Source organism: Sphingobium sp. FG11, assembly GCF_057809915.1.
The window spans coordinates 1-53,783 of sequence record NZ_JBMDKW010000019.1 but is presented as its reverse complement, the minus strand read 5'-3'; the positions used below and the strand labels follow the sequence as shown (position 1 = coordinate 53,783).

The following is a 53,783-nucleotide window of genomic DNA, read 5'->3' as shown; positions in this document are numbered from 1 at the left end:
CCTACCGGCCATCATAGTCGCCGCTCAACCGGCCATCGTAGTTGTCGCCGCGCAATCCGCCGAACGATTGGCGGCATGATCGATGACGCCGGGATGGCGGCCATGCAGCAGGCAGAGATAATAAGAGGCGTCGGCCAGGTCCGACAGTGACGGCATGGCGTCGCGGTCGGGCGCTACACTGGCGCGATAAACATAGGCATGCCCTCCGGTCCCGTCGGCGGCCACCAGCGTTTCCAGTAGCTGGGCGATGTCTCCACCTTGGTATCGCGGTGCCGCTTCAATCATGCTCGAACCCCTGTGCTCCGCGTGCGCTCGCGAACGTCGGATTCTTTTATCTGGATCGAGTAAACGAGGGGTTTACGCCAAAAAAAAGGGCGGCCTCGGACCGCCCCGTTTCCGGCTCATTTGGGCCGACGCTTATTGATCGAGGAAGGAGCGCATCTTGCGGCTGCGGCTCGGGTGCTTGAGCTTGCGCAACGCTTTCGCCTCGATCTGGCGGATGCGTTCGCGGGTCACGCTAAACTGCTGGCCGACCTCTTCCAATGTGTGATCGGTATTCATGCCGATGCCGAAGCGCATGCGCAGCACACGTTCCTCGCGCGGGGTAAGGCTGGCGAGGACGCGTGTGACCGTCTCCTTGAGATTCGCCTGGATCGCGGCATCCACGGGGATGATCGCATTCTTGTCCTCGATAAAATCGCCCAGATGCGAATCCTCCTCGTCGCCGATCGGCGTTTCGAGCGAGATCGGCTCCTTGGCGATCTTCATCACCTTGCGCACTTTTTCGAGCGGCATGGAGAGGCGCTCGGCCATTTCCTCGGGCGTCGGCTCTCGGCCCTGTTCGTGCAGGAACTGGCGGCTGGTGCGCACCAGCTTGTTGATCGTCTCGATCATGTGCACCGGAATACGGATGGTGCGCGCCTGATCGGCGATCGATCGGGTGATCGCCTGCCGGATCCACCAGGTCGCGTAGGTGCTGAATTTATATCCACGGCGATATTCGAATTTATCGACCGCCTTCATCAGGCCGATATTGCCTTCCTGAATAAGATCAAGGAATTGCAGGCCACGGTTCGTATATTTTTTAGCGATGGAAATAACGAGGCGCAGGTTGGCCTCGACCATTTCCTTCTTGGCGATACGCGCTTCGCGCTCGCCCTTCTGCACCATGTTGACGATACGCCTAAACTCGCTGAGCGACATGCCCGTTGCCTGGGCGATTTCGCTCACCTCGTTGCGGATGCGATCGACGGCGCGGCTCTCGGCAGCGGCGAAAGCTGCCCATTTCTTGTCGAGTCCCGCCACACGGTCCATCCAGCCGTCATCCAGCTCATGATTGACGTAGCGGTCGAGAAAATCCTTGCGGCTGACCTTGTGGCGCTCGGCCAGACGCAGCATCTGGCCGCCCAGCGCGGTCAGGCGACGGTTATAGGCATAAAGCTGATCGACCAGATATTCGATCTTCTGCTGGTGAAACTGAACGCTCTCGACCTGCGCGGTCAGGCTTTCGCGCAGTTCCTGATACACATCCTCCGCCTTCTGGCTCAGCGCTTCGCCATTGGCCATGGCAGACATGCGCGCGGACTGGGCACGCGAAAAAGCATGGAAAATCTCGGTAATGGTCGCGAATTTCTCCAGCGCCATCGGCTTCAGAGTTTCTTCCATCTGGGCAAGGGAGAGGGTGTTGTCCTCCTCATCCTCTTCCTCCACACGTGCCGTGCGCCGCTCGGTCAGACCATCCTCGTCCTCATCGGTGTCGGCGGCTTCCTCTTCGGGCTCTTCCTCTTCCTTGAAGCTCGGACCAGCGGTCTTTTCGCTAATCTCGCCATCATCATCCTCGGCGCCTTCCTCAAGGCTTTCGGGCGCCGGATCCTTCGACAGCATCGCGTCGAGATCGAGGATCTCGCGCAGCTGCATTTCGCCATTGTTGAGGGCGGTCGACCATTCGATGATCGCGTTGAACGTCGTCGGGCTTTCGCACAGCCCCAAAATCATCGTGTCGCGACCGGCCTCGATCCGCTTGGCGATGGCGATTTCGCCTTCACGGCTGAGCAGTTCCACCGCGCCCATTTCGCGCAGATACATGCGCACGGGATCGTCGGTGCGATCGACCGTTTCCTTTTTCTTTTCGGTGATCGGGCGCGGCGATCCGTCATCCTCGGTATTTTCATCGCCCGAATCATCGTCGCTGTCGTCGCGCTGCGGCTCGTCGCCGTCCTCGCTTGCCTCTTCATTCTCGACGATATTGACGCCCATATCGTTGAGCGCGGACATGACGTCCTCGATCTGCTCGGAGGACATCTGGTCCTGCGGCAGCGCGTCGTTCAACTCGTCATAGGTGATGTAACCGCGCTTTTTTGCGCGCGCGAGCAGCTTTTTGACGGCCGCTTCGTTCAGGTCGAGCAGAGGCGCGTCGCCGCCCTCATCACCTGCATCCGCCCCGCCGCCGCTCTTGCTATTCGCCTTGGTCGCCATCTATTCGCCTTAACTCCGCCGTCCTTGCAGGACGATCATCAAACCCGTGGCATTCCATCGGAATGCTACCTTCAAACAATATCTTCGGACTGTGTCAGTTCCACCAGGCGGCTATCATGATCCATCTTCAACCGATGAACCCGCTGCTGCTCAGCAAAGCTTTCGTCCGTGAGGTCATCCCTGGCGCGCCGCGTCGCTTCCGCTAGCGCCATCTCCAGTTCCGGTCCTTGCGCCATCACCCTGATAGCTTCCTCAAGATCGCGGGTAACGCGATCCGCATCGGCTGCCATCCTGTGAGGGGTGAATGTGAACGTGTCGGCCCGGAGCATCCCCTTCGCCATATTATACAATTCACCTTCGCCCAATATGGTAAGGAGGCCCTGTGTTTCAACTGTTTCTTTGCGGAACGATGCACCGATCATCGCGGCCAGTAACTGCGCCAGCGCGGGATCGCCGATATGGAGGCTCGTTAGCGTCTCGCGGTGCCGGGCGATCTGGCCGGGATGGCGGAGCAAACTCGCCAGAATAGCGCGCAGCAATCGCTGCTCCAGCCCGGTCGCGCCGATCGCCCGCGCTTCGCCGCCGACCGGGGGCAGGGGGGCTTTCCAGTGGCCGCGCCGGTCCCGTTGCCACCGGCTTTGCTGCCCGCCAGCCTGACGCGGCCCGCCTGCATAGGCAGGGCGAGCGAAAAACAGCGCATCATAGCGTTCGCGAAAGGCGTGCACATAATGGGCGCGCACATCGGGATGGCCGATCGCGTCGGTGATCGCGGAGAGCCTCTGTTTGAGCGCCGCGCGCTGCTCGGGCGTGTCCAGCGGCATCGCGCGCTGTTCATAGGTCCACAGGCGATCGACGAGCGGCTCCGCGGCGGTCAACACTGCTTCGAAGGCGGCAGGCCCCTGAGCGCGGACCAGATCGTCGGGGTCCTGCCCTGCTGGCAGCGTCGCGAACGCGAGGCTGTGACCGGGGCGCAGCAGCGGCAGGGCGCGCATGGCGGCGCGAATCGCGGCCTTCTGTCCGGCGGCGTCGCCATCGAAGCAGAGGATCGGCACCTCCACCATCTTCCAGATCCGTTCGATCTGATGTTCGGTCAGCGCTGTGCCTAGCGGGGCCACGGCATCGCCGAATCCCGCCTGCGCCAGCGCTATCACGTCCATATAGCCTTCGACTACGATCACCCGCCCGCTGTTGCGGCTGGCTGGTGAGGCGCGGTCGATATTGTAAAGGGTGCGTCCCTTGTCGAACAGCGGCGTATCGGGGGAGTTCAGATATTTGGGTTCGCCTGTTCCCAGAATGCGACCGCCAAAAGCGATCACCCGCCCGCGAATGTCGCGGATCGGCAGCATCAGCCTGCCCCGGAACCGATCATAGCTGTCGCGCTTGCGGGTTTTTTCGATATCCGGCTCGGCGCCGTCCGGGTCGATCAGCAGCCCCGCCTCGATCAGCATCGGCTCGCCGAAGTCCTTCAGCGAAGCCTTCAGTTTACTGCGCGAATCGAGCGAGTAGCCAAAACCGAAGGCGCGACGGGTGGCATCGGAGATGCCGCGTTTCTGGAGATAGGCGCGCGCTTCCGCGCCCTCTATGCCGTCCAGTTGCGTCTCGAACAGCGCCTGCGCGCTCGCCATCACATCATGCAGTCCCTTCGCCTGTTCGGCCCGTTGCGCAGAGCGCGGATCGGCGGCGGGGACTTCCATGCTCGCCGCCTGGGCCAGTTCCTTCACCGCCTCCATGAAGGGCAGGCCGCGCTGGTCGGTCATCCATCGGATCGCGTCGCCATGAGCGCCGCAACCGAAGCAATGATAGAAGCCCTTCTCGTCGTTGATCGTGAAACTGGGCGTCTTCTCGTTATGGAATGGGCAGCAGGCCTTATATTCGCGCCCGGCCTTCTGGACCTTCACGGTGCGCCCGATCAGCGTGGACAGCGACGTCCGCGCGCGCAGTTCGTCCAGGAAGGCGGGCGTCAGGCTCACGGCCGCAGCATCAGGCCAGCGCGGCCTTCACCAGGCCGCTGGCCTTGCTCATATCGATGACCTGACCGTGCCGTTCTTTCAGCACCGCCATCACCTTGCCCATATCCTTGACGCTCGCAGCGCCGACCTCCGCCTTGATCGCGTCGATCGCCGCGCGGGTCTCCTCCTCGCTCAACTGCTGGGGCAGGAAACTTTCGATCACGGCCAGTTCGGCCTGCTCCTTCGCGGCCAGTTCGTCGCGGCCGCCGCTGGTGAACATCTCGATCGATTCTCGGCGCTGCTTGGCCATTTTCTGCAACACTTCCACCACCGTCGCATCGTCGTCGGGCAGGGTGGAGGCAGTGCGCAGTTCGATATCGCGGTCCTTGAGCTTCGCCAGGATCAGGCGCACGGCGGCGAGCCGGTCCTTTTCCCCCGCTTTCATGGCGGTGATCTGCGCGCTTTTGATGGTATCGCGAATCATGGCGAAGTAGGTCCCTGTCTGCCGGAAAGGAACAGATATAGTGGCAAAAGAGATTTTTAACAGGAGTTGACCACACGGCCCCACAGGCATAGGTGACCGGCCGTTTAACCCGCACTTGACGGGTTCCCGCAAAAAGCTCGAAGGATCGCTCATCATGGCTGACGCCAAGACCCTCACCGTGCCCAAAGGAGCAACGGGGGTATTGGTTTTCGCTGACGGCGCCGCCGTGTTCGGCCGGGGCTTTGGCGCGGTCGGCGATGCGGTGGGCGAACTCTGCTTCAACACGTCGATCACCGGCTATCAGGAGATCATGACCGATCCCAGCTATGCCGGGCAGATCGTGACCTTCACTTTCCCCCATATCGGCAATGTCGGCACCAATCTGGACGATGTGGAAGCGGCGCACCCCTATGCGCTCGGCTGCGTCGTGCGCGAGGATGTGACGGGACCGAGCAATTTCCGCAACGTCGAGCCGTTCGACCAGTGGATGCGCGAACAGGGACGGATCGGCCTCGCCGGCGTCGATACCCGCGCGCTCACGCGTATGATCCGGGAAAAGGGCGCGCCCAATGTCGTGATCGCGCATGACCCTGATGGTGCGTTCGACATCGCCGCACTGGCCGCCAAGGCCGCCGCATGGCCGGGCCTTGAGGGCATGGACCTCGCCATCGAAGTGACGGGGCAGGAAACGCGGCTGTGGAAGGATGGCCCCTGGACATTGGGCCTGGGCTATGATGTCGGCGCGCCTGAGAACAATGGTCGACCCCATGTCGTGGCGATCGATTATGGCGCGAAGAACAATATCTTCCGCAATCTGGTGAAAGCCGGCGCGCGCGTCACCGTGTTGCCCGCGACCGCGACGTTCGAACAGGTGATGGAATTGCAGCCCGACGGCGTGTTCCTGTCCAACGGGCCGGGCGATCCGGCGGCGACGGGCGTCTATGCTGTGCCGGTGATCGCGTCGCTGCTGACGGACAATGTGCCGATCTTCGGCATCTGCCTTGGCCATCAGTTGCTCGGGTTGGCGGTCGGCGCCAAGACGCTCAAAATGCATCAGGGCCATCGCGGCGCGAACCATCCGGTCAAGCGGCTTTCCGACGGGCTGGTCGAGATCACCAGCATGAACCATGGCTTCGCTGTCGATGCGGCGACGCTGCCAGATAACGTCGTCGCGACCCATGTGTCGTTGTTCGACGGTAGCAATTGCGGGATCGAACTGACGGATAAAAATGCCTTTTCTGTCCAATATCATCCCGAGGCCTCGCCGGGTCCGCAGGACAGTTTCTACCTGTTCAGACGGTTCGTGGACGGACTCAAAGCGCCGGTCGCGGCATGAGCCTGAACCTGCCCCCGGTCGATGAATCCCGCCTAGCCGCCGAATGGGAAGCGGACAGGGAGGTACTCGCCAATCTCGCCGCCAATGGTGACGTGGCCAAACTCCCGCGCCCCGTGGACGTTAGCTTCAAGGGCAGCGAGAAGGATTTCGATCGCGTCCTGACCATCGCCAGCCAGTTCGGTTTCGTCGAACTCGATCGCGAAGAGGATGAGGATGGCGACCTGTTCCTGTTTCTTGAATGCGAACAGGCCGTGGACGAAGCCTCAATCCGCGCGCTGACGAAGAAATGCCTCCAGATCGAAATCCTGTGCGGCGTCGAATATGACGGCTGGGGCTGCGAGGCCCGGACGGGAGCGGTGCATTGAAAATTTTCTCCGGGCCGCTCAACGCTCCCAAAATTCAATCAGAGGCGAGATAATGCCCAAACGCACCGACATTTCCTCCATCCTCATCATCGGCGCTGGCCCGATCATCATCGGCCAGGCGTGCGAGTTCGATTATTCGGGCACGCAGGCGGTGAAGGCGCTCAAGGAAGAGGGCTATCGCATCATCCTCGTCAATTCCAACCCGGCCACGATCATGACCGACCCGGAATTTGCCGATGCGACCTATGTCGAGCCGATCACGCCCGAAATCGTGGCGAAGATCATCGAGAAGGAGCGGCCGGACGCGGTGCTGCCGACGATGGGCGGGCAGACGGCGCTCAACACGGCGCTGGCACTGTTCAATGACGGCACGCTGGAGAAATATGGCGTCCAGATGATCGGCGCGGACGCCGAAGCGATCGACAAGGCGGAGGACCGGATCAAGTTCCGCGACGCGATGGACAAGATCGGCCTGGAATCCGCGCGCTCGCGGATCGCACATACTCTTGAAGAAGCGCTGGAAGGTCTTGAATTTACAGGGCTTCCTTCGATCATCCGTCCGAGCTTCACCATGGGCGGCACCGGCGGCGGAATCGCCTATAACCGCGATGAGTTCAAGCGGATCGTCATGGAGGGGCTGGACGCGTCGCCGACCACCGAGGTGCTGATCGAGGAATCGCTGCTTGGCTGGAAAGAATATGAGATGGAGGTCGTGCGCGACCGCAACGATAATTGCATCATCATCTGCTCGATCGAAAATGTCGATCCGATGGGGGTCCATACCGGCGATAGCATCACCGTCGCCCCGGCGCTGACGCTGACCGACAAGGAATATCAGATCATGCGCAACGCATCGATCGCGGTATTGCGGGAGATTGGCGTAGAAACAGGCGGTTCCAACGTGCAGTTCGCGGTCAATCCGAAGGATGGCCGGCTCGTCGTGATCGAGATGAATCCACGCGTGTCGCGCTCGTCCGCGCTCGCCTCGAAGGCGACGGGCTTTCCGATCGCCAAGGTCGCGGCGAAGCTCGCCGTGGGCTATACGCTCGACGAGATCGAGAATGATATCACTGGCGCGACGCCTGCCAGCTTCGAGCCGACCATCGACTATGTCGTGACAAAGATTCCGCGCTTCGCGTTCGAGAAGTTCAAGGGCGCTGAGCCGCTGCTCGGCACTGCGATGAAATCGGTCGGCGAAGTCATGGCGATCGGCCGCAATATCCATGAGTCCATGCAAAAGGCGCTGCGGGGGCTGGAGACCGGCCTGTCCGGCTTCAACACGGTCGATCATCTGGTTGGCGCGCCCAAGGACGACATCATCGCCGCGCTCGCACAGCCGACGCCCGACCGACTGCTGGTCGCGGCGCAGGCGCTGCGCGAAGGCTTGAGTGTCGCGGAAATCCACGCGGTCGCGAAATATGACCCCTGGTTCCTCGAGCGGATCAAGGAGATTATCGACGCCGAGGCGCAGGTTCTGGAAAATGGCCTGCCGCAGGATGCGGAAGGCATGCGCCGCCTCAAGTCCATGGGCTTTTCCGACAAGCGCCTCGCCTGGCTGGCGCTGAAATCCGCCAATCTGCGCGGCATGGAGCGGGGCATCGCGCGCGGCTCCGGCCTGATCCACGAGGCGGTCAAGGCGATGACCGGCGGCGTGACTGAGGAGGAAGTGCGCAAACTGCGTCACAAGCTGGGCGTGCGTCCGGTTTTCAAGCGCATCGACACCTGCGCGGCCGAGTTCGAGGCCAAGACGCCCTATATGTATTCGACCTATGAAGCGCCGCTGTTCGGCGCGCCCGAGGATGAGGCGCAGCCTTCGAACCGGCGCAAGGTCGTGATTCTGGGCGGGGGACCCAACCGTATCGGGCAGGGGATCGAGTTCGATTACTGCTGCGTCCATGCATGCTTCGCGCTCAGCGAAGTCGGCTATGAAACGATCATGATCAACTGCAACCCGGAAACGGTTTCGACAGATTATGACACGTCGGACCGACTCTATTTCGAGCCACTGACGGCCGAGGATGTGCTGGAGATATTGGAGGTCGAGAAATCGACCGGCGAACTGGTCGGCGTGATCGTCCAGTTCGGCGGCCAGACTCCGCTCAAACTGGCGCAAGCTCTGGAAGATGCGGGCATCCCGATCCTGGGCACATCGCCCGATGCGATCGATCTGGCCGAAGATCGCGAGCGTTTCGCCGCGCTGATCGACCGGCTCAAGCTCCGTCAGCCCGCCAACGGCATCGCCCGCAGCCGCGAGGAGGCAATCGCGGTGGCCTCTCGCATTGGCTATCCTGTTCTGATGAGGCCCAGCTATGTTCTGGGTGGCCGGGCGATGGAGATCGTCGACGGGCAGGCGCAACTCGAAGAATATATCACCACCGCCGTTCAGGTCTCGGGCGACTCGCCAGTGCTGATCGATCAGTATCTGCGCGATGCAGTAGAGGTCGATGTCGATGCGCTGTGCGATGGCGACGATGTCGTCGTGGCGGGGGTACTCCAGCATATCGAGGAAGCCGGCGTGCATTCGGGCGACAGCGCCTGTTCGCTGCCGCCCTACAGCCTGAGCACGGATATCATCGCGGAAATCGAACGGCAGACCGAGGTGCTGGCGCGGGCCTTGTCCGTGCGGGGATTGATGAACATCCAGTTCGCGGTCAAGAACGGCGCGGTCTATCTGATCGAGGTCAATCCGCGCGCCAGCCGCACCGTGCCCTTCGTCGCCAAGGCGATCGGAGCGCCGATCGCCAAGATCGCGAGCCGGGTCATGGCGGGTGAAAAGCTGGCGGCGCTGCCTAAAATTGATCGTAACGCCATCGCCCATGTCGCGGTGAAGGAAGCGGTATTCCCCTTCGGCCGCTTTCCCGGCGTCGATCCGATACTTTCGCCCGAGATGAAGAGCACTGGCGAAGTCATGGGAATCGATAGCAATTTCGCTACCGCTTTCGCCAAGGCGCAGATCGGTGCCGGAACGATCCTCCCGACTAGCGGCACCGTCTTCATTTCCCTCAAGGATAGCGACAAGCCGGTGATCCTGCCTGCCGCGCGCAAGCTCGTCGCGATGGGGTTCGCCATCGTCGCGACCGGCGGCACCGCCCGCTATCTCGAAGAGAATGGCATCACCGTGGAAACGGTCAACAAGGTGGCGCAGGGGCGTCCGCATATCGTGGATCGGATCGCCGATGGCGGCGTGGACCTGATCTTCAACACGACCGAGGGCTGGCAGTCGCTCAAGGACAGCAAGGCGATCCGCACCAGCGCGCTTCGCCAGAAGGTGGCGAGCTTCACCACGGCGGCCGCGAGCGTCGCTACGGCTGATGCGATCGAGGCGCTTCGTGGCCGCGCCCTTGAAGTGCGCGCGCTCCAGTCCTATTATCCCGCCTCGCAAGCCTGATCCCCGCATAAGGAAACATGCTGCGGGCGGCCCTTTCGACATGCGAAGGGTCGTCAAAGGGAAGTTTTGACGAAGGATTTGCTGAAATGGCGACTGTCGAGAAGATGCCGATGTTGCAGATGGGCCATGACAAGCTCATGGCGCAGCTTCGCGAACTCAAGGCAGAACGGCCGCTGATCGTTGACGCCATCGAGGAAGCGCGTGCCCATGGCGATCTTTCGGAAAATGCCGAATATCATGCCGCCAAGGAGCGTCAGGGCCAGGTCGAAGCCACGATCGGCGACCTGGAGGACAAATTGTCGCGTGCCCAGATCATTGATCCCAAAAGCCTTTCGGGCGACAAGGTCGTGTTCGGCGCGACCGTGACGCTGATCGACGAGGACGACAAGCCGATCCGCTATCAGATCGTGGGTCAGGCGGAAGCCGACGCGAAGGCGGGCATGATCAGCTATAACAGCCCGCTTGGCCGCGCGCTCATCAGCCGGCAGATCGGCGAAGAGGTTGAGGTGTCCGTGCCTGCGGGGGACAAATTCTATCTGATCGACAAGATCGAGTTCATTTAATCCGGTGAAGCTGCCCGCCGGTCCCATGACGAACGGAATCGCGGCGGTTACGATCGTCGCTTTTCTGATGCTGTTTCTGACCGGCCAGATCGACAATGCAGCCATTTTGGGCGGCTTCATTCCGGCGCGTTTCGTTCATCCACAATTGCTGGCGGGCATGGCGGCAGTCCCGGTTTGGCTGACGCCGCTCAGTTGCACGCTGATCCATGCGGGTTGGCTGCATATCGGGTTCAATATGCTGATGCTGCTGTTCTGCGGCAGGCAGGTCGAGCATGTGCTCGATAAGGGCGCTACGCTGTTTCTCTATATTGCCGGCGCATATGGAGCGACCTTCGCTCAATGGGCGATCGACCCATCTTCGGCCGAACCGATGGTTGGCGCCAGCGGCGCGATTTCAGCGGTGATGGGCACTTATGCGCTGCTTTACAGCCAACAGAATGTTCGGGCTATCGGGCCGTTTTCGGCCAATGTAGTCCGTCTCGTTTGGCTGGCGGCCGGTTGGATCGCTATCCAACTGATGATCGGCATTGGCATTGCCGACATCGGCAAGATCGCGGTCGTCGCGCATATCGGAGGGTTTCTGGTCGGGCTTCTGCTCACCCGGCCACTCCTGCTCTGGCGCTTTCGCAAAGGACCACGGCCTGTAAGCTAGGCCGCCGCAGGATTATCCCCCTGGAAGTTCCGGCTCCAGCAGGCGGTGCAGATGGACGATCACATAGCGCATTTCGGCGTCATCGACGGTGCGCTGGGCTGAACTGCGCCAGGCCGCTTCGGCAGCCGCATAGTCCGGAAATACCCCCACCAGATCGACAGCGTTCAAATCTTCGAACTCCAGCGTCTGTGGGTCCTTGACCCTGCCACCCATTACCAGATGCATTTTGCTCATCATGCGCCCCGTCATTATTGCTGCATGTCATGTTGCATAGCAGCATGACATGCAGCTTCCAATATGTTGAACGGCGCGGATCGGATCGATTCGATCAGGATTTGGGAAAACGCGCCTTAATCGCATCCACCTTGTCAGACACGATCGCCAACAGCTCATCGGCGATGCGGGACGCACGCCCCGTCAGGTCGGCGGATGTCGCACCGTCACGAACCGAGGCGACGGTGCTTTCTGCGCCGTCCTTCACGCCTTGAAACGCGTCCGCCGCGCCAGCCTTCAAGGTGGCGGCACCTTCTCCGACAGCGGCACGCGCCGCAATCGCGGCTTCTATAACGCGAGCGCCGGCCGTGCTGGCCAACGCGGGGAAGGACCTCATCGCTGCCCGGCTCTTGGGGAAAAGCCATGCGACCAGAGCGCCCGCCGCAATGGCGCCCGCGACGACCGCGACGGGATGCTCCTGCATGATCTCATTAGCGCGGGTGGCGGCCCGTTGGGTTTTATCGCGGACGCCCGAATAGGCCTCGCTCGCCTGCTCGCGTCCTGATTGAATGATATCCCCGGCGCTTTCTCGGGCCTTCTCGCCGCCATCCTTCAATCGCTCTCCCGCAGCGCCGGCAATATCATTTGCCGCGTCGCGGACTCGCGTAATCTGCGCTCGAATATCAGCCATGATCGGTCTCCCTATTCCTGTCCTTAAGCCGAACGTACACCCGCCCTAAAAGTGCCGCGAGGGGGCGGCGGAACAGATAGATGGTAAAGGCGCTGGCGGCGGCGCCGAACGCCACGGGGCGCTCCCGGACCTTGATGACTGCTTGCGAAGGGATGGCTGAAATCGACCCGATTATCTTTCCCTTTGCATCGACGAGCAACCGGCCGGGAGCGAGCCGCTCTCTGGCCTCATACAAGCTCGACAATAACGCCGTCTTGCGCGCTTGCACGCGAACCGTTGCCTGTTGATAATCCGTTGGCCCGGTCATGGTTTGATCGCTTTCGTCATGCGGGTGACCCGCGCCCTGGCAAACAGCAGCAGGATCAACGACAGGGCGAGCGCGCCACCGAATATAGCGAGCGCGGCCCAGAGCGGACCGATCAGAGCCGCAAGCACAAGAGTCAGGCCGACCATGAGTGCGACCAATCCCGCAAAAATCAGCATTGCCGCGATGACAGCGAAAATGGCCGCATCGCGAACGCCAGCGCCGATCAGGCCAGCCCGCAGTTTCTGCCGATCCAGTTCCGCCGACGCATAGGCCCAAGCATCGGCCGCCACCCGCGCAAGTAACTGGCTCACCGATTCATCTTCGCCCGGCGCATGGGGAGAGGTCACCGGGTCGGCTATCTGTTCACTCAATGGACCCTCCGCCCGGATTGCCAGGGCTGATATAGTCGGATGAAGGCGATGCGTTATGCGTCGCCCTCATCCGATCCCTTTGCCAAGCGCATCAGGACAAAGCCGACCACTGCCGCAGCGCCGATCGCCACGGCCGGGCTTTTGCGCACGAAATCCCGCGCTTCGCTCATCAACTGGTCGACATCCTTGCTATCGAGCGTCTTGGCGGCGCCTGCGACCGATTCAGCGGCCTGCCGGGCATAATCGCCATATTGCGGCCCGAGTTTGGCATCCACGGTGCCCGCCGTGTCGGCTATCAGCTTTGCAAGGCCGTGGATCGCCGATCCGGTCTTGTCCTTCGCGACGCCTGCCGCCGTCATTGCCGTCTTGCCCGCCTGATCCTTGATCGGATCGATATGGGCTTTCCAATCGACGGCGCTCAATTTCTCGGCCGCCGTTTTGGCGGCCTTTTCGGCCTGAGCCTTCAACGGAGCGATCTGTGCCGCCCATCCTTGCGAAGCCGCGCCACTTTCCGCCGTCTCTTCAGAAGAGGCTGTGGGCATATCACCCGCGATCGAGGTTTCGGCCAGGCCCAACGATGCGTCTGCGGCCGGCTTGGACCCGCTCTCCTTTTTTGTGCGCTTGGCGGTCGGATTTTCCGGGGTGTCGGCCATCGTCCTGGGTCTCCTCCTTGTGAAACGGTCGTGAGCAGCGAGGCGCGACCGGAGATCAAATTTCCTAATGCGCGGCCCGGCCCTACAGTTCCGTTGCCGTTACTATTTTGACCATCGGGATTTTTTCAGGCTTGGCAACCCCCCGCATTGCCAATTGCGGAGCCTCTGGCTAAGCGGGCCGCATCATGCCGTCCGGCCGCGTTGGGCCGTAGTTCAGGGAGCGACCATGACCGCCATTCTCGACATCCATGCCCGCCAGATCCTCGACAGCCGGGGCAATCCCACGGTCGAAGTCGACGTGATGTTGGAAGATGGCAGCTTCGGCCGCGCCGCCGTGCCTTCGGGCGCGTCCACGGGCGCTTATGAAGCGGTCGAAAAGCGGGACGGTGATGCCGCCAAATATCTCGGCAAGGGCGTTCTGGCCGCTGTAGCAGCAGTGAATGATGATATCGCTGGTGAAATCGTCGGTCTGGATGCGGAAGATCAGGGCGAGGTCGATGCGGCCATGATCGCGCTCGACGGCACCGAAAACAAATCGAAGCTGGGTGCGAATGCAATTCTCGGCGTCAGCCTGGCGGTGGCCAAGGCGGCAGCGGACGCACGCGGCCTTCCGCTCTATCGCTATGTCGGCGGCGTGTCCGCGCATGTGCTGCCGGTGCCGATGATGAACATCATCAATGGCGGTGAGCATGCCGACAATCCGATCGACTTTCAGGAGTTCATGATCATGCCGGTCGGCGCCGAAAGCCTGGCCGACGCGGTGCGGATTGGTTCGGAAATCTTCCACACGCTCAAAAAAGGCCTGCACGACAAGGGCCTGGCGACTGCGGTCGGCGACGAGGGTGGCTTTGCACCCAATCTTGCCTCAACCCGTGACGCGCTCGACTTCATTATGCAGTCGGTCGAAAAGGCGGGCTATACGCCGGGCGACGATGTGGTGCTGGCGCTCGATTGCGCCGCGACCGAATTCTTCAAAAACGGCCGCTACGAAATCTCGGGCGAGGGCCTCTCGCTCAGCCCCGTCGAAATGGCGGACTATCTTGCCGCGCTCACCGCAGATTATCCGATCAAATCGATCGAAGACGGCATGAGCGAAGATGATTTCGAGGGCTGGAAGGCGCTCACCGACAAGATCGGAAACAAGGTGCAACTCGTCGGCGATGACCTCTTCGTGACGAACCCGGCTCGCCTGTCCATGGGCATCGGCAAGGGGCTGGCCAACTCGCTGCTGGTGAAGGTCAACCAGATCGGGACGCTGACGGAGACGCTGGCGGCGGTCAATATGGCGCATCGGGCGCGCTACACCGCCGTCATGTCGCACCGGTCGGGCGAGACCGAGGACGCGACCATCGCAGACCTCGCCGTCGCGACCAATTGCGGTCAGATCAAGACCGGCTCGTTGGCCCGGTCCGACCGGCTCGCCAAATATAATCAGCTGATCCGCATCGAGGAAGAGCTGGGCGACATCGCCGTTTATGCCGGTCGCTCGATCTTCCGCTAAAGCTGAATGCTATGGTTGGCCGCAAGTTCATGATTTTCCGCTTGCAGCCGACCGTTTGATATGATTCATCGTCACCATGGCGCACATAGCTAAGCTTCGATCCCTTCTGTTTTCGGCTTTCGGCCCGGCCATCGCAGTCCTGCTGCTGCTGTTTTTCGCCGGCTATGTCGTCCTCGGGTCTAGCGGTGTTCTGGCCTGGGGCGATTATTCGCGCCAGTTGCAGGATGCCCGCGCGCAGCTTGCGCAGATCCAGGCGCAGCGTAAAGATTTGGGCAATCGCGTCGATCTTCTGAATCCGCGGCGGGTCGACCCCGATCTCAGCGACGAACTGATCCGCCGGCAGTTGGGCGTCGTACATCATGACGAAGTGATCATTCCCCTGAACTGAAATCTCCTGTCGGGCGTTCGGCGTTGCAATTGCGCGCGTAATCGACCAATCCCGAGCCTTCAGATTCCCGGCCCAAAAGGATGATAGCCTTGGCGAAACCATCGACGCCGCGTGCAACGCCGAGCAAGGCGAAGGCGCATAGCCCTGTTGGCGCTGATCACAATCAGCCCCGCCCCGAGGCCCCGGGCGATTATCCGGCATCGAAGGAAGAACTGCTCGAATTTTATCGACAGATGGTCCTGATCCGGCGTTTCGAGGAAAAGGCCGGTCAGCTCTATGGCCTCGGTTTTATCGGGGGCTTCTGTCACCTCTATATCGGCCAGGAAGCGGTGGCGGTCGGGGTCCAGTCAGCGCTCCAGCCCGGCAAGGATAGTGTCATCACCGGCTATCGCGACCACGGGCATATGCTTGCCTATGGCATCGATCCCAAGATCATCATGGCCGAACTGACCGGGCGCGAGGCCGGCATCTCGCGCGGCAAGGGCGGGTCGATGCACATGTTCAGCGTCGAGCATAAATTCTATGGTGGGCATGGCATCGTCGGGGCGCAGGTATCGCTCGGCACGGGGCTGGGCTTCGCGCATAAATATCGCGAGGATGGCGGTGTCTGCGTCGCATATTTCGGCGATGGCGCGGCCAATCAGGGGCAGGTCTACGAAAGCTTCAACATGGCGGAGCTTTGGAAACTGCCGATGATCTACGTCATCGAGAACAACCAATATGCCATGGGCACCAGCGTCCATCGCTCGTCGGCCGAGGACCAGCTCTATCGGCGCGGCGAAAGCTTTCGCATCCCCGGCGTCCAGGTCGATGGCATGGACGTTCTGGCCGTTCGGGGCGCTGTCGAAGAAGCGCTGAAATGGGTCAAGGACGGCAAGGGACCGATCCTGCTCGAAATGAAGACCTATCGCTATCGCGGCCATTCCATGTCCGACCCCGCCAAATATCGATCGCGCGAGGAAGTTCAGTCGATGCGCGAGAAATCCGACCCGATCGAGGGCGTCAAGAAGCATCTGCTGGAAGCCGGAGTGACGGAAGAGGACATCAAGAAGGTGGATCAGGATATTCGCAAGATCGTGGCCGATGCCGCTGATTTTGCCGAAAGCTCGCCGGAACCGGGGCTGCCCGAACTCTATACCGACGTGCTGGTGGAGCAATATTGATGGGTATCGAAATCAAGATGCCGGCGCTGTCCCCGACCATGGAGGAAGGTACGCTCGCCAAATGGCTGGTGAAGGAGGGGGACGACGTGCAATCGGGTGACATCCTGGCCGAAATAGAGACCGACAAGGCGACGATGGAATTCGAGGCTGTCGATGAAGGCAAGATCGGCCAGATCATGATCGCCGCGGGCACGCAGGGGGTCAAGGTCGGCACCGTCATCGCGACGATGGCAGGAGATGCAGAGGGGGCTGCTGTCGAAAAGCCCGCGACAGAACAGAAAGCACCGGAAAGTGCGTCGCCGGCAAATGCCGATACCGGGGAGGTCTCGCCCAAAAAAGCGGAGAGCGGCACATCCAAGCTGGCAAGTGATATCAAGCCAACGGTCGCTGACCCCAGCCTTCCGCAAGATACGGAATATGTAAAGACGACCGTGCGCGAGGCATTGCGCGACGCGATGGCGGAAGAGATGCGCAAGGATGAGCGCGTCTTCGTGATGGGTGAAGAGGTCGCCGAATATCAGGGCGCCTACAAGGTGACGCAGGGTCTGCTGGAGGAATTTGGCGGCAAGCGGGTCATCGACACGCCGATCACCGAATATGGCTTTGCTGGCATCGGCGCGGGTGCCGCGATGGGCGGCCTGAAGCCGATCATCGAATTTATGACGTTCAATTTCGCAATGCAGGCGATCGATCACATCATCAACTCTGCCGCCAAGACCAATTATATGTCGGGTGGCCAGATGCGCTGCCCGATCGTGTTTCGCGGTCCGAACGGCGCCGCCAGCCGCGTCGGCGCGCAGCATAGCCAGAATTATGCGCCCTGGTACGCCGCCGTGCCCGGCCTGATCGTGATCGCCCCCTACGACGCGGCGGACGCAAAGGGGCTGCTCAAGGCCGCGATCCGGTCGGACGATCCGGTTGTGTTCCTGGAAAATGAGCTGGTCTATGGCCGCAGCTTCGATGTTCCCAAAATCGATGATTATGTCCTGCCGATCGGCAAGGCGCGGATCGTGCGGTCGGGGAGCGATGTGACACTGGTCAGCTATTCGATCGGCGTCGGCGTCGCACTGGAAGCGGCGGAGACGCTGGCGACTCAGGGCATTGAGGCGGAGGTCGTGGATTTGCGGACGTTACGCCCGCTCGACACCGCGACGGTGTTGGAAAGCCTGAAAAAGACCAATCGCATGGTCGTGGTCGAAGAAGGCTGGCCGGTCTGTTCGATCGCGTCGGAAATCGCCGCTGTCGTTATGGAGCAGGGCTTTGACGATCTCGACGCGCCGGTCCTGCGCGTAACGAATGAAGACGTTCCCATGCCATATGCCGCAAACCTCGAAAAAGCCGCACTGGTGGATGCTGCGCGCGTTGTCGAGGCGGCCAAGAAAGTGTGTTATAAGAGCTGATCGGGGATGGCGCTCAACGAGCACCGTTCCTGTTCAAGTGCAAGCGGCGGTCTGAGATGTGGGCAGGTTGCCAGCATTTTTCATGACCTGGTCGGTGCGCTCACGCACGTTGAAGGCGCTCGTATAGCGGATGACCTTATTCCCAAAGAGCGCATTGGAAATGAGGGGCTGATAGGTGTAGGCCACCTCCACGAACATCACGGCTGTGCCGCTGCCCGATTTGATCTGGTTGCCGGTGGGTCCCATGCCCGCAGCCAAGCTTGCATCACTGGTGCCCGCGCCTGCTACTCCATAGCTTGACGAAAACGGACCGGTGCCCCAGCAACGCTGCCAACGAATAAATTGTCCGGCTTTTGTCCCGGTCTGGCCATTGGGTTCGAGATCGGACAGGAATATATCGGTATTCGCCTTGAAGTTTGTGAGGTTGCTGCCTGCAAGCTCCGCGCCGGTAAAAATCTCGTTGATGTCGGCCTCATCGATCGATGTGCGCTCGCGTGACGCGTTGTCCGCGACAAGCATCGCGATCTGACTGACCCGCATGTGCGCCATGGCGAGATTGGCGATTTCCAGACCGCTCATTGAAATGATCATCAACAAGGGGAGGGCATAGGCAAATTCGATAAGGGCCAGACCGGACTGATCAGCGCGAAGCTGCGACAGACGCGATGCTAAGCGAAGAGGAGTATATTTCATTTGCATACGATCGGCGGTGTGACCTGATTGGACCAGGGCTGGTTACGAATGGTTGCGTTGGCCGTCGCGCTTTGTGTGGCGCTCCATCCCAGCATTTTGGCCATGGGGAACAGGCGCGGCATGGAAACAGTGACCTGATAGAAGACGATATCATCCGCCCCGCCAAGACCGCTGTTCCCGCCCGTGCTGTCATATATGCCGTTGCCGTTGGCATCCTCGAAACAATCGCCCGCATTATAGACGCCGAGGGGAGCAGTATCGGTAGTGATCTTCTCCGGCTTGCCGACGCGCGAGAAATTATAATAGCTCTTTTTCGTAGTTGAGGTCGTCCCGTTGCTGGTATCGATCACCTGCATTTGCCCGTCGATATAGGTATCAATCTGGGACGTCGTCAGCGTGCCGACCGAAGCGGCGCGCGCGGCACGATCAAGCACCCCTTGCGTCACTGCGCGCAGATAGGATTGATAGCCAAGGTCGCCGATAGCCATGATGAAGAGGCAAAGGGGTCCCGCGATCAAGCCGAATTCGATTAGAGTCGCGCCACGCTGGTTGTCGTGCAGCCGAGCAATAAAGAGGTTTCGCCGGGGGATCATTGCGAAAGCCTCAGGCCGCCGATATTCTTCGCGATATCCTTGAATTTCTGGGACAGCGTTGTGCCGTCATAGGCCATCATCCAATGATTTGAGCTTGTAGCGCAGTTCTGGAGCGGTGTCTGGATAGCGCCTTCGGACAAGTTGCGGAAGCCGACGATCCAGATGGTTATACCCAGCGATTTGATGGAATTGCACATCATCTGAAGCCGGGTGTTATGGATATTGGTCAGGGCGGTGTTGTCGGCCGATCCAGGTCCGTCGCGAAGGTCCAGATCCTGATAGCCCCACGCGCCATAGACGTTGGTGTAGGCGCTCATATCGCCATCCGTCATGAATACGATATGTCGCGATATGTTGAAGCCATTGGGAGCGGCGGCATTTTCCGATCCGAAAATGCCGGTTGGCGACAGGAAGCGTGCGCCCCACGCCATGCCGGTGTCATGATAGGTGCCGCCGATCGCTACCAGCCCTGCCACATAGCTGTCGAAGCTACTGGCCTGTCCTGTCGGAATCGCGCTCCGGCTGGCATAGGACGTGAGCTTGCGGGCCTGACTGGGACAGGCGCTATAGCCACCTGACACACGAGCAGCGGTATTCAGCCAGGAGCCGTCGCGCAGAAATTCGATTTCCGGCCACTGCGGTCGCCATTTGGTCGCGGTCGTGGTCGCCGCCGTGTCGATCTGGATGTCGTAGGCTGTGCTGGGGACGGACGATGTCGATGTAGTCGCCGAAATTGTGCTGTCAGTAGACCGCTCCTCGATGCAGCCGTTCCAGGTCGATGTGGACGAAAGGCCATCGCTGTTGGATGCGGCGTTGTAGGCGGGGTTTGCGACCGCATTGCCCGTTATGAACTGGGAAACATCGACCGGATATTGCCCGTAGCGCCAGCTATATTGCGGCGTCTGGGTTGTCGTGTCGGTCTTTGTTTCGACATAATTATTGTAGGTCACCGATGTATAATTCTGGGTATAGCCTTTACTTGAGGAGCCTGAGCAGGAGCCGTTTTTGGCGTAGGTTGCGCCCGTCGTCGTTCTCGTGGTGACTGTTGTCGTCGTGATAGTGCCGTTGCTGGCAGTCGAGCTGCTGCTCGTGGGCGCATTCGTAGTAGTTGAGGCCGTATTTGCTGGGATCGCAGCGCAATTGCTTGACGTGGTTCCGGTCGTCGAGCCGCTGCCCGCTGTGGTCGAACCGGAAGTATAGGTCCAGCTTCCGGTCGAACTCGAATTATTATAGCTGCTGATATAATATTGCCGCGTCTGATAATTCCAGGTTTCCCCGGCCGTGCCGCCTATCAGCATCGAGGCGGGCAACTGATAGCCGACATTCACCGTACTGGCGTAGGGCATGAAACCGTAACGGATGCGGCCGGTCGTATCCGATCCTGGCCCAAGAGTGTCGTAGAAATCCTTGACCGCCTGCTGGAGAGCGGCGATGCGTGTCGTCGTGCCGCCCTTGCCATCGGAAATCGCGCTCGTCATCGATCCGGTGGTGTCGAGCACCATCATGACGTCGGTATTGCCGATGTCGAAACGGGAATCGCAATTGACGGCGATGTTGAGGGTCTGAAAACCAAAAATGCGCATGATCGTGGTAGGCACGGTGGTCGTCGCAGAAACTTGCACCGTGGTGGTCTGGGCCGGGTTGCTCTGGATTGTCGGCGTGAAACTAGCCGATCCAAAAGTATTCTGAGGAAAGTTGAAATCGAAGAATTTCTTTGCTTCAGCTTGGTCCGCCGTGGTCATGGACGATGTCGTCATGGATCGGCGACCGGCGAGAGCAGCGGCGTCACACGCCTGTTGCATGCGCGACCGGACCATATACGCCCGGCTCATATCCACGCCGCCGCCAATCAGGCCCATCAGCGGGATGATCGCCGCTGCGACGATCGCCAGAGTATTACCCGCCTGGTTGCGACCGAGCCGGGTCAAAAACCCCTTCCACAGCCCTGCACTTTTGCCCATAGCCCGCTTCATCCTGCCTCGTCTGCCCCGGCACATGGGGATTCTGCATGCTCGCCCATAGGACGGCACTCATTGCAATGTGTATGACGGGGATGGTTAATAGCGTGATAATCCGCGTAAGCGGCCGAGGAGAATGATCGTTTCATGACCGAAATGGTTGATCCGTTGCCGCCATTGACCCGGCTGATCCTGGCTTATGTTCCGGTCGGCCGCCGCGAGCGCGATCGCCTGATCTGGACGCTGGATGCGCGGCTGGCCGACGTCGTGCGATCCACACGCGAGCCGATGATCGGTCAGATGCGGATCGCCTGGTGGGATGAGGCATTGTCAGATGGCGCCGGGGTTAAGGGCAGGGGGGAGCCACTGCTCGAAGCGATCCGCGCGGCAGGGCTGGCCGACAGCGCGCCGCTACGATCGCTGCTGGACGGATGGGAGGCATTGCTGATCGATCCGCTCGATGATGTGACGTTGAATAGTTATGCCGCCGGGCGCGGCGAGGGGTTGTTCATGGCGTTGGCCGACATCCCGGCACCGCCGCCCTGGCTTGCCGCCACCGGTCGGTTATGGGCCTATTGGGATTTGTCCGCGCATGTCGGGGACGCCGCGGTGCGGCAGCGAGCGGTCGCGCTGGCGCAGCGGGAATTGCCCGCGCTGGCCGAGGCGTCCTGGCCGCGCGAGTGGAAGGCGCTGCGGCTGCTGGCCGGGCTGGCGCGTCATGACATTATGCGCGGGCAGGCAGGGGCGGCGGGTCTGACGCCGCGCTTATATATGCGTCTGTTGCGGCTGTCGGTGACGGGAGGATAAGGGGGAATGATGGGGCGTTTTCTGGCGGGATCGATGGCGGCGCTGCTGCTGGTGGCGGGCGGGCTGTTCTGGTGGCAGGGACGCGCGAGCAATCAGGCGATGCCGCTCGCCGTAAGCGCGCCGCCGCCGCCGCAGATCGAGGCGCTGCCGGAGGGCGATCCCGACGCTGTGGGCGACGCGCCACCGATGCCCGGCGAGGCCAGCTCGCAAAGTCGCGAGCAGAAGCGCTTCGCCCGCTATGATCGCAATCGCGACGGCGTCATCACGCGGGTCGAGATGCTGGGCAGCCGGACCAAAGCGTTCAAGGCGCTGGATACCGACAAGGACAATCTTCTGTCATTCGAGGAATGGGCGGTCGCCACATCCGACCGCTTCGGCGCTGCCGATGCCGACAGGGACGGCAAGCTCACCCCCGCTGAATTCGCCGCGACCGCGCCCAAGCGAAGCGCGAAACCCAAATGTAAATGCTGACGCCTCAGGCGGGCTGACATGCCCCCAGCCATTCGCCCAGCGATGCGCGGGCGCGGGCGGTATAGGCTTCCTTGCGCTGCTTCTTCTTCACGGCGTCAAGCGGCGGGAACAGGCCGAAATTGACGTTCATCGGCTGATAGTCCGCCGTGGCGATATTGCCGGTGACATGGCCGAGCAGAGCGCCGAGCGCGGTATCTCCGGGCGGTGGCGAGAAGGTTCCGCCCAGCAGTTCGGCAGCGGCGAAGCGTCCGGCCAACAGGCCGATCGCGGCGCTTTCGACATAGCCCTCGCACCCGGTCATCTGCCCGGCAAAGCGGATATGCGGCGCGCTTTTCAAACGCAGGGTCGCATCAAGTAACTTGGGGCTTTGGATGAAGGTATTGCGGTGAAGGCCACCCAGCCGCGCGAACTCCGCCTGCTGGAGACCCGGAATCGTGCGGAACAGCTCAACCTGCGCGCCATGTTTGAGCTTCGTCTGGAACCCCACCATGTTCCACAGCGTGCCGCTCGCATTATCTTGTCGCAGCTGCACGACGGCATAGGGCCAGCGCCCGGTTCTGGGATTGTCGAGACCCATCGGCTTCATCGGGCCATGTCGCAAGGTTTCTGGCCCGCGCGAAGCCATGACCTCGATCGGCATGCAGCCTTCGAAATAGGGGGTGTTGGTCTCCCATTCCTTGAATTCGGTTTTTTCGCCGTCGACCAGCCCCTTGACGAAGGCCTGATATTGGTCCTTGTCCATCGGGCAGTTGATATAATCCTTGCCCTCGCCGCCGCCGGGACCGATCTTGTCCCAACGGTTCGCCATCCAGCACTGGTCCATGTCGATGCTGTCGAAATGAACGACGGGCGCGATCGCGTCGAAAAAGGCGAGGTGGTCCATCCCCGCCGCCGCGCCGATGCTGGTTGCAAGCGCGGGTGCGGTCAGCGGCCCGGTCGCGACGATCGTCAGACCTTCGCCGGGCAGCGAGTCCACCCGCTCCCGCACGATCTCGACCAGCGGATGCTCCTGCAAGGCGCGGGTCACGCCGCCCGAAAAGACATGGCGATCAACCGCGAGCGCGGACCCAGCCGGCACCTTGGCCGGCTCGGCCTGCGCCATGATGAGCGAATTCAGCCGCCGCATTTCCTGATGCAACAGGCCAACGGCATTCTTGTCGGCGTCGTCGGAGCGGAAGCTGTTGGAGCAGACCAGTTCGGCAAGTCCGTCGGTCTGGTGCGCGGGGGACATATCGCCCGCCCCCCGCATCTCCGACAAGCGGACGCGGATGCCCGCCTGTGCCAGTTGCCATGCGGCTTCGGAACCGGCGAGACCGCCGCCGATGATGTGAACCTGATGAGTCAAGAATCCGCCTTATGGATGAAGTCAGGCCGCGCGCGCCGCCGCGACCGCATTTGCGGCCGAGAGCACGGCTTGCACCGAAGCGGTCGCGACATCGCTGTCGAGCCCGGCGCCGAACACCGTCCGGCCATCGGGCGTGCGGCATTCGACATAGGCGGCGGCGTTGACGTCGGTGCCGGCGCCGACCGCATGTTCGCTATAATCGGCAATCTCCAGTTCTACGCCCAGTTCGTCGCGCAGCGCCGCGAGTACGGAGGACAGCAGGCCATTGCCGCGCCCGGAGATGCTCCGTTCGCCGCCGTGATGCGCGATCTTGCCAACGAACACGCGGTCGCCCGCGACGCCGCTCTCATGATAATCGATCAGGCGGTAGGGCTGTTCGCCGGACCAGCGATAATGATCCTGAAACGCCGTCCAGATATCGGCCGCATTGAGTTCGCGGCTGGTCTCATCGGCGACGCCCTGCACCACGCGGCTGAAATCGGCCTGCATCCGCTTGGGGAGCTTGAGGCCCTTGTCCTGTTGCAGCACCCAGGCGACGCCGCCTTTGCCCGATTGCGAATTGACGCGGATCACCGCTTCATAGTCGCGGCCCAGATCCTTGGGATCGATCGGCAGATAGGGCACGTCCCAGATCAGGTCGTTGCGCGCATCCTGTGCGGCGAAGCCCTTCTTGATCGCGTCCTGATGGCTGCCGGAAAAGGCTGTGAACACCAGTTCGCCGGCATAAGGATGGCGCGGATGGACCGGCAACTGATTGCAATATTCGACCGTCTGAATGACCTCGTCGATGTCGGAGAAGTCGAGCGCGGGGTTGATGCCTTGCGTATACATGTTGAGCGCGACCGTCACGAGATCGCAATTGCCGGTCCGCTCGCCATTGCCGAACAGGCAGCCTTCGACCCGGTCCGCGCCGGCCATCAGCCCCAGTTCCGCCGCCGCCACGCCCGTGCCGCGGTCATTATGCGGATGCAGAGAAATGACGACGCTGTCGCGGCGCGAGATATGGCGGCACATCCATTCGATCTGGTCGGCATAGATGTTGGGCGTCGCCGCCTCGACCGTGGCGGGCAGGTTGAGGATCAGCGGCTTTTGCGGCGTGGGTGCCAGAATATCCATCACCGCCTCGCAGCATTCCAGGCTGAAATCCAGTTCGGCGGTGGAAAATGTTTCGGGACTATATTCGAAGAACCAGTCGGTGTTCGGCTGCGCGGCGGCGTTGTCGCGCAGCAGTTTGGCGGCGGTGATCGCGATCTCCTTGATCTGCGGTCGCTCCATGCCGAACACGATGCGCCGCCAGGCTGGCGACACGGCGTTATAGACGTGGACGATCGCCTGCTTCGCTCCGCGCAGGGATTCAAAAGTCGTGGCGATCAGATCCTCACGCGCCTGCGTCAGCACCTGAACCAGCACATCGTCGGGGATGCGGTCTTCGCGCACGAGACCGCTAATGAAATCGAATTCCGTCGCGCCGGCGGCGGGGAAGCCGATCTCGATCTCCTTGACGCCGACCTTGAGCAACAGATCGAAGAAGCGGGTCTTTTTCTCCGCGTTCATCGGGTCGATCAGCGACTGGTTGCCGTCGCGCAGATCGGTCGAGAGCCAGCGGGGCGGGGCGGTGATGATCTGCGCGGGCCATTGGCGGTCGGGCAGGTCGACCTGGGGAAAGGGTCGGTATTTCTGGGACGGATCGTTCAGCATCATCGGATAGGCTACTTTTCGGCATGCAAGGTCGCGCCGCGCGCACCCTTGCGGTCTACATCTGCTTGGCGAGAGGCCCTTAGGCGTATCGTCGTTGCCCATAAGCGAAGGACAACGGAAAAACCACGCCTAAGGGCGTGTAAGTCGAAGCAGGGAAAGAAGCGCGCGCTGCATGATGCCGTTCCTTTAGCCGCATAGGCGACAAGGGGGAAGCCGATTCTCGAAAAATCCGTCAACTGCGGCGAAAGAAGGCTTCGACGGTGAGGTTGACCCAGTCCGACAGGAAAGGCGTGCCAAAGCCCATGCCGAACTGACTGCGATCGATCGTCAGGTTGCCCGAGAAATGAAGCGCCGCCCCATGTTCCGCGTCACCGGCGGTTGTGTCGGTGAGGCGGACGGAAATGGTCACCGGGCGGGACTGCCCGTGCATCGTCAGTTGTCCTGCAACGGGCGTCGCCGCTGATGTCGTGACTATCGGCGCGTCCGTCGCTGTAAATTCGACAGTCGGAAAATGCTTCACATCGAAAAAACTGGCGCCTTTGAGCATCGCGTCGGTGGATTCGTCTCCGGTAGTCAGCCGGTCGACAGGAAAACGGATGTCGATGACCGCCCGGCCGGGATGGCTCTCATCGATCGTCACTGATCCTTCGGGTGCGACGAAATCGCCCTCATATCCGCCGATGAGTGCCTTGACGTGGAAATGCGCTTTCGTCGCAGCGCTATCGACCTGATAATGACCTGGCGCGAAAAGCGATACGGGCTGAGAATTCGCCGTCGCCGGTCCAAACGTCATCATGCCCGGAAGCAGGATGAGAATGGCACGGCGGCGCACGATCTGTTCAGCTATTTCTGGAAGGCCGCGACGATCTTGAGTTCGATCGCGTCACCCACGATCGGAACCGCCTGACCCATGCCAAAATCGCTACGCTTGATGGAGCCGGTCGCGACGAAGCCTACATTCTCCTTGCCGCCCATCATCGGCGGCGCCTTGCCCGCGCCATATAGTTCGGCGTCGAGCGTTACCGGCTTGGTGATGCCCTTGATGGTGAGGTTGCCGGTGATTTCGGCGCTCGTTCCTTCCACTTTCACGCCGGTCGATACGAAGGTCGCGGTCGGGAATTTGGCGGAGTCGAAAAATTCCGGCTTGGCGAGATGTTCATCGAGCGCCGGGATGCCGGTGGTCAGGTTTGCGACGGGGACGGTGATGGAAACCTTGTCGGCGGTGGGGGTCTTTAAATCGATCGTCAGCGTGCCGCTCGGCCGGGCGACGATGCCGATATTGTTGGTGAAACCCATATGATCATAGGCGAACAGAATCTGGGTGTGATCCGGATCGACCGTGTAATTGCCACCTGTAACCTTGCTGGGATCTTTCGATCCGGGCGCGGAGGTTGGCATCTGGGCGATGGCGAGCGTGCCGCCGGCAAGGGCGACGAGCGCGGCGGCGGGGATCAGGAACTTGCGCATGGGCATCTCTCCGGAAACGATCAAGGGACGCCGCCAGAATAGGCGACGTCCCCCTGAAGTTCCAGAGCGCAATCGGGAAACGGATCGTTCCCCGGAAAGGCTTTAGTTCTTTTCCTGATCCACCAGCTTGTTGGCGGCGATCCAGGGCATCATCGCGCGCAGCTTGGAGCCGGTTTCCTCGATCGGATGACGCTTGGCCGCGATCCGGCTCGCCTTGAGTTCAGGCTGGCCGGCGCGGTTGTCGAGGACGAAATCCTTGACGAAGCGGCCCGACTGGATGTCGGCCAGCACGCGCTTCATTTCCTTCTTGGTCTCTTCGGTGATGATGCGCGGGCCGGTCTTGATGTCGCCATATTCGGCGGTGTTCGAGATCGAATAGCGCATGTTGGCGATGCCGCCTTCATACATCAGATCGACGATCAGCTTCAGTTCGTGCAGGCATTCGAAATAGGCCATTTCGGGCGCGTAGCCCGCTTCGACCAGCGTTTCGAAACCGGCCTGAACCAGCGCGGTGGCGCCGCCGCACAGCACTGCCTGCTCGCCGAAGAGGTCGGTTTCGCATTCCTCGCGGAAGTTTGTCTCGATGATGCCGCTGCGACCGCCGCCGACGCCGCTGGCGTAGGACAGGGCGATGTCATGGGCGTTGCCGGTCGAATCCTGCGCGATCGCGATCAGGCAGGGGACGCCGCCGCCGCGCTGATATTCGGAACGGACGGTGTGGCCCGGACCCTTGGGCGCGATCATGATGACGTCGATGTCCTTGCGCGGCTCGATCAGGCCGAAATGCACGTTGAGGCCGTGGGCAAAGGCGAGCGCCGCGCCGGGCTTCATATTGGCGTGGATGTCGTCGGCATAGATCGCTGCCTGATGCTCGTCGGGGGCGAGGATCATGAGCACGTCGGCCCATGCAGCGGCTTCGGCATTCGGCATCACCTTGAACCCGGCGCCTTCGGCCTTTTTCGCGCTGGCGGAACCGGGACGCAGGGCGATGGCGACTTCGGCGACGCCACTGTCGCGCAGATTCTGGGCGTGGGCGTGACCCTGGCTGCCATAGCCGAGGATCGCGACCTTCTTGCCCTTGATCAGGCCGATGTCCGCATCATGATCGTAATAAACCTTCATAAATAATCCCCTTCTCGTCCTCCCATGCGGGAGGCGTTAGATTTGAGTGGAACGATGCCGCTTATCGACGGCGGGAATGAAATTCAGACCGGCTCCTTGCCGCGGATCAGGCCGACGACGCCGGTGCGGCCGACCTCGACCAAACCGATCTGGCGCATGAGCGACACGAAACTGTCGATTTTTTCGGTCGGCCCGGTGATTTCGAAGATGAAGCTTTCGATCGTCGTATCGACGACCTTGGCGCGGAATACGTCGGCCAAGCGCAACGCCTCGATCCGGTCCTCACCCACGCCCGCGACCTTGACCAGCGCCAGTTCGCGCTCGACGAACGGGCCGCTGTCAGTCAGATCGACGACCTTGTGGACCGGGATCAGCCGTTCAAGCTGGGCGATGATCTGGTCGATCACCTTGGGCGGGCCGCCGGTGACGATCGTGATGCGGCTGATCGCATGATCGGGCGTGATATCCGCCACGGTCAGGCTGTCGATATTATAGCCGCGCGCGGTGAACAGCCCGGCGATGCGCGCCAATATGCCCGCCTCGTTGGAAACCGTCAGCGACAGGACATGCCGCTGGCTGAGTTCTTCCTGAATATGCATCAGTTGCCTGCCCCGTTATCCGTTTCGTCGTGGCGCTGGGAAATCATCGCCGTATAGGCATAGTGCCAGCCGCCATCCTGTCGATGGGCGAGGCGCACGGGAAATCCCGCCACCGCGTCGAACATGCGCGACAGATGCTCGCCGACATAGCGCGGCCCGGCGAGCAAGGTGGCGATATGCCGGTCGTTCACGTCGATGGCGTGGTCGAGATGCACTTCCCATTCCTCATTATCCGGATCGGCATGATCGATGGTCCAGCCGGTCAGTTCCGCCGTGCCTGCGATCCGCTCGAAATCCCATGGCTCCGATACATGGACGCGGAGCTTTAGATGGTCCGTCACGCCATGCCTCTCACACCAGCGCCTTCGCCTCGTCCGACATGATGCCTGCGATCTGGTTGGGATCGAGTAACATTTCGGTGTGGGCCGCGCCCGACGGGATCATCGGGAAGCAGTTGGACAGCTTGGCGACGCGGCAATCGACGATCACTGGCCCCGGCGTATCGATCATCCGCGCGATACCGCTATCCAGTTCATCGATATTTTCGATGCGTATCCCGGTCCAGCCATAGGCTTCGGCCAGTTTCACAAAATCCGGCAGGCTGTCGGAATAGCTGTTGGAATAGCGGCTTTCATAGGTCAGTTCCTGCCACTGGCGGACCATACCCATATATTCATTGTTGAGGATGAAAATCTTCACCGGCAGGCGATACTGGCTCGCCGTTCCCATTTCCTGAATGTTCATCTGGATCGAGGCATCGCCCGCGACACAGACGACGAGGCTGTCGGGATTGCCTACCTGCGCGCCGATGGCGGCCGGGAAGCCATAACCCATGGTGCCCAGGCCGCCGGAGGTCAGCCATCTATTGGGCGCGTCGAAGCCGAAATGCTGGGCCGCCCACATTTGATGCTGGCCGACTTCGGTCGTGATGATGACGTCATTTGCCGCGCGGGATGCCTGGTAAAGCTGCGCGATCGCCTTTTGCGGCATGATCTCGTCGCGGCTTTCGGGATAGGACAGGCTCTTTTGCGCCCGCCATCCCTCGATCCGCGCCCACCATTCGGTGAGATCGGCCTTTTCATGGCCGCGCTGCTTCCACAAGGCGATGATGTCGGTCAGCGCGCTCGCGACATCGGCGACGACCGGCAGGTCGATCTCGACCGTCTTGTTGATCGAGCTGCGGTCGATATCGATATGGATCTTGCGGCTGTTCGGGCTGAAGGCGTCGAGCCGCCCGGTCACGCGATCGTCGAAGCGCGCGCCGACGCAGACGATCAGGTCCGCGCGGTTCATCGCGAAATTCGCCTCATAGGTGCCGTGCATGCCGAGCATGCCAAGCCATTGCGGCGAGGAGGCGGGGAAAGCGCCAAGGCCCATCAGCGTCGAGGTGACGGGGGCGCCGGTCATTGCCGCGAGGTCTCGCAGCAATGCGCTCGCCTGCGGTCCCGAATTGATGACACCGCCGCCGGTGTAGAAGATCGGGCGTTCCGCCGCCGCCAGCATTTCGACCGCAGTGTCGATCGCGACCGGATCGGCCTTGGTCTGGGGGCGGTAGCTCGGATGCGCGATCGACTCGGGAGAACCCTGATAGGGCGCCGTCGCGATCTGGACATTTTTGGGAATGTCGACGACGACCGGGCCGGGGCGGCCGGTGGTGGCGATATGAAAGGCCTCGTGAATGACGCCGGCCAGCTTGCCGGGGTCCTTCACCAGATAATTATGCTTCGAACAGTGGCGCGTAATGCCGACCGTGTCGGCTTCCTGAAACGCGTCCGTGCCGATCAGCTGGGTCGGAACCTGCCCGGTGATGACGATCATCGGGATCGAATCCATCAGCGCGTCGGTGATGCCGGTGACCGCGTTGGTCGCGCCCGGACCTGATGTGACGAGGACGACACCGGGCTTGCCGGTCGAGCGCGCATAACCCTCCGCCATATGCGTCGCACCTTGTTCGTGGCGGACCAGTATGTGGCGGATTTTCGGATGATCGAACAGTGCGTCGTAGATCGGGAGAACCGCGCCGCCGGGATAGCCGAATACGACCTCGACGCCGAGATCGATCAGACATTCAACCAATATGTCCGCGCCGCTTTTTTCGGCCACGATGAATCCTTCCGCTGATGCAAGCTGCGCCCATGCGACATAGGACGCACGATGGCAAGGAGCACGCCTTTATTTGACATAAAATGTCTAGTCAATAACTAATATTGTAATATTCTTATTATATCATCTGTCACAGCTTCATCAATATGTCGCATCTCGCGTGGCCACGCAGACGGTGGCTGGCGCGAGAACCATGTATATTGCCGTTTGGCATATTGGCGCGTCGCGATCCTGCCGCGTTCGATCATCGTCGCGCGGTTGATCTCGCCGATGAGCCAAGCGCGAATTTCGGGCACGCCGATCGCGCGCATCACCGGCAGGTCGGGATCAAGCTTTCGTGCCAGCAGCGTCTCCACCTCCTCGACCGCGCCATTCGCGATCATCTCCTCGAAACGCCGGTCGCACCGCGCGATCAGCCAGTCGCGCGGCGGCAGCAGAATGAGCGGCGAAAGGGCGATGCGATCACCGATGCCACCGCTCTTTTTTGCCTGCCAGGCGGAGAGCGTCCTGCCGGTCGAGCGGACGACTTCGAGCGCGCGGGCGATGCGCGTCGAATCGGCGGGGGCGAGCCGGGCGGCAGCGGCCGGGTCCTCGGTCGCGAGCGCGGCATGCGCTTTCGCGAGGGGCATGGCCCGGACGACGGCCCGGATGACAGGGTCGATATCCGGCACCGGCGCGAGGCCATCCAGCAGCGTGCGGATGTAGAGGCCAGTGCCGCCGACCAGTATCGGCAAGCGGCCCCGCTCATGCGCGGCGTCGATCTCCGCGCGGGCTTCGGCGGCCCAGCGAGCGGCGGTGCAGGCCTGCCCCCCGTCGATATGGCCGAACAGGCGGTGCGGCGCCGCCTCCATGTCCTTGTCGCTCGGACGGGCGGACAGGATCTGGAGGTCGGCGTAGACCTGGCTGGCATCGGCATTGATGACGACACCATTCGTCTTTTGCGCAAGCGCCACGGCAAGGGCGCTCTTGCCGCTGGCGGTCGGCCCGGCAATAAGCGCGACGCGCGGCCGGGAGTCGCTGAGGTGTGGATCAGGAGTAAGCATGTTCGTCGCGACCTTAGTGGCAAGCGCCGCCTTGCGGCAGGGGGATATTGCGGAAGGCAGCGATCGGCTGCGCGATGCGGGCTGCGCTCCGGCGGGCGATGCGTGGCTGGACCGGGGCAAGGCGGCGGATCTTTTCTTCAACACCGATCCGGTGGCGGCGCGGGCGGCACTGACTGGCTTGGGCGATGGGGTCGATATAATCGTTCAGCCGCGCGCGATCCGGTCGAAAAACTTGCTGATCGCCGACATGGATTCGACCATGATTACCGTCGAGTGCATCGATGAACTCGCCGATTATGCCGGCATCAAGGCGCAGATCGCTGAAATCACCGAGCGGGCGATGCGCGGCGAACTGGATTTCGCCGGAGCGCTGCACGGCCGGGTCGCGTTGCTCAGGGGGCTGGAGGATTCGGCGATCGATCGCTGCCGGATCGAGCGGGTGAAGATCATGCCCGGCGCGAAGGCGCTGGTGCAGACGATGAAAGCGCGGGGGGCAAGAACGCTGCTAGTATCGGGCGGTTTCACGCGCTTTACCGGCCCGGTGGCGGAAGAGATCGGCTTCGACAGCGCGGTGGCCAATGTGCTGGAAATCGCCGATGGCGCGCTGCTCGGCACCGTCACGCTGCCGATCGTCGACGCCGCGCGCAAGCGGGCGGAACTGGAAGCGGCGATCGTAGATGGCGTGGATCGCGCCCTGACGCTGGCGGTGGGCGACGGCGCGAACGACATTCCGATGATCGAGGGGGCGGGCCTCGGCGTCGCCTATCATGCCAAGCCTGTCACGCGCGCGGCGGCGGCGGCGGAGATCGTCCATGGCGACCTGTCGGTCCTGCTCTATGCGCAGGGCATCGAAAGCGCGCAGTGGGTCGAGGATTGAGGCGAGCGGGGAATCACATGCCCCCCGCCAGCCCGTCGATCGCCCCCTGTAAAATGTAGCTCGCCGCCAACTTGTCGACCAGTTCACTGCGCCGCGCGCGGCTGGCGTCGGCCTCCAGCAGCGTGCGAGTGACCGCCTGGGTCGACCAGCGTTCGTCCCACATCAGGATGGGCAGGCCAAGATCGGCGAGATTTTGGCCAAAAGCGCGGCTTGCCTGACTGCGCGGACTGCTTGACCCGTCGAGATTGAGCGGCAGGCCGATGACCAGCCCCTTCACCTGCTGCTGGGCGATGAAGGCGGCAAGCACAACCTTGTCCTTGCTGAACTTGCCGCGCGCGAGGGTATGCGCGGGGCTGGCGATTGACCAACCGGCATCGCACAGGGCAAGTCCGATGGTCTTGGTGCCGACGTCCATCCCGAGCAGGCGCCCGCCCATGGGCAAGGCCGCGCGGAACAGCGCGCGATCGGTGGTAAGCAAGGCGGCGGTCATCGTTTCAGGAACGCGGCGAGCCGCTCTCTGGCGTCGATCCGCACATTGCCCCAGAACAGGGCATAGTCATAGACGTGATAATTATTGCCCGGCAGCGTGTAGGGACCAAGATCGGGCGGATCGCCGATCATCAGCACGCCGCTCGTGTCGCATCGCGCGGGCACGGCCCCGGTTATCAGGCGTACGGGTTTGCCATCCTCATGATCCGACAGGGTGCCGCGATTGGCGCTGGCAGGCGCAGCCCCGTTGAACGCGCCGGTAATCGGATTGGTGCACAGCATATGCGTGCCCGCGCGCGGCTTGCCGGTCAGACCTTCACTGGTTCCAAAACGCGCAAGGATCGGTGACGGATCGGCCGGCTCGGCATAGCTTTGCCATGATACGATACAGTGCGCCTGGTTGCGGCGAGCGCAGGCGGGCAGGCCGAGCGCTGGCAAGTCCGCTTCCACCGACAGCGCGTTGCCGACCGCGTAGACCACAGCGATCCGGTTCACGACCGGCGTGCCCGCGACATGATCCTTGAGCAGGCGCATGAGATGGCCCGAACCCTGGCTATGCCCGGCAAGAATGATCGGACCGGCAGGGTTGGCTTTTAGAAAGGCGGCAAAGGCGGACTCGACGTCCTTGTAAGCGGCGCTCAGCGCCCGCTCTCCCTCCGGCGCGTCGGTCAGGAACGCGCCGAAATTGGCCTGGCGATAGCGCGGCGCCCAGATGTCGCCGACCCCGTTGAATGCGCTGGCCTGAGTCCGGACGAAGGCGCGGGCGGTCTGGCGCGCTTCCTGATCGGCGAGTGGCATGTTCCAGTGCGCCTTGCCGAAGGTGATGTAGGAAGTCGGGTGAATGAAGAATATCGCCGCCTTTTGCGGTACGGGCTGGTCCTTGAAGCCATCTGGCAGCCAGAGCGCTGGATTATCGTTCGGCCGGTCGGGCCGCGCGAGCCACATGTCGGGGCTGTCATAAGCGTTGGCAGGGAGTGCGGTCACCGGCTCGAATGCGGTGCGCGGCACCATGACGAACCGGATCAGTTGCTGTCCCCAGATGCGGTAGACCAGCAGCGCCGCGATCACGAGCACGATCAGCGCCGCGACGACATAGAGAAATTTGCGGGCCAAGGGGGCACTCCGGATGCAATGCGGGTGCGCCCGCTCTCGTAACAGCCTGTCTGGCGCAAGCGCAGGAAACGCGCAAGAGACAGTGCCGAAACTGCGGGCGAAGGCTTGAAGCGCGCGGAAGCGGATGCTAGCGGCGACCCATGTCGATAGACCTCAAAACCGTCAAGAAGATCGCCAGCCTCTCGCGCATTTCGGTGAGCGATGCCGAAGCCGAGGCTATGGTGCCAGAATTCAACAATATATTGGGTTGGGTGGAGCAATTGGGTGAAGTGGATGTCAGCGGCGTCGAGCCGATGACCGCTGTCATTCCCAATCATCTGCGCCTGCGCGAGGATGTCGTCACTGACGGCAATGTGCGCGACAAGGTGCTGGCCAATGCGCCGCAGGCCGAACATGGCTTTTTCGCCGTGCCCAAGGTGATCGAATAATGAGCAATCTCACTGACCTGACCGTCGCGGATATTCGCAACGGATTCCGCGCAGGCGATTTTTCGGCGCGCGAAGTGGCGCAGGCGTTCAACGCCAATGTCGCCGCCGCCAAGGCGCTGAATGCATTCATCGTCGAAACGCCGGAAAAGGCGCTGGAAGCCGCTGACGTTGCCGATGCGGCACGGGCGTCCGGCAATCTCAAGCCGCTGTCGGGCGTGCCGATCGGCATGAAGGATCTGTTCTGCACACAGGGCGTGCAGACGACGGCGGCTTCGCACATGCTCGAAGGCTTCATTCCGCCCTATGAATCCACGGTATCGGGCAAGCTGTGGGCGGCGGGCGCGGGCATGCTGGGCAAGCTCAACCTCGACCAGTTCGCCATGGGTTCTTCGAACGAGACGAGCTATTATGGCAATGTGATCAGCCCGTGGAAGCGCGGCGGCGGTGACAATGCGGCCTTGGCCCCCGGCGGATCGTCGGGTGGTTCTTCGTCGGCGATCGCGGCGCGGCTTTGCCCGGCGGCGACCGGCACCGATACCGGCGGTTCGATCCGCCAGCCCGCCGCCTTTACCGGCATTTCCGGTATCAAGCCGACCTATGGTCGCTGTTCGCGCTGGGGTGTGGTGGCGTTCGCATCCTCGCTGGATCAGGCCGGGCCGATGGCGCGCACGGTGCGCGACAATGCGATCCTGCTGGAGGTGATGGCGGGCTTCGATCCAAAGGATGCGACCTCCCTCGACATGCCCGTGCCGCAGTGGGAGGCGGGCTTGTCCGGCGACCTGCGGGGCAAGACGGTCGGCATTCCCAAAGAATATCGCTCTGACGGCCTGAACGCCGAGATCGCCGCGCTTTGGGACAAGGGCATCGCATGGTTGAAGGATGCCGGCGCGCAGGTCGTCGACGTGTCGCTGCCGCATACGAAATATGCGCTGCCGACCTATTATATCATCGCCCCGGCGGAGGCTTCCTCCAACCTCGCCCGTTATGACGGCGTGCGTTATGGCCAGCGCGACCTGCCCGATGGCGCTGGCTTGCAGGACATGTATGCCGCCACCCGCGCCGCCGGCTTCGGGCCGGAGGTCAAGCGGCGCATCATGATCGGCACCTATGTGCTGTCGGCTGGCTTCTACGACGCTTATTACACGCAAGCGCAGAAGGTCCGTGCGCTGATCGCGCGCGATTTCGAGCAGGCGTTCGAGCATTGCGATCTGCTGTTGACGCCGACCGCCCCCAGCGCCGCTTTCGCGCTGGGCGAAAAGCAGGCCGATCCGCTCGCCATGTATCTGAACGACGTCTTCACCGTGCCGGCGAGCCTCGCGGGACTGCCCGCCATGTCGGTGCCGGGTGGGCTGGATAGTCAGGGACTGCCGTTGGGCTTGCAAATTATCGGTCGGCCGCTGGACGAACAGAGCGTGCTGAATGCGGGCCTCGCGATCGAAGAGCGTGCCGGGTTTACGGCGCGGCCGGATAAGTGGTGGTAATGACACTTGCTAGTTGGCAAGATTGGATCGCTTGGGGTGGAATATTCATTCCGCTGGCAACCTTGTCGTGGTCCGCTTGGCAATATGTGGCTCTTCAAAAGCGCAACGAGCAACAGCGGAAGTTTGATAACCTTTTCCGTCTGATGGACAAAATTGGTGAGTCTGGAGGCTCTATCGCGGCAAAAGCGGCGGCAGTTTACGAGCTGAGGAACTATCCTGAATATGGCGAAGTAATTGTGCGCTTTTGCAACGACGCAATTCCATATGTTAGCGGCGATAGCGCTCAAATCCTGCAAAATGAGTTCAGGTTCACCGCAGCGTATTTTGAGAATGGTAAGAGATGACTGAATCAACCTATCGCGTTCAGGGCGCAACCGGCGAGTGGGAGGTCGTGATCGGCCTGGAGGTCCACGCGCAGGTCACATCGAACGCCAAGCTTTTCTCGGGTGCGGCGACCGCTTTCGGGGCGGAGCCGAACACGCAGGTTTCGCTGGTCGATGCGGCGATGCCCGGCATGTTGCCCGTGCCCAATCGCGAATGCATCCGGCAGGCGGTGCGCACCGGCATGGCGATCGACGCGCAGATCAACAAATGGTCGCGGTTCGACCGAAAGAATTATTTCTACGCCGATCTGCCGCAGGGCTATCAGATCAGCCAGCTCTATCACCCGATCGTGGGGGAGGGGCAGATCGCGATCGTGCTGGATGAAAAGAACCCGGAACCCAGCACCAAGGTGATCGGCGTCGAGCGCATCCATGTCGAGCAGGACGCCGGCAAGCTGATGCATGACCAGCATCCCACCAGCAGCTATGTCGACCTCAATCGGTCGGGCGTGGCGCTGATGGAAATCGTGTCGAAGCCGGACATGCGGTCTCCCGCCGAAGCAGGCGCTTATCTGTCGAAGCTGCGGACGATCCTGCGCTATGTCGGGTCGTGTGACGGCAATATGGACCAGGGTTCCATGCGCGCAGACGTGAACGTGTCGGTCCGCAAGCCCGGCGACGAATTCGGCACCCGCACGGAAACAAAGAACGTCAATTCCGTCCGCTTCGTCATGGCCGTGGTCGAACATGAAGCCAACCGGCAGGTCGACGTGCTGGAGGCTGGCGGCAGGATCGTGCAGGAAACCCGGCTCTACGATCCCGATCGCAATGAAACGCGGTCGATGCGGTCGAAGGAAGATGCGCATGACTATCGCTATTTCCCCGACCCTGATCTGCTGCCGGTTGAACTGGACGATGCGTTTCTGGAGGAATGCCGCGCTTCACTGCCCGAACTGCCGGACGTCAAGCGTAAGCGCTACGAAACGGCGCTGGGTCTTAGCGCCTATAATGCGGCCACGCTAACGGCGGATGCGGACACCGCGCGCTGGTTCGAGGCGTTGCTGGCGGAAAGCGCGACAGCACAGAAGAAGGGCGAGGGGGAGGTGGCCAAGGCTACGGCCAACTGGCTGTTGTCGGACCTGTTCGGGGCACTCAACCGGCTTGGCAAAACGCTGGAAGAAAGCCCGGTAAGTCCTTTGCAAGCGGCCGAATTGCTGGCGCTCGTCGCCGATGGGACGTTGTCTGGCACCCTTGCCAAACAGGTGTTCGAGATCATGCTCGAAACGGGCGACGGCGCGGCGAAGATCGTCGAGGAAAAGGGCCTCAAGCAGACGTCGGACACTGGCGCTATCGAGGCGGTGGTGGCCAAGGTGCTCGCCGACAATGGTGACAAGGTCGCGCAATATAAGGCAGGCAAGGAAGCGCTGTTCGGCTTTTTCGTCGGACAGACGATGAAGGCGATGCAGGGCAAGGCCAATCCCAAGGTCGTGAACGACCTGGTAAAGGCCGCGCTCGCCTGACGCGCTAGGTAAAAAAGGGCGCCGCCATGGGCATGGCGACGCCCCTCCGATTGCCATGACGTTCCGGAGGAGGGAACGTATGCCATGGCGCGACTGGCATTCCCATGGGGGTGGGGTGGACTGCCAGTTCATCCTCAAGACGTCGCGACGCGATAACTCCCGTCTGGCGAGCGACCGTTTGAAATAAATTTTATCGCGCGGCCCGTGGCTTAGAATGCGAAGCCCAGACCCACACGAAGCGTCCGTGGACGCATCGGCGTATAATAATCGGCGCGTAAATCGAACGGCGTTCCCAGCGAAAAGCGGTTGCCATTGCTGTTCAGAATATTGTTCATCGAAACGGACAGTTCGATCGGGCCGCGCAACAGGCTGGCGGACAGGCTGGTATCGACATAATCGCCCTGCGTCCGTCCCAATATCGGCCCTACGCCGAGCCGGGACTTGCCGACATAGCGCGCCGCCGCCGAAAGGCGCAGTTCCATGCTGCCCCCCACCGCCGCGCGATAATCGGCCGCCAGTCGCCCGCCCAGATTAGCGACATTGGGCAGCCCCAGCGATTTTCCGTTAAAGGCGAGCCTGCGCACCAATTGCGCCGGCTCGCTGAGGCGGCTGTCGTTGAAGATGAAGCTGCCGTCCAGCGTCAGCGCGGGCAGCGGCCTGACGACGATCCGCCCCTCAAACGTATAAATGCGTCCATCGCCGATATTGGCGGTGGATGGCAGGCCGATGCGATCGGTGACGTCGGCCTGTATGTCGTGCCAGTCGGTAAAGGCGACATTCGCGCTCAACGCCACTGTGTCCCGCCCCGGTGTGCCATAGCGCGCGCCGGCTTCCACCGTGGATATGCGATCATTGCGGAAGCGCTGGATATGCTGATCGTCGATGGCGAGTCCGCCGGGACGGAAGCCCTGCTGATATCGGGCATACAGGGTAAGGCCGGGCCGAGCCTCACCCAGCAGCGAAAAGGAGGGTAGGAAGATGGTTTCGTTGCGGCGCGCCTGCGCTTCGGCGCTGGCGATGTCCGTATAGGAAAGTGCGGCTATGGGATCGTTGGCCGCGCCGCTCAGCCGGCTGTTGGTGAGCCGTCCCCCGATCGTCGCGACGAGATCTGGCAACGGTTCGAACGACGCTTCGCCGAACAGCGTCGCCTCCCTGATTTTGTTGCGGACGCCCGTGGTGACGGCCGGCTGGCCCCGGCCCAGCGGCAGCACGCCGGGGATCACCTGAACCTCGCTCTCTCCCTCGCCATAGGAGGTAAGCGATCGATGGATGTCCGATGTGCTTTCGAGATAGGAAACCCCCAATATCCAGCCAAGGCCATTATCCAGATCGCGCACGATCCGGTTTTCTGTGGAGAAGATGTCGACGCGATTGCGCTGACGAAACAGAGATGGCGGGCCACCCGGCTGGGTCGCGTCGTAGCTTTCGGACAAGGTCTGCCGCACGATGCCGGTGGAGGAGACGAAGCGCAGATCGTCCCATTGCCGTTCGATCCGGACATTGGCGAGCGCATAGTCCGATGAATAGGGCTGGGCGACGCTGGAAGCGCGTTCGAGCCGACCGACGCTGCGACTGGCATATTGGGCGTCATCGCCCTTAATGTGTTGATAAAGGCCGCTGAGGTCGATCGTCCAGTTTTCGCCCGGCGCGAACCGAAGCGCGGCCCGTCCGCCGTAGACGCGGGTGCGGTTGACGTTATTTTTGTCGCGCAGAACGTCATCGATATAGCCGCCATCCTGCACGCCATAGCCGACGACGCGCAGGGCGACTTTTTCCGCCGCTATCGGCAGATTGAGCATCGCCGACAGATCCCCGCCCGCGTCGCCATGCCGGGTCGCCGAAAGACCGGCGGAAAGCTGACCGGCGGTTTCGCCCAGATTGGGAGCGTTGGGAATGATCCGGATGATCCCGCCCAGCGATCCAGCGCCGTAAAGCGTGCCCTGCGGGCCCTCCAGCACCTCGACCCCGGCAATGTCGTAGAGCCGAAGGTCAGGGTCGGGCGCGGCATAGTTGAGGCGCATGTCGCCCAGATATTGCCCGGTCGTCGCCTGGGTGGGACCGGCCACCCCAGAGTCTGCGATGGCCCGAATGAATAATTTGTTGCGGCCCGCTCCCGCATGGGTCGAACTAAGGCTGGCGATCCGCGCGAGCAGTGTCGCGGTCCCGGCGGCGGACTCCTGCGCGGTCAGCACATCGTCACCCGCCGTTTCGATCATGCCGGCATAGCGCGGCAGCGGAATGTCGCGCTTGGACGCGGTGACGACCAACTCTGCCGGCGGTTGTTCCGCCAGTGGTGCGACCATGCGCCGTGACAGTGCGCCCGATGATGGCCGGGCGCGCGATCGTTCTATGCGCCAGGTCCGCGCGTCGATCCGCCGGGCATGCGCGCCAAGGCCCTTGAGCAAATACCGCAGGGCGGCGTCAACGCTCATGCGACCGCCAATCCCCGGCGTGCTGAGGCCAGCGAGAGACTGGTCGGACATGCCGATACTGGCTCCCGTCTGACGGCCGAGCGCGATTGCCGCCTCGCCCAGCCGACCGGGGGCGATGCTGATATCCTGTCTGTCCGCCGCTCGCGCGGGTGTTGCGGCCGCTAGGGCGAGGGCGGTGACGAAAACGGCGTCAATGGCGCGCGCCATCGCCCTCCTTCAGTAACCAGCCTTGACCCTGCCGCTCCGCGGAAAGCCCCATCAATGGTGCCGCTGCGGCGAAAAAGCGTGCCGGATCGCGGTCCAGCCGGATCGTGCCGGTGAAGCGAAGCGCCTGCGCACCCGGCGTCATGGCCAGCGCAACGCCGAGTGATCGGGCGATATCAGGTGCGATGTCACGGATCGCGGCGTTTTCATAGACCAGTCGTCCCTGACGCCAGCTCGCCACCGCATCCGGCGCGATCGCCATGAGCCGCACCCCGGCGGCGTCATTTGCAAGGGCATGACCAGCGGTGAGAGCGATCGCCTCCGCGCGCGGATTATAGATGACCATTCCTTCGGATACGCCGATCCGGGTAACGCCCCCGCTGTGCACGATGTTGAATGTCGTTCCTGCATCCTCGAACATTGCGTCGCCCACCGTCACGCGGAACGGATTGGCGGCGTCATGGCGCACGGTGAAGGTGGCTTCACCGCTGTCCAGCACTGCGAAACGGGGATTGCGATGATCGAGGCGCAGGCGGGTATCGCCGTTGAGTTCGATCCGCGTGCCGTCATCGAGCGCGATCAGACGGCTTTCCCCCGGTCGCGTGCTGACGCTGTAGACATCGGTGCGGTTAATGACCCCCAGACTGATCGCGCCGACCATAGCAGCAGCCATGGCGCCGCCGCCGATCCACCGGAGTGGCCAGCGAGGATGATCGCCCCTGTCATTCGCTGGGCGCGGCAGGTTCGCCTGTTCTGCCGGAACGATCGCGGCCAATCCGTCATCGGCGACCACCAGCGCGTCATAGGCAACGGCGTGCGCGGAGTCACGCTCCAGCCACAGCATGAAATCGTCCCAATCGACGAATTCGGGATCGCGCGTGCGGATCATCCACCCGAGCGCCTCCTCATGGATCATGGCATCGGCCCTGTTCATCTCTTGCCCCCCAACAAGCTAGACGCCCCCGCCAGCCTCATTCCGTATCGAGCCGCTTTCTGAGCGTCAGCATTGCGCGATAGGCCTTTTGCAAGTCCTTTTCCACCGTAGTGAGGCTGACGCCAAGCTCCTGCGCGATCATGCGCTGGCCGATGCCCTCGATACGGAATCGGCGGAACACCATTTCCACACGCGGGCCCAGCGCGCGCAAGGCGTCCCGCGCCTCGTCCAGCCCCTGTGACAGGATCATGCGCTCGTCGATGGGCAGGTCTGCGGTCGGGTCGGCCATGACCCCGCCCGCGCCATCCGCCCAGTCCTGTTCCCGTCGTTCTCGCCGCGTCGCCGAGCGATAGCGATCGAGCATCAGATTATTGGCCATGCGATACAGGTAGGGCAGCGGATCAAGTACGGGTCCCAGATCCTTTGCTTCCAGTTTCATCCAGATGTCCTGGAGCAGATCTTCCGCATCCTCGCCCGCGCCGCGCGCGCGCAGAAATCGCAGCAGCGCCGGGCGGTTTTCAAGGAATATCGCAGAAAGGCCGCTGGCCATGCCCATAGAGTCCAGTATCAGGCGTCAAGGCCGGTTGCCATAACGGGTGGGGCGGGGTTTTGGCAATCGGGAAGCGTTGGTAGCGATGGCCACGACCGCGCCGGTCATTTACCTTGGCGTGCGTGTCGGTTAGCGCGGGGGATGACTTGATCGGGAGCGTCCATGACGGAAATTCTTATGGATGCGGCGGTCGCGCGGGCGGCAGGCATGGACCCGGCCCGGCTCGACCGGCTCGCCGCGCATCTCGAATCCTATGTGACCAGCGGCAAGCTGCCGCATGTGCAATTGCTGGTCTCGCGCGATGAGGCGCCTTTGCTCACCATGCGGACGGGGATCGCGCGGGCCGACGGGGGAGCATTGCGCGATGATGCCCTGTTCCGCATCGCATCGATGACCAAGCCCGTGACGAGCGTCGCCTTCCTGCAACTGGTGGAGCAGGGACTGGTCGCCCTCGATGATCCGGTCACGGACGTCATTCCCGAATTTGCCCGGTTGCGGGTGGGGCGATGGGGCTGGCGGCGCTCCAAACGGCCGATGCGGATGATCGACCTGCTGCGCCACACGTCGGGATTGACCTATGGCCTTCAGAACAGGACCCGGATCGACGCACGCTATCGCGCTCTGGGGCTGGACGAGTTTCAGCAGAACCGGACTTCGGATGCTTTCATCGCCGCGCTCGCCGAGCTGCCGCTGGAATTTTCGCCCGGCGATCGGTGGAACTATTCGGTCGCCACCGATGTGCTGGGCGTCGTGATCCAGCGATTGACCGGGCAAAATCTCGAAAGCCTGTTCCGCAGCCGCATCTTCGATCCGCTCGGCATGCCCGACAGTTTTTTCGCGGTGCCTGCCGATCGCGCGGATCGGCTGACCGATGCGTGGAAGCTGGGCGAGAACCGAGACCTGTCGGTGGTGGACCTGGGCGCACGGAGTGGCTGGCGACGGACCGGGCGGCTGCTTTCGGGCGGCGGTGGCCTAGTGTCGTCCCTAGCGGATTATCATCGCTTCGCGCGGATGCTGCTTCGCGGCGGAGAGTTGGATGGCGCGCGGCTGTTGCGGCCGGAAACCGTCGCGCTGATGTGCCGCAATCACCTGCCGGGTGGCGGCGATCTCGCCAGCCTGTCGCGGTCGCTGTTCAGTGAGGCCGATTATGCCGGGACCGGCTTTGGTCTCGGCGTCGCCGTGGACCTTGCGACCCGCGAATATTATTGGGGCGGCGTGTTTTCGACCTTCTTCTTCGTCGATCCGGTCGAGCGGCTGATCGGCATATTCATGACCCAGCATTTGCCTTCCAACGCGTATCCGGTACGCGCCGAATTGCGCGCCGCCGTACGGAATGCCGTTTCCATCCGACGCGGACGCCAAGCCGCCTGAAAAGCCGCGCTTATTTTGCTGCGACGCAAAATTTGGCGATAGCGTGGTGCGGCCCGCTGTGTCATCCTTCCCCGGACTCATCTATGGGGAAATCGCGCATGACCCTCCAGGGCCAGAATAAATTGCCCACACCGGCGCCCCGCACGATCGATCCGCAGGTTCTGGCGCATGAGATTGTCGAGCGACTGACTTACCGGATCGGCAAGAATGCGCAGGCGGCCAAGCCGCATGACTGGTTACATGCCGTCATCCTCTCGATCCGCGACCGGGTGATCGACGCATGGATCAGTTCGACCCAAAAAACCTATGAGCAGCAGGGGCGGCGAGTCTATTATCTGAGCCTGGAATTCCTCATCGGGCGGCTGATGCGCGACGCGGCGTCGAACATGGAAATGCTCGACGATATGCAGGCCGCACTCACATCGCTCGGCGTCGATATCGACATCATCGCGGCGCTTGAACCCGATGCGGCGCTGGGCAATGGCGGCCTTGGTCGTCTGGCCGCCTGTTTCATGGAAAGCATGGCGACGGTCGATGTGCCCGCCTATGGCTATGGCATCCGCTATGTGAACGGTATGTTCCGGCAGGAAATATCCGATGGGTGGCAGGTCGAACTGCCCGAAACCTGGCTGGCCCACGGCAATCCATGGGAGTTCGAGCGGCGCGAGGCGAGCTATGAAATCGGCTTTGGCGGCCGGGTCGATCCAGCCGAGGGGGAGGCGACGGGCGCACATCAGATGCACTGGCGACCGGCAGAGCGCGTCATCGCGACGCCCTACGACACGCCCATCGCGGGCTGGCGCGGCAAGCGGATCAACACGCTGCGTCTGTGGCAGGCGCAGCCGATCGATCCCATCCTGCTCGACAAGTTTAACGCCGGTGACCATCTGGGCGCGCTGTCGGAAAGCAATCGCGCGGAGAGCCTGACGCGCGTGCTCTATCCCGCCGACAGTTCCCCTGCCGGACAGGAATTGCGGTTGCGGCAGGAATATTTCTTCTCCTCGGCATCCTTGCAGGACATTGTTCGGCGGCATCTCCAATATTTCGGTGATATCGCGACGCTCGCTGACAAGGCGGCGATCCAGCTTAACGATACCCATCCGGCCGTCGCGGTGGCTGAACTGATGCGCATCCTGCTGGACGACCATGGTCTCGATTTCGACGAGGCGTGGGACATTACCCGGCGGACCTTCAGCTACACCAATCACACATTATTGCCCGAAGCGCTGGAAAGCTGGCCCGTGCCGTTGTTCGAACGGATGCTGCCCCGGCACATGCAGATCGTCTATGCGATCAATAGCCGCCTGATCGCCGAAGCGCGACGCTTCCGGGGAGAGGATGGGGCGGGACCATTCGGTGACGGGAGCATCGGGGCGATTTCGCTGATCGACGAAGGCGGCGAGCGGCGGGTGCGCATGGGCAATCTGGCCTTCGCGGGATCGCACAGCATCAACGGCGTGTCGGCGTTGCACACCGATCTGATGAAGGAAACGGTTTTCGCCGATCTTCACCGGCTGTATCCGACGCGGATCAACAACAAGACTAACGGCGTCACTTTCCGCCGCTGGCTGATGCAGTGCAATCCCGGTCTGTTTTCGTTGGCGCGCGAAGCGATTGGCGACGCGTTTATGGATGATCCGCAGGCGTTGCGCGGACTGGAGGGATTTGCGGACGACAGCGGTTTTCAGGAAAAATTCCTGGCGGTGAAGCGCGCGAACAAGGTGGCGCTGGCCGATGTGCTGCGGCGGCGGGTGAATGCGCGGGTCGATCCGTCGGCGATGTTTGATATTCAGATCAAGCGAATCCATGAATATAAGAGGCAATTGCTGAATATTGTCGAGGCGGTGTCGCTGTATGACCAAATCCGGTCGCACCCGGAGCGGGACTGGACGCCACGGGTCAAGCTGTTCGGCGGCAAGGCGGCGTCCAGCTATCATAATGCCAAGCTTATCATCAAGTTAGCGGGCGACGTTGCGCGCGCGGTCAATCATGATCCGTCGGTGCAGGGGCTGCTCAAGCTCCAGTTCGTGCCCAATTATAATGTGTCGATGGCGGAGATCATGATCCCCGCCGCCGACCTTTCCGAACAGATTTCGACCGCCGGAATGGAAGCTTCGGGTACCGGAAACATGAAATTCGCCGTGAATGGCGCGCTGACCATCGGCACGCTCGACGGCGCGAACGTCGAAATGCGCGACCATGTGGGCGAGGATAATATCATCATCTTTGGCCTGACCGCGCAGGAAGTGAACGAGCGGCGCGCCAATGGCTATGTCCCGGCGGAGGAAATCGCGCGGAGCAGGGAATTGGGGCAGGCGCTGGACGCGATCGCCAGCGGCGTGTTTTCGCCGGACGACCCCGATCGCTACAAGGGGTTGATCCAGGGCATTCGCGACCATGACTGGTTCATGCTGGCGGCGGATTTCGACAGCTATTCGGCGGCGCAGCGCCGGGTCGATGCGCTGTGGCGCGATCCTGCGGTCTGGGCGAAAAAGGCCATATTGAACGTGGCGCGGATGGGCTGGTTCTCGTCGGATCGCACCATTCGCGAATATGCGACCGACATATGGAAGGTCCTGCCATGAGCCGCGCGCGGTCCGCAGGGTGCTGACGCCCGACCAGATCGACAGGCTGATCGAGGGCCGCGACGACGATCCCTTTGCGTCGTTCGGCGTGCATCCGGCGGGCAAGGGATTTACCGCCTGCATATTCCTGCCCGACGCCGTCGCGGTTACGGCGCACCGGCTCGATGGAACGGCGGTGGGGGAACTGGCCGCCATCCACCCGGCCGGGCTGTTTTTCGGCAAGGTCGCGATCAGGACGCGGCAGCCGCTGCGCTATGAAGCGCGCTATGCCGATGGCGGCGCCTATGCCCTGATCGATCCCTACAGCTTCGGGCCGGTGCTGGGACCGCTCGACGATTATTATTTTGCAGAAGGATCGCACCGGCGGTTGTTCGACAAGATGGGCGCACATCCGATCGCGCATGAAGGGGTGGCGGGCACGCATTTCGCGCTGTGGGCGCCCAATGCGCTGCGCGTGTCGGCGGTGGGCGATTTCAATGGCTGGGACGGCCGCCGTGCGCCGATGCGGCGGCGGCAGGATGCGGGGATATGGGAAATCTTCCTGCCGGAAGTGGGCGCGGGCAGCGCCTACAAGTTCGAGATCATGGGGCCGCAGGGCGAGATATTGCCGCTCAAGGCCGACCCCTTCGCCTTCCGGTCGGAACTGCGCCCCTCGACCGCGTCAATCGTCGCCGGGCCACCCGACCATGATTGGGGCGATACCGCGCATCGCGACTATTGGCGCAGGGTCGATCCCCGGCGCGAGCCGGTGTCCATTTACGAAGTCCATGCCGGGTCATGGCAGCGCCACGACAATGGAGATTTCCTCGATTGGGATGCGCTCGCCCGGCGGCTGATCCCCTATGTCGTGGGCATGGGCTTTACCCATATCGAATTTCTGCCGATCAGCGAATATCCCTATGATCCAAGCTGGGGCTATCAGACGCTGGGCCTCTATGCGCCTACGGCCCGTTTCGGCGATCCGGCCGGATTTGCCCGCTTCGTGGACGGCGCGCATCGCGCCGGTGTCGGGGTGATCCTCGACTGGGTCCCGGCGCATTTTCCCGTCGATGAACATGGCCTCGCCCGGTTCGACGGCACCGCGCTGTATGAACATGAGGACCCGCGCAAGGGATTCCATCCCGACTGGAACACGGCGATCTATAATTTCGGGCGGCGCGAGGTCGCCGAATATCTGGTCAATAATGCGGTGTTCTGGACCGACCATTATCATGTCGACGGGCTGCGCGTGGATGCGGTCGCGTCGATGCTCTATCTCGATTATTCGCGCGAGGCGGGCGCGTGGGTTCCCAATGAGGAAGGGGGCCGTGAAAATCTGGAGGCGGTCGATTTCCTGCGGACGATGAACAAGGCGGTCTATGGCGCGCATGAGGGCGCGATGACCATCGCGGAGGAATCGACGAGCTGGCCCAAGGTTTCGCGGCCGGTGCATGACGGGGGCCTCGGTTTCGGTTTCAAATGGAATATGGGCTTCATGCACGACACGCTGCGCTATCTGGCGCGCGATCCGGTGCATCGCGCCTATCATCATGACGATATCACCTTCGGCCTGTTATACGCCTTTACCGAAAATTTCGTGCTGGCGCTCAGCCATGACGAGGTGGTCCATGGCAAGGGATCGCTGCTGCACAAGATGGCGGGCGACGACTGGCAGAAATTCGCCAGCCTGCGCGCCTATTACGCGTTCATGTGGGGCTATCCGGGCAAGAAGCTGTTGTTCATGGGGCAGGAGTTCGCTCAGCGCGAGGAATGGAGCGAGGCGCGTGCGCTGGACTGGCATTTGCTCGATCACGCCCCGCATCTGGGGGTGCAATTGCTGATCGGCGATCTCAACCAGCTCTATCGCTCACAGCGCGCGCTGCATGCGCGGGATTGCGAGCCGGACGGGTTCGAATGGGTGCTGGCCAATGGCGCGGCGGACGCGGTTTTTGCCTGGGTCCGGCGCGCGCCGGCCGCGGCCCCGGTCGTCGTCATCAGCCATTTCACGCCACAGGTCCGCCATCGCTACCGGCTGCGCCTGCCGTCTGCGGGGCGCTGGCGCGAGATATTGAACAGCGACGCCGCCGAATATGGCGGCAGCGGGGTCGGCAATATGGGGTTTGTGGAAGCGGATGAAGAAGGGTGGGCGCATGTCACCATCCCCCCGCTTGCGACGTTGATGCTGGAACTGGATCATCATTAATCGCCAGACGCGTAAAGACGTGAGCGAGGGCGGGAGGACAAGATGAGCGCAAGGCCGACAAGACATCATCCGATCGCGCGTGACGCCATGGCCTATGTGCTGGCGGGGGGGCGGGGCAGCCGGCTGGCCGAACTGACCGACCGGCGCGCGAAGCCTGCGGTCCATTTCGGCGGCAAGGCGCGGATCATCGATTTCGCCCTGTCGAACGCGCTCAACAGCGGCATTCGCCGGATCGGGGTGGCGACCCAGTATAAGGCGCATTCGCTGATCCGCCATCTTCAGCGCGGCTGGAACTTCTTTCGCACCGAACGCAATGAAAGCTTCGACATCCTGCCCGCCAGCCAGCGCGTGTCGGAAAGCCAATGGTATGAAGGCACCGCCGACGCGGTGTTCCAGAATATCGACATCATCGAATCCTATGCGCCCGAATATATGGTGCTGCTGGCGGGCGATCATATCTACAAGATGGATTATGAGATCATGCTCCAGCAGCATGTCGACAGTGGCGCTGACGTGACCGTCGGGTGCCTGGAAGTGCCCCGCGCGGAGGCGAGCGGCTTTGGCGTCATGCATGTCGATGCACATGACGTTATCACCGCCTTCATCGAGAAGCCGGCCGATCCGCCCGCCATTCCGGGCCAGCCGGACATGGCGCTGGCGTCCATGGGCAATTATGTGTTCCGCACCCGCTTTCTGATCGAGGAATTGCGCCGCGACGCCGCGACGCCGGGCAGCGGGCGCGACTTCGGCGGCGACATCATCCCCCATATCGTCAAACATGGCCGGGCGGTGGCGCATCGTTTTTCCAGCAGTTGCGTGAGCGCGGAGAGCGAGCGCGAACCCTATTGGCGCGACGTGGGCACGATCGACGCATACTGGCAGGCGAATATCGACCTGACCGATGTCGTGCCGTCGCTCGACCTGTATGACAATAGCTGGCCGCTATGGACCTATTCCGAGGTCACGCCGCCCGCCAAATTCGTGCATAATGAGGATGGACGGCGCGGGTCGGCCACATCGTCGCTGATCGCGGGGGGGTGCATCGTGTCCGGCTCCGCGCTCGACCGCAGCCTGCTGTTTTCAGGGGTGCGGACCAACAGTTTCTCCTCCGTCACGCAAAGCGTCATCATGCCGGGGACGACCATCGGGCGGGGCGCGCGGCTGACCCGGTGCGTGGTCGATTCGGGCGTCATCATCCCGCCGGGGCTGGTCGTGGGGGAAGAGCCGGACGAGGATATATTGCATTTCCGCCGGAGCGAGAATGGCGTCTGCCTGATTACCCAGGCGATGATCGACCGGATCGGGGCTTGAGCGTTTGAGCGGGGATCGGGTGATGCAGGGACAGGTGCAGGTTTTGGCGGTGGCGTCGGAAATCTATCCGCTGGTCAAGACCGGCGGGCTCGCCGATGTCGTGGGGGCGCTGCCCGGCGCGCTGGCCGGGCATGGGGTCAGGGTGCGGACGCTGGTGCCGGGCTATCCCGATCTGATGACCCGGCTGGACCGACGCAGGACCGTGCGGCGATATGACGCATTGTTCGGAGAGGAAGCGCGTCTGCTGGCGGCGCGGGCGGGGGCGCTCGACCTGCTGGTGCTCGATGCGCCGGGGCTGTTCGCGCGGGAAGGCGGACCCTATGGCGGGCCTTCGGGCAAGGACTGGAACGACAACTGGCGGCGTTTCGGGGCGCTGTCGCTGGTCGGGGCCGAGATTGCGGCGCAGGGGATTGCGGGATGGCGGCCCGAGCTGGTTCATGCCCATGACTGGCAGGCGGCGATGACCGCCGCCTATATGCGCTTTGGCGCGGCGCATGATGTGCCCAAGGTCGTCACGATCCACAATCTCGCCTTTCAGGGCCGGTTCGGCGCGGAGATATTCGATGGGCTTGGCCTGCCGCCGTCCGCCTGGGGGATGGATGGCGTCGAATATTATGGCGGCATCGGCTACCTGAAAGCCGGTCTGGTGTCGGCCGACGCCATCACCACGGTCAGCCCCGGTTACGCGCAGGAGATCCGATCGCCGGTGCACGGCATGGGGTTGGAAGGATTGATGAACGGGCGAGCCGACCGGCTGCACGGTATCTTGAACGGGGTCGATACCGACATCTGGAACCCCGCCGCCGATCCGGCGATCGCGAGACCATTCACCATGCGCACCATGGCGCATCGTGCCGCCAATCGAGCGGCGATGGAGGCGCGCTTCGGGCTGGAGCATGATGACGCGCCGCTGTTCACCATCATCAGCCGCCTGACCTGGCAAAAGGGGATGGACATGATGATCGAGGCGATCGACCATCTGGTGGCGAGCGGGGCGAAGCTGGCGGTGCTGGGGTCGGGCGATGCGCCGCTGGAGGCCGCGTTTCTGGCGGCGGCGGACACGCATGGCGGGCGCGTCGGCGTGCAGATCGGCTATGATGAGGCGTTGTCGCATCTGATGCAAGCGGGGGGCGACGCGATCCTGATCCCGTCCCGGTTCGAGCCATGCGGCCTGACCCAGCTATATGCGCTGCGCTATGGCAGCGTGCCGGTGGTGGCGCGGGTGGGTGGGCTGGCCGATACCGTCATCGACGCCAATGAGGCCGCGCTGGGCGCGGGCGCGGCGACGGGGGTGGTCTTTACGCCCGACGACGCGCAGGCGCTCGACAATGCTATCGGCCGGGCGGTAGCGCTGCATGCCGACCGGCCCGTCTGGCGGGCGATGCAGCGGGCGGGGATGCGCGCGGATTTTTCATGGGAACACAGCGCCGCGCGCTATGCCGCCCTCTTCCGATCGCTGCTGTCGGCGGCGGCGTGACGGAGCCGGTGCTGGGTCCCTCTCACGACGATAATGGCACGCGCTTTGCGACATGGGCGCCAGAGGCCAGCCAGCTATGGCTGTGCCTGTTCGACCAGCAGGACCGCGAGACCCGGCATCCGATGATGCAGGACGGGGCAGGGGTGTGGCGACTTCAACTGTCCGGTCTGGGGCAAGGACAGCGCTACGGCTTGCGGGCGGAAGGGCGCTATGATCCGGTGGCGGGCTATTGGTTCGATCCCGACAAACTGCTGCTCGACCCCTATGCGCCCGCGATCGACCGGGCCTTTTCCTATGATCCGGCGCTGGCGGCGCGGCGGGGCGAAGGGCGCGATACGGCGGCGCTCATGCCCAAGGGAGTGATCGAAGCCCCGCTGTCGCCGGTCCCGGCCGCGCCACCCCTGTTCCAGCCGGGCGGGCTGATCTACGAAATTCAGGTACGCGGCTTTACGATGCGGCATCCCGAGGTGCCCGCGGCGCAGCGTGGCACGATCGCGGCGCTGGCGCATCCAGCCGTGATAGATCACCTCCAGCGGCTGCATGTCGGCGCGGTCGAACTAATGCCGATCAACGCCTGGATCGACGAGCGGCATCTGCCGCCGCTCGGCCTGACCAATGCGTGGGGCTATAATCCGGTCAGCTATTTCGCGCTCGATCCCCGCCTAGCGCCCGGAGGCATGGCGGAACTGCGCGCGACCGTCTCGGCGCTGCGGCAGGCGGGCATCGGCGTGATCCTCGACATGGTCTATAATCATGATGGCGAAAGCGATGCGTTGGGACCGACCCTGTCGCTGCGTGGCCTCAACGCGAGCGACTATTTCCGGCATGCGCCCGACGGATCGCTCATCAACGATACCGGGACCGGCAACAGCATCGATTGCAACCAGCCGATGGTGCGGCGGCTGATCCGCGATTCATTGCGTCATTTCGTGACGCAGGCGGGGGTGGATGGCTTTCGCTTCGACCTCGCGCCCGCGCTGGGTCGGCTGCCGCACGGGTTCGATGCCCATGCGCCGTTGCTGGAGGAACTGCGCGCCGACCCGGTGCTGGCCGACCGGATCATGATCGCCGAACCATGGGATATCGGGCCGGGCGGCTATCAGCTTGGCCGTTTCGCCGCGCCATGGCTGGAATGGAACGATCGCTACCGCGACGATATGCGGCGTTTCTGGCGGGGCGACTCCGGTATGCTGGGCGCTTTTGCGACACGACTGGCGGGATCGTCGGATATTTTCGGGGCCATCGGGGCGAGCCGGTCGGTCAATTTCCTGGCGGCGCATGACGGCTTCACGCTCGCCGATCTGACCGCCTACGAACATCGGCACAATCAGGCGAATGGCGAAGATAATCGCGACGGCCATGGCGAAAATTTCAGCTGGAACAATGGCGTGGAGGGCGGCAGCGACGACCCCGCCGTGCTGGCCGCGCGCAGGCGCGACGTGAAGGCGTTATTATCCACCCTCTTCTGTTCGCGCGGAACGATCATGCTGACGGCGGGGGATGAGTTCGGCCGCTCCCAACACGGCAATAACAATGGCTATGCACAGGATAATGCGACCGGCTGGATCGACTGGGCGGCGCGGGACGGGGATATCGAAGCGCACGCCTTCGCCCTCGCGGCGTTGCGGGCGGGCCGCGACGAGTTGCGCGATACTGCGATGCTGGCGGATGCGGATGTCGAATGGCTCGACGAGGAAGGCCACAGGCTGACCGTCGCACAGTGGGAAGACCCGGCGCGCAGACGGCTGGCGATGCGCTTTACGCGCACCGGCTTCACCATCTGCGTTAATGCTGCGGACGATCCATGCGTTTTTCAGGTTGGCGGCATGGCGTGGAAGGTCTCGCCCCGTAGCGTGCGACCGCTCGAAAACGACGGGGCACAAAACGCCGTTTGAGCGGGAAGAGCAGCGGGAGGCCGGTTCAGGGGCTTTAACCCTGCATTCCTGTCGAGATCCTGTTTGTCCCGGCAAGGTCTCCCGAAGCTCAGAACAAGCGTCGGGGCGACCTGCCGGAATTTGGGTGATCGACATCAATTAAGGAGTCGATCACCCATTAGATCAAAGAAGATCGGCAGCTTTTAGAGCTTCGACGGTGTCGCCGTATATCACTTCCAGCTTTTGCGTCTTGCCGTCGATGATCGTCCAGATTTCGACAAGGGGAATGGTGACGGCAGTTCCCGTTTTCTTGCCGACGAGATCGAGAACGCCCCAGGATACGACATTGTCACCGCTGGCGATGATATTATGCTTCGTAAATTTGAGGCTGGAATAATGTTCCAGAACCTTTCCGATAAGCGTCGGAAAGCTTTGAACGCCCTTGTGAATGCCGCCATAAGGCAGCGAAGGCGCTTCATGAATCTCCGTATCAGCGGTGAAGCTGGCCGTGAAACCTTGCGGCTCCCCGCGTGCGCTGGACGCATAAGCATCTTTCACGAGCTGCAGATTATTTTCTTCGGTTGGTGTCATATTCATTCTCCATTTCGGCGTCTGGATTTGCGCCATTGCTCTCTTATTCTATCCCGCCCGTCAGTATGGACTTGCATCGACTTCGGCGATGATACGGTCGTCCCGGTCCTTGCCGACAGGGGCGGCGGCCTCTTCTTTAAAGGTCCCGGTGCGCCAAGCGTTGCCAGCACGGAGGATCGAAGCCAATATCCTTTGTAGCGGCGGCCCAGATGAGTTGTTTTTGGGGGTCGTCACAGACCCAGT

The 53,783-nt window shown here is 62.3% G+C and carries 49 protein-coding genes and 1 pseudogene; 22 read left to right on the top strand and 28 right to left on the bottom strand.

The features are described 5' to 3' along the window. Positions 1-45: 45 nt before the first annotated feature. From ACODSN_RS14505 to ACODSN_RS14490, 4 genes and pseudogenes are all read right to left on the bottom strand, one after another. Positions 46-285, bottom strand: a pseudogene (locus tag ACODSN_RS14505) (DUF6975 family protein); the annotation flags it as partial. Between the two features lie 132 nt (positions 286-417). Beyond that, positions 418-2,475 carry an RNA polymerase sigma factor RpoD gene (rpoD, locus tag ACODSN_RS14500; RefSeq protein ID WP_489056199.1) on the bottom strand — a complete coding sequence of 686 codons (2,058 nt, stop codon included), beginning with the start codon at positions 2,473-2,475 and terminating at the stop codon, positions 418-420. A gap of 71 nt (positions 2,476-2,546) precedes the next feature. Then, positions 2,547-4,445, bottom strand: a complete 1,899-nt coding sequence (dnaG, locus tag ACODSN_RS14495) for a DNA primase (protein ID WP_489056198.1) — start codon at positions 4,443-4,445, stop codon at positions 2,547-2,549. Between the two features lie 10 nt (positions 4,446-4,455). Beyond that, the gene (locus tag ACODSN_RS14490; protein WP_489056197.1) at positions 4,456-4,908 is read right to left on the bottom strand and encodes a GatB/YqeY domain-containing protein; all 453 of its coding nucleotides are present in this window, start codon (positions 4,906-4,908) and stop codon (positions 4,456-4,458) included. Positions 4,909-5,062: 154 nt separating this feature from the next. Here ACODSN_RS14490 and carA point away from each other — a divergent pair, with 154 nt between their 5' ends. From carA to ACODSN_RS14465, 5 genes are all read left to right on the top strand, one after another. Further along, positions 5,063-6,244 (top strand): glutamine-hydrolyzing carbamoyl-phosphate synthase small subunit, encoded by a 1,182-nt coding sequence (gene carA / locus ACODSN_RS14485; RefSeq protein WP_489056196.1) that lies wholly within the window; start codon positions 5,063-5,065, stop codon positions 6,242-6,244. Next, on the top strand, positions 6,241-6,609 hold the full coding sequence (locus ACODSN_RS14480; protein ID WP_489056195.1) for a ribonuclease E inhibitor RraB: 369 nt from the start codon (positions 6,241-6,243) through the stop codon (positions 6,607-6,609). The genes carA and ACODSN_RS14480 overlap by 4 nt, the downstream gene beginning before the upstream one ends. Before the next feature lie 52 nt (positions 6,610-6,661). Continuing rightward, entirely contained in the window at positions 6,662-9,997 is a 3,336-nt protein-coding gene (gene carB, locus ACODSN_RS14475) for a carbamoyl-phosphate synthase large subunit (protein WP_489056194.1), read from the top strand. Positions 9,998-10,083: 86 nt separating this feature from the next. Next, a complete protein-coding gene (gene greA / locus ACODSN_RS14470; protein ID WP_489056193.1) occupies positions 10,084-10,560 on the top strand; it encodes a transcription elongation factor GreA in 477 nt (158 codons plus the stop codon). 25 nt (positions 10,561-10,585) lie between these two features. Further along, positions 10,586-11,212, top strand: coding sequence for a rhomboid family intramembrane serine protease (locus ACODSN_RS14465; RefSeq protein ID WP_489056192.1), 627 nt, complete (start codon positions 10,586-10,588; stop codon positions 11,210-11,212). A gap of 12 nt (positions 11,213-11,224) precedes the next feature. Here ACODSN_RS14465 and ACODSN_RS14460 read toward each other — a convergent pair whose 3' ends face one another. From ACODSN_RS14460 to ACODSN_RS14440, 5 genes are all read right to left on the bottom strand, one after another. Beyond that, positions 11,225-11,446: a DUF4170 domain-containing protein gene (locus ACODSN_RS14460; RefSeq protein WP_489056203.1), complete on the bottom strand. Its 222-nt coding sequence runs from the start codon at positions 11,444-11,446 to the stop codon at positions 11,225-11,227. A 94-nt stretch (positions 11,447-11,540) separates the two neighbouring features. Further along, positions 11,541-12,116, bottom strand: a complete 576-nt coding sequence (locus tag ACODSN_RS14455) for a hypothetical protein (RefSeq protein WP_489056191.1) — start codon at positions 12,114-12,116, stop codon at positions 11,541-11,543. Then, positions 12,109-12,423 (bottom strand): hypothetical protein, encoded by a 315-nt coding sequence (locus tag ACODSN_RS14450; RefSeq protein WP_489056190.1) that lies wholly within the window; start codon positions 12,421-12,423, stop codon positions 12,109-12,111. The genes ACODSN_RS14455 and ACODSN_RS14450 overlap by 8 nt, the downstream gene beginning before the upstream one ends. Beyond that, positions 12,420-12,794, bottom strand: coding sequence for a hypothetical protein (locus ACODSN_RS14445; protein ID WP_489056189.1), 375 nt, complete (start codon positions 12,792-12,794; stop codon positions 12,420-12,422). The genes ACODSN_RS14450 and ACODSN_RS14445 overlap by 4 nt, the downstream gene beginning before the upstream one ends. A 53-nt stretch (positions 12,795-12,847) precedes the next feature. After that, positions 12,848-13,336 carry a hypothetical protein gene (locus tag ACODSN_RS14440; RefSeq protein WP_489056202.1) on the bottom strand — a complete coding sequence of 163 codons (489 nt, stop codon included), beginning with the start codon at positions 13,334-13,336 and terminating at the stop codon, positions 12,848-12,850. 337 nt (positions 13,337-13,673) lie between these two features. Between ACODSN_RS14440 and eno the strand changes: the two genes are divergently transcribed. The 4 genes from eno (at position 13,674) to ACODSN_RS14420 (ending at position 17,899) form a co-directional block, all read left to right on the top strand. Next, complete coding sequence (gene eno / locus ACODSN_RS14435) at positions 13,674-14,948, top strand: phosphopyruvate hydratase (RefSeq protein WP_489056188.1); 1,275 nt, start codon at positions 13,674-13,676, stop codon at positions 14,946-14,948. Positions 14,949-15,024: 76 nt separating this feature from the next. Continuing rightward, on the top strand, positions 15,025-15,336 hold the full coding sequence (locus ACODSN_RS14430) for an FtsB family cell division protein (protein ID WP_489056187.1): 312 nt from the start codon (positions 15,025-15,027) through the stop codon (positions 15,334-15,336). Positions 15,337-15,425: 89 nt separating this feature from the next. Further along, positions 15,426-16,499 carry a pyruvate dehydrogenase (acetyl-transferring) E1 component subunit alpha gene (pdhA, locus tag ACODSN_RS14425; protein WP_489056186.1) on the top strand — a complete coding sequence of 358 codons (1,074 nt, stop codon included), beginning with the start codon at positions 15,426-15,428 and terminating at the stop codon, positions 16,497-16,499. Further along, on the top strand, positions 16,499-17,899 hold the full coding sequence (locus ACODSN_RS14420) for a pyruvate dehydrogenase complex E1 component subunit beta (protein WP_489056185.1): 1,401 nt from the start codon (positions 16,499-16,501) through the stop codon (positions 17,897-17,899). The genes pdhA and ACODSN_RS14420 overlap by 1 nt, the downstream gene beginning before the upstream one ends. A 33-nt stretch (positions 17,900-17,932) precedes the next feature. On the opposite strand, the gene ACODSN_RS14415 is transcribed toward ACODSN_RS14420, so the two are convergent. Genes ACODSN_RS14415 through ACODSN_RS14405 form a run of 3 tightly spaced genes read right to left on the bottom strand, consistent with a single transcriptional unit; the run spans position 17,933 to position 21,146 of the window. Continuing rightward, a complete protein-coding gene (locus tag ACODSN_RS14415) occupies positions 17,933-18,592 on the bottom strand; it encodes a TadE/TadG family type IV pilus assembly protein (protein ID WP_489056184.1) in 660 nt (219 codons plus the stop codon). Further along, complete coding sequence (locus tag ACODSN_RS14410) at positions 18,589-19,185, bottom strand: TadE/TadG family type IV pilus assembly protein (RefSeq protein ID WP_489056183.1); 597 nt, start codon at positions 19,183-19,185, stop codon at positions 18,589-18,591. Before ACODSN_RS14410 ends, ACODSN_RS14415 begins: the two co-directional genes overlap by 4 nt. Further along, positions 19,182-21,146: a TadE/TadG family type IV pilus assembly protein gene (locus tag ACODSN_RS14405; RefSeq protein WP_489056182.1), complete on the bottom strand. Its 1,965-nt coding sequence runs from the start codon at positions 21,144-21,146 to the stop codon at positions 19,182-19,184. Before ACODSN_RS14405 ends, ACODSN_RS14410 begins: the two co-directional genes overlap by 4 nt. 144 nt (positions 21,147-21,290) lie before the next feature. Between ACODSN_RS14405 and ACODSN_RS14400 the strand changes: the two genes are divergently transcribed. Together ACODSN_RS14400 and ACODSN_RS14395 are read left to right on the top strand one after the other, a co-directional pair. Next, positions 21,291-21,950, top strand: coding sequence for a hypothetical protein (locus tag ACODSN_RS14400; protein WP_489056181.1), 660 nt, complete (start codon positions 21,291-21,293; stop codon positions 21,948-21,950). Between the two features lie 9 nt (positions 21,951-21,959). After that, entirely contained in the window at positions 21,960-22,421 is a 462-nt protein-coding gene (locus ACODSN_RS14395; RefSeq protein WP_489056201.1) for an EF-hand domain-containing protein, read from the top strand. A 4-nt stretch (positions 22,422-22,425) separates the two neighbouring features. Here the strand turns inward: ACODSN_RS14395 and trmFO are convergent, their stop codons facing one another. The 9 genes from trmFO to miaA all read right to left on the bottom strand — a co-directional run bounded on the left by trmFO (position 22,426) and on the right by miaA (position 31,798). Then, complete coding sequence (gene trmFO / locus ACODSN_RS14390) at positions 22,426-23,766, bottom strand: methylenetetrahydrofolate--tRNA-(uracil(54)-C(5))-methyltransferase (FADH(2)-oxidizing) TrmFO (RefSeq protein WP_489056180.1); 1,341 nt, start codon at positions 23,764-23,766, stop codon at positions 22,426-22,428. 21 nt (positions 23,767-23,787) lie between these two features. Further along, a complete protein-coding gene (leuA, locus tag ACODSN_RS14385; RefSeq protein ID WP_489056179.1) occupies positions 23,788-25,467 on the bottom strand; it encodes a 2-isopropylmalate synthase in 1,680 nt (559 codons plus the stop codon). Positions 25,468-25,696: 229 nt separating this feature from the next. Next, complete coding sequence (locus tag ACODSN_RS14380) at positions 25,697-26,296, bottom strand: YceI family protein (protein WP_489056178.1); 600 nt, start codon at positions 26,294-26,296, stop codon at positions 25,697-25,699. 11 nt (positions 26,297-26,307) lie between these two features. Further along, on the bottom strand, positions 26,308-26,931 hold the full coding sequence (locus tag ACODSN_RS14375) for a YceI family protein (RefSeq protein WP_489056177.1): 624 nt from the start codon (positions 26,929-26,931) through the stop codon (positions 26,308-26,310). Between the two features lie 102 nt (positions 26,932-27,033). Beyond that, positions 27,034-28,053: a ketol-acid reductoisomerase gene (gene ilvC, locus ACODSN_RS14370; RefSeq protein ID WP_489056176.1), complete on the bottom strand. Its 1,020-nt coding sequence runs from the start codon at positions 28,051-28,053 to the stop codon at positions 27,034-27,036. 83 nt (positions 28,054-28,136) lie between these two features. Further along, positions 28,137-28,652 (bottom strand): acetolactate synthase small subunit, encoded by a 516-nt coding sequence (gene ilvN / locus ACODSN_RS14365; RefSeq protein ID WP_489056175.1) that lies wholly within the window; start codon positions 28,650-28,652, stop codon positions 28,137-28,139. Next, positions 28,652-28,993 carry a hypothetical protein gene (locus ACODSN_RS14360; RefSeq protein ID WP_489056174.1) on the bottom strand — a complete coding sequence of 114 codons (342 nt, stop codon included), beginning with the start codon at positions 28,991-28,993 and terminating at the stop codon, positions 28,652-28,654. The genes ilvN and ACODSN_RS14360 overlap by 1 nt, the downstream gene beginning before the upstream one ends. Positions 28,994-29,003: 10 nt before the next feature. After that, complete coding sequence (locus tag ACODSN_RS14355) at positions 29,004-30,755, bottom strand: acetolactate synthase 3 large subunit (protein WP_489056173.1); 1,752 nt, start codon at positions 30,753-30,755, stop codon at positions 29,004-29,006. Positions 30,756-30,853: 98 nt separating this feature from the next. Beyond that, positions 30,854-31,798, bottom strand: a complete 945-nt coding sequence (gene miaA / locus ACODSN_RS14350) for a tRNA (adenosine(37)-N6)-dimethylallyltransferase MiaA (protein ID WP_489056172.1) — start codon at positions 31,796-31,798, stop codon at positions 30,854-30,856. On the opposite strand from miaA, the gene serB reads away from it, so the two are divergent. Then, positions 31,797-32,675 carry a phosphoserine phosphatase SerB gene (serB, locus tag ACODSN_RS14345; protein ID WP_489056171.1) on the top strand — a complete coding sequence of 293 codons (879 nt, stop codon included), beginning with the start codon at positions 31,797-31,799 and terminating at the stop codon, positions 32,673-32,675. The two genes, miaA and serB, sit on opposite strands and share 2 nt — an antisense overlap. A gap of 13 nt (positions 32,676-32,688) precedes the next feature. On the opposite strand, the gene ruvX is transcribed toward serB, so the two are convergent. Next, positions 32,689-33,165, bottom strand: coding sequence for a Holliday junction resolvase RuvX (ruvX, locus tag ACODSN_RS14340; RefSeq protein WP_489056170.1), 477 nt, complete (start codon positions 33,163-33,165; stop codon positions 32,689-32,691). After that, entirely contained in the window at positions 33,162-34,277 is a 1,116-nt protein-coding gene (locus tag ACODSN_RS14335) for a DUF3089 domain-containing protein (RefSeq protein WP_489056169.1), read from the bottom strand. The genes ruvX and ACODSN_RS14335 overlap by 4 nt, the downstream gene beginning before the upstream one ends. 140 nt (positions 34,278-34,417) lie before the next feature. On the opposite strand from ACODSN_RS14335, the gene gatC reads away from it, so the two are divergent. From gatC to gatB, 4 genes are read left to right on the top strand one after another with little or no spacing between them, the layout of a single operon-like run. Then, positions 34,418-34,705, top strand: a complete 288-nt coding sequence (gene gatC / locus ACODSN_RS14330) for an Asp-tRNA(Asn)/Glu-tRNA(Gln) amidotransferase subunit GatC (RefSeq protein ID WP_489056168.1) — start codon at positions 34,418-34,420, stop codon at positions 34,703-34,705. Further along, the gene (gatA, locus tag ACODSN_RS14325; RefSeq protein ID WP_489056167.1) at positions 34,705-36,186 is read left to right on the top strand and encodes an Asp-tRNA(Asn)/Glu-tRNA(Gln) amidotransferase subunit GatA; all 1,482 of its coding nucleotides are present in this window, start codon (positions 34,705-34,707) and stop codon (positions 36,184-36,186) included. The genes gatC and gatA overlap by 1 nt, the downstream gene beginning before the upstream one ends. Then, the gene (locus tag ACODSN_RS14320; protein WP_489056166.1) at positions 36,180-36,530 is read left to right on the top strand and encodes a hypothetical protein; all 351 of its coding nucleotides are present in this window, start codon (positions 36,180-36,182) and stop codon (positions 36,528-36,530) included. The genes gatA and ACODSN_RS14320 overlap by 7 nt, the downstream gene beginning before the upstream one ends. Then, positions 36,527-38,029 (top strand): Asp-tRNA(Asn)/Glu-tRNA(Gln) amidotransferase subunit GatB, encoded by a 1,503-nt coding sequence (gene gatB / locus ACODSN_RS14315; RefSeq protein ID WP_489056165.1) that lies wholly within the window; start codon positions 36,527-36,529, stop codon positions 38,027-38,029. The genes ACODSN_RS14320 and gatB overlap by 4 nt, the downstream gene beginning before the upstream one ends. Positions 38,030-38,238: 209 nt before the next feature. On the opposite strand, the gene ACODSN_RS14310 is transcribed toward gatB, so the two are convergent. From ACODSN_RS14310 to ACODSN_RS14300, 3 genes are read right to left on the bottom strand one after another with little or no spacing between them, the layout of a single operon-like run. Next, entirely contained in the window at positions 38,239-40,668 is a 2,430-nt protein-coding gene (locus ACODSN_RS14310; RefSeq protein ID WP_489056164.1) for a TonB-dependent receptor, read from the bottom strand. Further along, positions 40,652-41,581, bottom strand: coding sequence for a FecR family protein (locus tag ACODSN_RS14305; protein ID WP_489056200.1), 930 nt, complete (start codon positions 41,579-41,581; stop codon positions 40,652-40,654). The genes ACODSN_RS14310 and ACODSN_RS14305 overlap by 17 nt, the downstream gene beginning before the upstream one ends. Before the next feature lie 55 nt (positions 41,582-41,636). Further along, a complete protein-coding gene (locus ACODSN_RS14300) occupies positions 41,637-42,149 on the bottom strand; it encodes an RNA polymerase sigma factor (RefSeq protein WP_489056163.1) in 513 nt (170 codons plus the stop codon). A gap of 162 nt (positions 42,150-42,311) precedes the next feature. On the opposite strand from ACODSN_RS14300, the gene ACODSN_RS14295 reads away from it, so the two are divergent. The 6 genes from ACODSN_RS14295 to glgX all read left to right on the top strand — a co-directional run bounded on the left by ACODSN_RS14295 (position 42,312) and on the right by glgX (position 52,970). Continuing rightward, positions 42,312-43,520 carry a serine hydrolase domain-containing protein gene (locus ACODSN_RS14295; RefSeq protein ID WP_489056162.1) on the top strand — a complete coding sequence of 403 codons (1,209 nt, stop codon included), beginning with the start codon at positions 42,312-42,314 and terminating at the stop codon, positions 43,518-43,520. Between the two features lie 98 nt (positions 43,521-43,618). Further along, positions 43,619-46,105, top strand: a complete 2,487-nt coding sequence (locus ACODSN_RS14290) for a glycogen/starch/alpha-glucan phosphorylase (RefSeq protein WP_489056161.1) — start codon at positions 43,619-43,621, stop codon at positions 46,103-46,105. 19 nt (positions 46,106-46,124) lie between these two features. Beyond that, a complete protein-coding gene (gene glgB, locus ACODSN_RS14285; RefSeq protein ID WP_489056160.1) occupies positions 46,125-48,287 on the top strand; it encodes a 1,4-alpha-glucan branching protein GlgB in 2,163 nt (720 codons plus the stop codon). A gap of 42 nt (positions 48,288-48,329) precedes the next feature. Continuing rightward, entirely contained in the window at positions 48,330-49,598 is a 1,269-nt protein-coding gene (gene glgC, locus ACODSN_RS14280) for a glucose-1-phosphate adenylyltransferase (RefSeq protein WP_489056159.1), read from the top strand. A gap of 22 nt (positions 49,599-49,620) precedes the next feature. Further along, positions 49,621-51,075 carry a glycogen synthase GlgA gene (gene glgA / locus ACODSN_RS14275; RefSeq protein ID WP_489056158.1) on the top strand — a complete coding sequence of 485 codons (1,455 nt, stop codon included), beginning with the start codon at positions 49,621-49,623 and terminating at the stop codon, positions 51,073-51,075. Beyond that, positions 51,012-52,970 carry a glycogen debranching protein GlgX gene (gene glgX, locus ACODSN_RS14270; RefSeq protein ID WP_489056157.1) on the top strand — a complete coding sequence of 653 codons (1,959 nt, stop codon included), beginning with the start codon at positions 51,012-51,014 and terminating at the stop codon, positions 52,968-52,970. The genes glgA and glgX overlap by 64 nt, the downstream gene beginning before the upstream one ends. Positions 52,971-53,132: 162 nt before the next feature. Here the strand turns inward: glgX and ACODSN_RS14265 are convergent, their stop codons facing one another. Together ACODSN_RS14265 and ACODSN_RS14260 are read right to left on the bottom strand one after the other, a co-directional pair. Next, positions 53,133-53,540, bottom strand: coding sequence for a nuclear transport factor 2 family protein (locus ACODSN_RS14265; RefSeq protein ID WP_489056156.1), 408 nt, complete (start codon positions 53,538-53,540; stop codon positions 53,133-53,135). A gap of 60 nt (positions 53,541-53,600) precedes the next feature. Then, positions 53,601-53,783: hypothetical protein (locus ACODSN_RS14260; RefSeq protein WP_489056155.1), on the bottom strand; the 183-nt coding region annotated here is incomplete at its 5' end.

Coding starts and splice junctions, on each gene's coding strand:
- ilvC (WP_489056176.1), bottom strand. CDS start 28,053: ATGAAGGTTTATTACGATCATGATGCGGACATCGGCCTGATCAAGGGC.
- serB (WP_489056171.1), top strand. CDS start 31,797: ATGTTCGTCGCGACCTTAGTGGCAAGCGCCGCCTTGCGGCAGGGGGAT.
- ACODSN_RS14405 (WP_489056182.1), bottom strand. CDS start 21,146: ATGGGCAAAAGTGCAGGGCTGTGGAAGGGGTTTTTGACCCGGCTCGGT.
- glgX (WP_489056157.1), top strand. CDS start 51,012: ATGGGAACACAGCGCCGCGCGCTATGCCGCCCTCTTCCGATCGCTGCT.
- ACODSN_RS14465 (WP_489056192.1), top strand. CDS start 10,586: ATGACGAACGGAATCGCGGCGGTTACGATCGTCGCTTTTCTGATGCTG.
- ACODSN_RS14420 (WP_489056185.1), top strand. CDS start 16,499: ATGGGTATCGAAATCAAGATGCCGGCGCTGTCCCCGACCATGGAGGAA.
- ACODSN_RS14375 (WP_489056177.1), bottom strand. CDS start 26,931: ATGCGCAAGTTCCTGATCCCCGCCGCCGCGCTCGTCGCCCTTGCCGGC.
- ACODSN_RS14440 (WP_489056202.1), bottom strand. CDS start 13,336: ATGCCCACAGCCTCTTCTGAAGAGACGGCGGAAAGTGGCGCGGCTTCG.
- ACODSN_RS14410 (WP_489056183.1), bottom strand. CDS start 19,185: ATGATCCCCCGGCGAAACCTCTTTATTGCTCGGCTGCACGACAACCAG.
- miaA (WP_489056172.1), bottom strand. CDS start 31,798: ATGCTTACTCCTGATCCACACCTCAGCGACTCCCGGCCGCGCGTCGCG.
- eno (WP_489056188.1), top strand. CDS start 13,674: ATGACCGCCATTCTCGACATCCATGCCCGCCAGATCCTCGACAGCCGG.
- ACODSN_RS14395 (WP_489056201.1), top strand. CDS start 21,960: ATGGGGCGTTTTCTGGCGGGATCGATGGCGGCGCTGCTGCTGGTGGCG.
- ACODSN_RS14415 (WP_489056184.1), bottom strand. CDS start 18,592: ATGAAATATACTCCTCTTCGCTTAGCATCGCGTCTGTCGCAGCTTCGC.
- ACODSN_RS14290 (WP_489056161.1), top strand. CDS start 43,619: ATGACCCTCCAGGGCCAGAATAAATTGCCCACACCGGCGCCCCGCACG.
- ACODSN_RS14480 (WP_489056195.1), top strand. CDS start 6,241: ATGAGCCTGAACCTGCCCCCGGTCGATGAATCCCGCCTAGCCGCCGAA.
- ilvN (WP_489056175.1), bottom strand. CDS start 28,652: ATGCATATTCAGGAAGAACTCAGCCAGCGGCATGTCCTGTCGCTGACG.
- leuA (WP_489056179.1), bottom strand. CDS start 25,467: ATGATGCTGAACGATCCGTCCCAGAAATACCGACCCTTTCCCCAGGTC.
- ACODSN_RS14450 (WP_489056190.1), bottom strand. CDS start 12,423: ATGACCGGGCCAACGGATTATCAACAGGCAACGGTTCGCGTGCAAGCG.
- gatA (WP_489056167.1), top strand. CDS start 34,705: ATGAGCAATCTCACTGACCTGACCGTCGCGGATATTCGCAACGGATTC.
- gatC (WP_489056168.1), top strand. CDS start 34,418: ATGTCGATAGACCTCAAAACCGTCAAGAAGATCGCCAGCCTCTCGCGC.
- carA (WP_489056196.1), top strand. CDS start 5,063: ATGGCTGACGCCAAGACCCTCACCGTGCCCAAAGGAGCAACGGGGGTA.
- ACODSN_RS14305 (WP_489056200.1), bottom strand. CDS start 41,581: ATGATCCATGAGGAGGCGCTCGGGTGGATGATCCGCACGCGCGATCCC.
- ACODSN_RS14300 (WP_489056163.1), bottom strand. CDS start 42,149: ATGGCCAGCGGCCTTTCTGCGATATTCCTTGAAAACCGCCCGGCGCTG.
- ruvX (WP_489056170.1), bottom strand. CDS start 33,165: ATGACCGCCGCCTTGCTTACCACCGATCGCGCGCTGTTCCGCGCGGCC.
- carB (WP_489056194.1), top strand. CDS start 6,662: ATGCCCAAACGCACCGACATTTCCTCCATCCTCATCATCGGCGCTGGC.
- rpoD (WP_489056199.1), bottom strand. CDS start 2,475: ATGGCGACCAAGGCGAATAGCAAGAGCGGCGGCGGGGCGGATGCAGGT.
- glgA (WP_489056158.1), top strand. CDS start 49,621: ATGCAGGGACAGGTGCAGGTTTTGGCGGTGGCGTCGGAAATCTATCCG.
- glgC (WP_489056159.1), top strand. CDS start 48,330: ATGAGCGCAAGGCCGACAAGACATCATCCGATCGCGCGTGACGCCATG.
- ACODSN_RS14400 (WP_489056181.1), top strand. CDS start 21,291: ATGACCGAAATGGTTGATCCGTTGCCGCCATTGACCCGGCTGATCCTG.
- greA (WP_489056193.1), top strand. CDS start 10,084: ATGGCGACTGTCGAGAAGATGCCGATGTTGCAGATGGGCCATGACAAG.
- ACODSN_RS14430 (WP_489056187.1), top strand. CDS start 15,025: ATGGCGCACATAGCTAAGCTTCGATCCCTTCTGTTTTCGGCTTTCGGC.
- gatB (WP_489056165.1), top strand. CDS start 36,527: ATGACTGAATCAACCTATCGCGTTCAGGGCGCAACCGGCGAGTGGGAG.
- ACODSN_RS14460 (WP_489056203.1), bottom strand. CDS start 11,446: ATGAGCAAAATGCATCTGGTAATGGGTGGCAGGGTCAAGGACCCACAG.
- ACODSN_RS14310 (WP_489056164.1), bottom strand. CDS start 40,668: ATGGCGCGCGCCATTGACGCCGTTTTCGTCACCGCCCTCGCCCTAGCG.
- ACODSN_RS14295 (WP_489056162.1), top strand. CDS start 42,312: ATGACGGAAATTCTTATGGATGCGGCGGTCGCGCGGGCGGCAGGCATG.
- ACODSN_RS14490 (WP_489056197.1), bottom strand. CDS start 4,908: ATGATTCGCGATACCATCAAAAGCGCGCAGATCACCGCCATGAAAGCG.
- ACODSN_RS14265 (WP_489056156.1), bottom strand. CDS start 53,540: ATGACACCAACCGAAGAAAATAATCTGCAGCTCGTGAAAGATGCTTAT.
- ACODSN_RS14455 (WP_489056191.1), bottom strand. CDS start 12,116: ATGGCTGATATTCGAGCGCAGATTACGCGAGTCCGCGACGCGGCAAAT.